50 protein-coding genes (1 of these 50 running past the window's edge) are annotated in these 57,671 nt (G+C 44.6%); 4 read left to right on the forward strand and 46 right to left on the reverse strand.

Translation table 11 applies throughout. The features are described from left to right. The 7 genes from AC27IJ_RS12245 to gpr all read right to left on the reverse strand — a co-directional run. Positions 1 to 4,478, reverse strand: a 4,478-nt coding sequence (locus AC27IJ_RS12245) for an autotransporter outer membrane beta-barrel domain-containing protein (RefSeq protein ID WP_487149215.1), incomplete at its 3' end; no start/stop codon positions are given. A gap of 45 nt (positions 4,479 to 4,523) precedes the next feature. Then, positions 4,524 to 6,176 (reverse strand): cell surface protein, encoded by a 1,653-nt coding sequence (locus tag AC27IJ_RS12250; RefSeq protein ID WP_487149086.1) that lies wholly within the window; start codon positions 6,174 to 6,176, stop codon positions 4,524 to 4,526. A 325-nt stretch (positions 6,177 to 6,501) separates the two neighbouring features. Continuing rightward, entirely contained in the window at positions 6,502 to 7,392 is an 891-nt protein-coding gene (locus AC27IJ_RS12255) for a tyrosine-type recombinase/integrase (RefSeq protein WP_331655769.1), read from the reverse strand. Positions 7,393 to 7,825: 433 nt separating this feature from the next. After that, positions 7,826 to 9,040, reverse strand: coding sequence for a radical SAM family heme chaperone HemW (hemW, locus tag AC27IJ_RS12260; protein ID WP_312503779.1), 1,215 nt, complete (start codon positions 9,038 to 9,040; stop codon positions 7,826 to 7,828). After that, the gene (lepA, locus tag AC27IJ_RS12265) at positions 9,030 to 10,844 is read right to left on the reverse strand and encodes a translation elongation factor 4 (RefSeq protein ID WP_487149089.1); all 1,815 of its coding nucleotides are present in this window, start codon (positions 10,842 to 10,844) and stop codon (positions 9,030 to 9,032) included. The genes hemW and lepA overlap by 11 nt, the downstream gene beginning before the upstream one ends. Positions 10,845 to 11,453: 609 nt before the next feature. Beyond that, entirely contained in the window at positions 11,454 to 12,869 is a 1,416-nt protein-coding gene (locus tag AC27IJ_RS12270) for a stage II sporulation protein P (RefSeq protein WP_312447586.1), read from the reverse strand. Positions 12,870 to 12,925: 56 nt separating this feature from the next. Beyond that, a complete protein-coding gene (gene gpr / locus AC27IJ_RS12275; RefSeq protein ID WP_312447589.1) occupies positions 12,926 to 13,903 on the reverse strand; it encodes a GPR endopeptidase in 978 nt (325 codons plus the stop codon). Between the two features lie 279 nt (positions 13,904 to 14,182). Between gpr and rpsT the strand changes: the two genes are divergently transcribed. Beyond that, on the forward strand, positions 14,183 to 14,446 hold the full coding sequence (rpsT, locus tag AC27IJ_RS12280) for a 30S ribosomal protein S20 (RefSeq protein WP_025231537.1): 264 nt from the start codon (positions 14,183 to 14,185) through the stop codon (positions 14,444 to 14,446). A 134-nt stretch (positions 14,447 to 14,580) separates the two neighbouring features. Here the strand turns inward: rpsT and AC27IJ_RS12285 are convergent, their stop codons facing one another. From AC27IJ_RS12285 to AC27IJ_RS12415, 27 genes are all read right to left on the reverse strand, one after another. Beyond that, positions 14,581 to 16,239, reverse strand: a complete 1,659-nt coding sequence (locus tag AC27IJ_RS12285; RefSeq protein ID WP_312447592.1) for a glycoside hydrolase family 13 protein — start codon at positions 16,237 to 16,239, stop codon at positions 14,581 to 14,583. Between the two features lie 13 nt (positions 16,240 to 16,252). Next, positions 16,253 to 17,971 carry an amylo-alpha-1,6-glucosidase gene (locus tag AC27IJ_RS12290; RefSeq protein ID WP_313257047.1) on the reverse strand — a complete coding sequence of 573 codons (1,719 nt, stop codon included), beginning with the start codon at positions 17,969 to 17,971 and terminating at the stop codon, positions 16,253 to 16,255. Positions 17,972 to 17,983: 12 nt separating this feature from the next. Continuing rightward, on the reverse strand, positions 17,984 to 20,956 hold the full coding sequence (pgmB, locus tag AC27IJ_RS12295; protein ID WP_487149093.1) for a beta-phosphoglucomutase: 2,973 nt from the start codon (positions 20,954 to 20,956) through the stop codon (positions 17,984 to 17,986). A gap of 17 nt (positions 20,957 to 20,973) precedes the next feature. Next, positions 20,974 to 21,798: a carbohydrate ABC transporter permease gene (locus tag AC27IJ_RS12300; RefSeq protein WP_487149095.1), complete on the reverse strand. Its 825-nt coding sequence runs from the start codon at positions 21,796 to 21,798 to the stop codon at positions 20,974 to 20,976. Positions 21,799 to 21,810: 12 nt separating this feature from the next. After that, positions 21,811 to 22,707 (reverse strand): carbohydrate ABC transporter permease, encoded by an 897-nt coding sequence (locus AC27IJ_RS12305; protein ID WP_312503771.1) that lies wholly within the window; start codon positions 22,705 to 22,707, stop codon positions 21,811 to 21,813. 88 nt (positions 22,708 to 22,795) lie between these two features. Next, positions 22,796 to 24,154: an ABC transporter substrate-binding protein gene (locus AC27IJ_RS12310; RefSeq protein ID WP_487149097.1), complete on the reverse strand. Its 1,359-nt coding sequence runs from the start codon at positions 24,152 to 24,154 to the stop codon at positions 22,796 to 22,798. A gap of 22 nt (positions 24,155 to 24,176) precedes the next feature. Further along, positions 24,177 to 25,196 (reverse strand): LacI family DNA-binding transcriptional regulator, encoded by a 1,020-nt coding sequence (locus tag AC27IJ_RS12315; protein WP_312447607.1) that lies wholly within the window; start codon positions 25,194 to 25,196, stop codon positions 24,177 to 24,179. Positions 25,197 to 25,445: 249 nt separating this feature from the next. Then, entirely contained in the window at positions 25,446 to 26,279 is an 834-nt protein-coding gene (locus AC27IJ_RS12320) for a CPBP family intramembrane glutamic endopeptidase (RefSeq protein WP_312447609.1), read from the reverse strand. A 204-nt stretch (positions 26,280 to 26,483) separates the two neighbouring features. After that, the gene (locus AC27IJ_RS12325) at positions 26,484 to 27,314 is read right to left on the reverse strand and encodes a peptidoglycan recognition protein family protein (RefSeq protein WP_312447611.1); all 831 of its coding nucleotides are present in this window, start codon (positions 27,312 to 27,314) and stop codon (positions 26,484 to 26,486) included. A 1-nt stretch (position 27,315) separates the two neighbouring features. After that, entirely contained in the window at positions 27,316 to 27,471 is a 156-nt protein-coding gene (locus AC27IJ_RS12330) for a hypothetical protein (protein WP_157724375.1), read from the reverse strand. Positions 27,472 to 27,551: 80 nt separating this feature from the next. Continuing rightward, positions 27,552 to 27,968: a phage holin family protein gene (locus AC27IJ_RS12335; protein ID WP_487149101.1), complete on the reverse strand. Its 417-nt coding sequence runs from the start codon at positions 27,966 to 27,968 to the stop codon at positions 27,552 to 27,554. Between the two features lie 264 nt (positions 27,969 to 28,232). After that, complete coding sequence (locus AC27IJ_RS12340; RefSeq protein ID WP_487149103.1) at positions 28,233 to 30,431, reverse strand: hypothetical protein; 2,199 nt, start codon at positions 30,429 to 30,431, stop codon at positions 28,233 to 28,235. Continuing rightward, the gene (locus tag AC27IJ_RS12345) at positions 30,421 to 30,975 is read right to left on the reverse strand and encodes a putative phage tail protein (RefSeq protein WP_312503765.1); all 555 of its coding nucleotides are present in this window, start codon (positions 30,973 to 30,975) and stop codon (positions 30,421 to 30,423) included. The genes AC27IJ_RS12340 and AC27IJ_RS12345 overlap by 11 nt, the downstream gene beginning before the upstream one ends. Further along, positions 30,968 to 32,038, reverse strand: a complete 1,071-nt coding sequence (locus tag AC27IJ_RS12350; RefSeq protein ID WP_487149105.1) for a baseplate J/gp47 family protein — start codon at positions 32,036 to 32,038, stop codon at positions 30,968 to 30,970. The genes AC27IJ_RS12345 and AC27IJ_RS12350 overlap by 8 nt, the downstream gene beginning before the upstream one ends. After that, positions 32,038 to 32,439, reverse strand: coding sequence for a DUF2634 domain-containing protein (locus AC27IJ_RS12355; protein WP_312503762.1), 402 nt, complete (start codon positions 32,437 to 32,439; stop codon positions 32,038 to 32,040). Before AC27IJ_RS12355 ends, AC27IJ_RS12350 begins: the two co-directional genes overlap by 1 nt. A gap of 16 nt (positions 32,440 to 32,455) precedes the next feature. Then, positions 32,456 to 32,770, reverse strand: a complete 315-nt coding sequence (locus AC27IJ_RS12360; protein WP_312503760.1) for a DUF2577 domain-containing protein — start codon at positions 32,768 to 32,770, stop codon at positions 32,456 to 32,458. Then, on the reverse strand, positions 32,763 to 33,719 hold the full coding sequence (locus AC27IJ_RS12365) for an XkdQ/YqbQ family protein (RefSeq protein WP_487149108.1): 957 nt from the start codon (positions 33,717 to 33,719) through the stop codon (positions 32,763 to 32,765). Before AC27IJ_RS12365 ends, AC27IJ_RS12360 begins: the two co-directional genes overlap by 8 nt. Before the next feature lie 10 nt (positions 33,720 to 33,729). Then, positions 33,730 to 34,398 (reverse strand): LysM peptidoglycan-binding domain-containing protein, encoded by a 669-nt coding sequence (locus tag AC27IJ_RS12370; RefSeq protein WP_487149110.1) that lies wholly within the window; start codon positions 34,396 to 34,398, stop codon positions 33,730 to 33,732. After that, positions 34,398 to 36,860 (reverse strand): phage tail tape measure protein, encoded by a 2,463-nt coding sequence (locus AC27IJ_RS12375; RefSeq protein ID WP_487149112.1) that lies wholly within the window; start codon positions 36,858 to 36,860, stop codon positions 34,398 to 34,400. The genes AC27IJ_RS12370 and AC27IJ_RS12375 overlap by 1 nt, the downstream gene beginning before the upstream one ends. Before the next feature lie 57 nt (positions 36,861 to 36,917). Next, complete coding sequence (locus AC27IJ_RS12380; protein ID WP_312503753.1) at positions 36,918 to 37,085, reverse strand: hypothetical protein; 168 nt, start codon at positions 37,083 to 37,085, stop codon at positions 36,918 to 36,920. A gap of 14 nt (positions 37,086 to 37,099) precedes the next feature. Beyond that, the gene (locus AC27IJ_RS12385) at positions 37,100 to 37,528 is read right to left on the reverse strand and encodes a phage tail assembly chaperone (RefSeq protein ID WP_312503752.1); all 429 of its coding nucleotides are present in this window, start codon (positions 37,526 to 37,528) and stop codon (positions 37,100 to 37,102) included. A 22-nt stretch (positions 37,529 to 37,550) separates the two neighbouring features. Further along, the gene (locus AC27IJ_RS12390) at positions 37,551 to 38,024 is read right to left on the reverse strand and encodes a phage tail tube protein (RefSeq protein ID WP_312503750.1); all 474 of its coding nucleotides are present in this window, start codon (positions 38,022 to 38,024) and stop codon (positions 37,551 to 37,553) included. A gap of 16 nt (positions 38,025 to 38,040) precedes the next feature. After that, positions 38,041 to 39,339: a phage tail sheath family protein gene (locus tag AC27IJ_RS12395; RefSeq protein WP_487149115.1), complete on the reverse strand. Its 1,299-nt coding sequence runs from the start codon at positions 39,337 to 39,339 to the stop codon at positions 38,041 to 38,043. Further along, complete coding sequence (locus tag AC27IJ_RS12400) at positions 39,333 to 39,530, reverse strand: hypothetical protein (RefSeq protein WP_312503748.1); 198 nt, start codon at positions 39,528 to 39,530, stop codon at positions 39,333 to 39,335. Before AC27IJ_RS12400 ends, AC27IJ_RS12395 begins: the two co-directional genes overlap by 7 nt. A gap of 13 nt (positions 39,531 to 39,543) precedes the next feature. Further along, positions 39,544 to 39,957 carry a phage tail terminator family protein gene (locus AC27IJ_RS12405; RefSeq protein ID WP_312503747.1) on the reverse strand — a complete coding sequence of 138 codons (414 nt, stop codon included), beginning with the start codon at positions 39,955 to 39,957 and terminating at the stop codon, positions 39,544 to 39,546. Then, positions 39,950 to 40,072, reverse strand: coding sequence for a hypothetical protein (locus tag AC27IJ_RS12410; protein ID WP_312503746.1), 123 nt, complete (start codon positions 40,070 to 40,072; stop codon positions 39,950 to 39,952). The genes AC27IJ_RS12405 and AC27IJ_RS12410 overlap by 8 nt, the downstream gene beginning before the upstream one ends. Then, positions 40,063 to 40,326, reverse strand: coding sequence for a hypothetical protein (locus tag AC27IJ_RS12415; RefSeq protein WP_487149118.1), 264 nt, complete (start codon positions 40,324 to 40,326; stop codon positions 40,063 to 40,065). The genes AC27IJ_RS12410 and AC27IJ_RS12415 overlap by 10 nt, the downstream gene beginning before the upstream one ends. A gap of 139 nt (positions 40,327 to 40,465) precedes the next feature. Here AC27IJ_RS12415 and AC27IJ_RS12420 point away from each other — a divergent pair, with 139 nt between their 5' ends. Genes AC27IJ_RS12420 through AC27IJ_RS12430 form a run of 3 tightly spaced genes read left to right on the forward strand, consistent with a single transcriptional unit; the run spans position 40,466 to position 41,668 of the window. Continuing rightward, the gene (locus AC27IJ_RS12420; RefSeq protein ID WP_312447652.1) at positions 40,466 to 40,948 is read left to right on the forward strand and encodes a helix-turn-helix domain-containing protein; all 483 of its coding nucleotides are present in this window, start codon (positions 40,466 to 40,468) and stop codon (positions 40,946 to 40,948) included. 24 nt (positions 40,949 to 40,972) lie between these two features. Further along, positions 40,973 to 41,428 (forward strand): ImmA/IrrE family metallo-endopeptidase, encoded by a 456-nt coding sequence (locus AC27IJ_RS12425; protein WP_312447653.1) that lies wholly within the window; start codon positions 40,973 to 40,975, stop codon positions 41,426 to 41,428. A 57-nt stretch (positions 41,429 to 41,485) separates the two neighbouring features. Next, entirely contained in the window at positions 41,486 to 41,668 is a 183-nt protein-coding gene (locus tag AC27IJ_RS12430; protein WP_312447654.1) for a DUF6774 domain-containing protein, read from the forward strand. Between the two features lie 219 nt (positions 41,669 to 41,887). On the opposite strand, the gene AC27IJ_RS12435 is transcribed toward AC27IJ_RS12430, so the two are convergent. The 12 genes from AC27IJ_RS12435 to gap form a co-directional block, all read right to left on the reverse strand. Continuing rightward, on the reverse strand, positions 41,888 to 43,090 hold the full coding sequence (locus tag AC27IJ_RS12435; RefSeq protein ID WP_487149121.1) for an AI-2E family transporter: 1,203 nt from the start codon (positions 43,088 to 43,090) through the stop codon (positions 41,888 to 41,890). Positions 43,091 to 43,145: 55 nt separating this feature from the next. Further along, the gene (gene holA / locus AC27IJ_RS12440) at positions 43,146 to 44,117 is read right to left on the reverse strand and encodes a DNA polymerase III subunit delta (protein WP_487149123.1); all 972 of its coding nucleotides are present in this window, start codon (positions 44,115 to 44,117) and stop codon (positions 43,146 to 43,148) included. 90 nt (positions 44,118 to 44,207) lie between these two features. Then, positions 44,208 to 46,553 (reverse strand): ComEC/Rec2 family competence protein, encoded by a 2,346-nt coding sequence (locus AC27IJ_RS12445; RefSeq protein WP_487149125.1) that lies wholly within the window; start codon positions 46,551 to 46,553, stop codon positions 44,208 to 44,210. Positions 46,554 to 46,606: 53 nt separating this feature from the next. Then, a complete protein-coding gene (locus AC27IJ_RS12450; RefSeq protein ID WP_312447697.1) occupies positions 46,607 to 47,584 on the reverse strand; it encodes a GerMN domain-containing protein in 978 nt (325 codons plus the stop codon). A 98-nt stretch (positions 47,585 to 47,682) separates the two neighbouring features. Then, positions 47,683 to 49,125, reverse strand: coding sequence for a sensor histidine kinase (locus AC27IJ_RS12455; RefSeq protein ID WP_312447661.1), 1,443 nt, complete (start codon positions 49,123 to 49,125; stop codon positions 47,683 to 47,685). 27 nt (positions 49,126 to 49,152) lie between these two features. After that, on the reverse strand, positions 49,153 to 50,019 hold the full coding sequence (locus tag AC27IJ_RS12460) for a DegV family protein (protein ID WP_487149128.1): 867 nt from the start codon (positions 50,017 to 50,019) through the stop codon (positions 49,153 to 49,155). 172 nt (positions 50,020 to 50,191) lie between these two features. After that, complete coding sequence (locus AC27IJ_RS12465) at positions 50,192 to 51,970, reverse strand: ABC transporter ATP-binding protein (protein ID WP_312447663.1); 1,779 nt, start codon at positions 51,968 to 51,970, stop codon at positions 50,192 to 50,194. A gap of 8 nt (positions 51,971 to 51,978) precedes the next feature. Further along, entirely contained in the window at positions 51,979 to 53,226 is a 1,248-nt protein-coding gene (locus AC27IJ_RS12470) for a hypothetical protein (RefSeq protein ID WP_312503736.1), read from the reverse strand. Positions 53,227 to 53,453: 227 nt separating this feature from the next. After that, on the reverse strand, positions 53,454 to 54,992 hold the full coding sequence (gene gpmI / locus AC27IJ_RS12475) for a 2,3-bisphosphoglycerate-independent phosphoglycerate mutase (protein WP_312503735.1): 1,539 nt from the start codon (positions 54,990 to 54,992) through the stop codon (positions 53,454 to 53,456). 250 nt (positions 54,993 to 55,242) lie between these two features. Then, positions 55,243 to 55,995, reverse strand: coding sequence for a triose-phosphate isomerase (gene tpiA, locus AC27IJ_RS12480; protein ID WP_487149131.1), 753 nt, complete (start codon positions 55,993 to 55,995; stop codon positions 55,243 to 55,245). Positions 55,996 to 56,101: 106 nt separating this feature from the next. Next, positions 56,102 to 57,313 (reverse strand): phosphoglycerate kinase, encoded by a 1,212-nt coding sequence (locus AC27IJ_RS12485; protein ID WP_312447670.1) that lies wholly within the window; start codon positions 57,311 to 57,313, stop codon positions 56,102 to 56,104. A gap of 142 nt (positions 57,314 to 57,455) precedes the next feature. Further along, positions 57,456 to 57,671: the 3' end of a type I glyceraldehyde-3-phosphate dehydrogenase gene (gene gap / locus AC27IJ_RS12490; RefSeq protein WP_312447672.1), read on the reverse strand. Its footprint extends 816 nt past the window's final position; only the last 216 of its 1,032 coding nucleotides appear in the window; its start codon lies beyond the right edge, outside the window; it ends in the stop codon at positions 57,456 to 57,458.

The following is a 57,671-nucleotide window of genomic DNA, read 5'->3' on the forward strand; positions in this document are numbered from 1 at the left end:
CCGGTAAGCCCCGGAACCGATCCTATGGTGATCTTCCAGTACAGGAACGTTTCTCCCGCTCCGTTGACCGCATCTGCGGTGATCACAACCCGGTCTCCCTTATGGGCCTCTTCATATCTGGCTGTATCAATCGCTTCCTGATCAACACTCACCACCCGGCCTTCCAGAGTCTCCACGATGTAGTTAGGGATCTCCAGCGCTCCGCCCGGATCTGTGGTGATCACCGATCCGTCCGGCATCCGGCTTTCTGCCGTGATTCCGGACTCTCCTTTTGGCCTGGCTACCACGATATACTCCTCGTTGTAATTCAGCCCGGAAAAAGTCACGCTTCCCGGATTTCCTGTCACTGCCTGCCAACCGTCACTTCCGGTTTCCGGGGTAACGATTACCGTTCCATCCTTGCTTAAGACCGCATAATCCGACTTCTTATCGGCCGGCTTTATTACAAGCTCTGTCTTCCCTTCGTGGTTCTCATCAAATAAGATCTGGTAGTTGGTCTCCACCACCGGGGTCAGTACCTCCACCGGGTCACTGATGGTTCCTGATGTATCTCCGATCTGATTCCCCACGATTGCATGTACATTTCCTGCTGCCTCATACACAAGGTATCTGGCTCCCGGATAAAGTCCGTCAAAATATACCCGCCCTGCAATGGTTCCCGTCTGCACTCCCACAATGTTTCCGCTTAAATCTGTAATAATGTACTGATATCCGGCTGTGGTATGGTAAACAGTAATCTTTCCCTTTCCTTCCCCGTTAAGTCCGGTGGAGGCATCGGGAGCTGCCACATCCGTTCCGAATACTGCCGGATCCGGATAGAAACGTATGGTATAGGTATGTCCATTCCTTAATACATCGTTTGATTCCACTTCCAAGTCTTCGTCATACCAGTCATCCACCAGATAGTTGATCTCCGGCACATAGCCTGGTATCTGGCCTGCGATGTCTCCCCATGTCCTGTCATACTGGATATGCAGGGAGGTAATGCTTCCGTCTGCCAGAGAACCGTGTTCTCCTGCCGCAAACTGGATATCGACCCATTTCTCCGGATCCTCTTCAAACAGGGCCGTAACGGTCTCATCTCCGGTAAAACGGTGATCTTCTGCCAGAAGCTGCTCTCCGCCATTCAATGCCCCATTTCCATCCTGGTCAATAAACCAACCCGCAAACCGGTAATACTGGTCAGCCTGCGCTGCCGGAACCAGGCGTTTATCCTTTATCACACTCCAGGTGTAGCTGTCGGTCTGTCCGGCTGCAGAGCCGTCATTTTTCAGTATGGAAGCCTCATAGACCCCGGTTCCGCTCCCTTGTTCCTGTACATCAGATGAAACTCCGCTTCCATGAGAGATGGTGCCATTGATGCCTGATTTATAAGTAATCCGGGCCCACTGGGACGGGACACGGTCATACCGGTAGCTGACGGTTAAGTCATCGCTTGGCATGGTCCCCGTATAATCATGGCCGGTATCAAAGCTTCCGCTGAGATCCGGTACTGCTGCCGCACTTTCATAGCTAAAACCGTATAAATCCCGGTACTCCGCGCTGACCGCCGTATCCGCTGTTTTCGGCTGGACCTCCGGAATAACGATATTCCTTAAGTTATTATCGGTCGTGTCGTTATCCAGATAGTTGACCGTAAACCGGTAGCCTTCTCCTGTTGCTTCATAAACATATGTAATCTCAACCGGCTGGTTCGGCATGACGCCTGTAAAACCGCCGCTGCTTCCAAAGCTTCCCTGGGCTGCGCTCACCAGGTTCCCATCCGTATCATCCGCAGTATCTCCGGCTGTTATGCTCCCTGATATGAACTGGTATCCGTATATATCCAGCGGACTTGTGCTTATGGCATCCTCCGGGTAATACGGGGTCACACCCGGCGCATGGATCACGGTTCCGTTCTCCGTCACATAGCGCACCGTTAAATCCGATCTGGCCGCCGGATTATTCCGGTCTACCTTGTATGCGTATTTCACAGCCGCATCCTGACCCGGCATCCTTCCGGTAAATTCCCCGGTCGAGCCGTTAAAGTTTCCTATAGGCACTGCTACCAGCCCGTCATAGTTATATTCAGCGGGGCTGGTCAGAGAATCTAAAAGACTCCACAGATATCCATGGATGTTCTTTTTCTGGGACTGGATCACCGATTCCACGGAATAGGTATTTGCCGTGGTCGTCGACTGGAATACGATGGAGCCGTTCTGATTGGTGTAATCCACCGTATAATCAAACTTTACTCCCGGATCCGCCTCCCATATGGCATAGTAAGTGACCGGGTTTTCCGGATACAAAGCCGGCAGGGAGGTAATGTATTCCGGACTGGTCTGGCTGTTTACCTTGCTCCAGCCCTTAAACACGTATCCGTACCTGCTCACACTGGGAAGCAGGGCGTTTACGCTGTTCCCGGCCGTTCCGGCCAGTGTCTGCGGCTGAGGCGTCCCTCCGTTGACCACAAAAGCAATGGAAGCATCGATCCGGGTGTATTCATAGGTAACTACCACATCCTGTCCAGGCATGGTTCCGGTTAACTTTCCGAAATCGGTCCCTGCTGTTTCCACCGCAGTTAAAGTACTGCCGGTCCCTTGATCAATGGAGATTCCGGTCAGCTCATACCCAGTTATGCCCGATGGCGGCAGAATCACCACCCCATCGCCTGATGCAAAGGACAGGCTGGGGGTATCCGGTGCACCGGTCACAGTTCCTCCTGTGGCAGTATCCTGGTACGCAAAGCTTACGGTATATCCGTTACGCTTTAAGACCGTGTTCTTTGAATTGTTTAAAGCAGAAGAACCAACCGAGGTATAAATCCCCGTTCCATACCCTGTGTCTTTATCTGCAAAAAAGTTGTCTGCAAACGGGCAGGAGGTAATGCTTCCTGAATAATCAGCCGAAGGAACAGCGATAACAACTTCCTGTCCAATTACTGATGAATCTCCGACCGAGGCATCCGGTATCTGCTGTGCAGTCACGCCGATCTGGGAAGCATCCAGATCTCCATTTACAGTAATTCGTTTTCCCTGCGTAAGATAAGCATTGCTTTTTTCTCCGGAGGAATTCACATTATCCTGTATGGTTACCAGATTTTTCACAGAAAAGCTTCCGTTACTGTCAAAGTAAACAGTTCCCTTACCATTAGAAATGTTATCCTTCACCGTTCCATAATTCATTGACAGATTTGCTGATCCCGTTATTTCAACTGCACTTCCTAATCCAGTTGAGGTTCCATTGCAATTTTTCACGACTGCTCCGCTATTGATCTCAACTGTTCCGGTAGCTGCGGATATGAGAGGGGAAGAAGTCTCCACGCCATTTCCGTCAAGGATAATATCTGTTAATTTTAATGTCCCGCTTGAGACATTGAAAACGGAGCCGGTATAAGAATCTGCCCGTTTTAAGGTCTTAATATAATCCGAATTTTCATTTGTAGGATTTCCGGAATGATCAAAGTCCGTGCTTGCTATCGTAATATCCTTTGAAGAAGACCCGGATATTGCTATTGGGGCCGTTATATCCGGATAATCCATCACATAGATGTATCCCTTTTTATTTCCAATCTTATTTAAAGCATATTCAATGGTTTTATATGGACTGGTGTATGTCCCTTCTGCCGAACTGCTGTCACTTCCATATAAATCTGATACATAGTAGGATGTATCTCTGATTGCAAAGGCTACACGCTTATGTACCATCTCATATGGATGCAGCTGAAAATGCCAAGAATAAGCCATTCCTGAATCAATTCCGCTTACCGAATCTCCTCCACCTTCGTTGAATACGTTGCTTCCCCATGAACCATAATGGCCTATCCATCTGGTGGTCGGCGGTGTAACACCGAGATTACTGTCGCTTGTGATGCAGTCAAAGGTTGTCTTTGTATATTGGTTCACCATATGAAAGCCGCGGTTATTTTTGTATACCGTAGCATAATCGTCTGACGAACCACCGCTTCCGCCTCCAATCATTACATCTGTACCTGTTCCCAATTTAACAGTCCTGCCATTAATTCCACCCTGTCCGTTTTTGTCATATACGTAATAGTCTACAAATACATATTTGTCATCCGGACTTGGTGAAACCGCAATTTTGAATTCCACTCCCATACTGGCCAAATCTTCCACTGCACCGTTGGTGCCCCCATTTGCTTTATATGAGGTGCCGCCAGCAACCTGAAGGTAGGTTGCATACCCTTGCCAGTTAAAGGTTGTTTGAATTCCACTTGTGCTATATTCTGTCTGTCCCGCTTGCAAACCGCACAAGTCAAAGCGGTATGAGTTCCCCCCGGATTCGCCTGTTCCACTTCTCGGTCCAATCCATTTATATGCGGTTGCCTCGCTTGCTCCGTTCCCAAGATCTTCATTTGTCAATTCTGAAGAAGCATACGCGATCACGCTCATTCCCGGCAATAACTGGCACCCTATGATACAAACTGACAGAATCATCACAAAAAATCGTTTCAAAGACTGATACCATTTTTTTGATATTCCTGCTTTTTTACATATTATAGTCATATCCGTTATCTCCTCTGATTAGAAATTAAGCTTTTCTTCCGGAGGCAGTTCATCTGTGGAAGGCTCTGTACCATAACCGGCAATCAGACCCTCTTCATATGGATTCTCCTTGTTGTCTTTGTCATAATGATAGAAACCGGATCCATCAGCTCCGTTTCTCCATCTGGGCTTTTCATCATCTCCCACCCAGGATACAAATTTGTCGTTGATAATGAGGAGATATCCTCCGTCTTTATCTTTTACTGCCTTTTTATCACCTTTTACGATCTTTCCGTTATTATCTACTACCTGGTAATAAGTTTCTCCGTTTTTCCGAACCTCTACCACGCCATAGCCATATTCTTCATCTGCTTCCAGCTTAAGCCCGTTGATGTAGTACCTGTCGTCTTTTCTCTGAAGCTGGTTCCGGTTTCCATATGCCTTTCCGTTTCCGGAAAATCCAAATGTAAAGACCCCGTCCTCCAGTTCCACCTTGATCTCCTTACCAATCTGCATGGAACCGTCATTTAATTCATCCGGTGCAAACAGATACAGATCGGATTTTTCAATTCCATACAGAGAGCCGCTTATAAAATCTTCTGAGCTCCAGGAATCCACATCGTACTGAGCCACATACTCCGATTTTCCGTCAAACAATACAAAGCCGGTCATCATCCTTCCGATTCCGTCAAAGGCATAATTTTTTCCGCTGATATTACGGATCCGGTTCCGGTAGACTTCTCCTTTTTCATCCGTATGCCACCAGCTGCATTCCTGGTCATAATAATCCGTCTCATCCAGATTTTCCGACGGATACATCCAGAACCACATATTTTTAAAAAGATTGCCTCCATCATATGCGGAATAAAATCTTGCAGAAGTAGAGCTGGTTGGATTGCTTTTATCCGCATTGCTGATAGTAGCCACTTTGCTCCACCACGGGATCATAATTCCATTTTCATCAAATCCATAAGTATAGTCCCCGATATTCTTTTGCCGCAGGTTCTCTCCTTTGCTGTAAACCTTTTTAGAATTTTCATCAAAATAGATCCACATTTTTTCATAATCTGAGTAATAGCGGTCTGTGATAGCACTAAGCAGTTCCGAACCGCCGATCCCACTTCCTATTTCGCCATAGTCCAGCCATTTGTCCGTAAGCAGAATGCCATCTTCTCCGGAATAGTAGATCCCCTCTACAAACGGATCATCTGAATCATTGACAGAATTCCCATTTTCATCAAACCATCCGGACAGCATCCGTCCATCTTCTTGAAAGATATAGGTGTTTCCGTTGATCTTCTTTGTGAAACTGTTGTTCTTTCTCTGATACGCCTTACCGTCTGTTCCAAAATAGTACCAGCCTTCTTCAAAGTTCTTTTCTGGATCCTTGGATTCATCGATCCAGATCCAGGTGTTTTGAACCATCTTTCCGTCTTCATCTACAAAATAGCTGGTGTTTCCAAGACTGAATATACAGTTCTTAAAAATCGTCCCTGCAGATGACAGGTAATACCAGCTATCTTTTGATTTTTTCCAGGCATTCGTCACCTGCTGATCATCCGAATCAAGGTATGACCATTCACCGTTCTCAATTTTCCAGCCTTCGGCTGCAAAGGCATCTTCATGAAAAGAAGATGTTAAAAATCCTACCGTGAACGCGAAGACTGTTAACACACATAATTTCTTTTTCATTCCTCATTACTACCTTCCTTTCTCTTAAACTGCATTTTTAAGGAGTTTTCCCGGCCATAGGGAAAATTGGCGATCTCCTTATATATCTGCATGCAAATTACAACAGAATTCCTCTTTTGTTGTAAAAAAAAAGAAGAACCGGGTTTTATTTGTCATTCCGGCTGTTCTTTATTTAAATATGAGCATCACAATAGGCCGGTTTCACAAAAATAAAGCGCACCGGCCCATTTATTGTATGTAAATTGTGTAAAAGGGAGACTTTGAAGAAAAATAGTGGATTTTATTTCCTTTATGTAGTAAAATAATTTGAGATACTGTTCTGCTTTTACAACAAAAGAGGAATTCTGTTGTCAACTTCAACCAGCAATTTGAGACTTTCCAGCTGTCTTACATGGTTATAGCCACTCTCTACGGTATAAATACGTGTCGTATTAACATTGCTATGTCCCAATATATCCGCAAGTCTGGACAAATCCTTTTCTGAATCATAATAAGACCTTGCAAATAAATGACGTAAATTATGGGGATATATTTTTTCCTGCGTAACTCCCGCTTCCTTACCTAATGCTTTCATATCTCTCCAGATATTGCTTCTATCCAATGCAGCTCCATTCCTCGTTATAAAAATCATACCACTCTTTATATGCTGTTTTTGTGCATACCATATTAGCATCTGGGATAGTTGTCTTGTAAGAAAAACTGTTCTCACCTTCCCCTTACAATCCACTTCCGCCTTTCCCTTGACTGCAGCCTCTACCGTAATAAAAGGTAATTCCGATACCCTGATTCCGGTTGAACAGATCGTCTGCAACAGTAAAGCCAATCTTTCATTTCCTTTTTTTAAAGCGGTATTTACCAGTCTCTTATACTCAGTCTTTGATAATTCTTTGTTTTCCGAGCAAAAAGTATTACGGCTGATTTTAAGGAACTTCACCTTACAATCCAACCACTTGCAATAATTAAAAAAGCCATTAAGTGCAGCCAACGCACCATTGACAGTTACCGGGGCCATATTTTCTCGCAGTACGCCTTTCCACATGATTACTATTTCTTTACTGGCAGGTCTTCCATTGAGATATCGCATGAATAAGCACAGATGATACTGGTATCTCTTTATCGTTTCTTTACTCTTTTCACATCCCTGCAACCACATACAATATTCTTTAATCAACGTATCTGTAACGATTCTTTCTTTTCGTTTATAGGCCATATCCATGTTGTCCTCCTATTACGCAATACCATATATTTTAAATACGAATCATTCCCAATTCGGAAAAAAATATTCTATCTTTCCGAAAAGTTAAAAATAAAAAACAGAAGCCCTCTTGCAATAAAACAAGAAGATTTCTGTTCGGCATTGAAAAGAAAACCTATCAAAACAATCATCTTTTCGTGCTGTCATTTTTTTAACGAAGTTTCACCTCATATGCAAGCAGACAGAAGCTCTGTCAGAAGCATATTTGAACTACTGATTCTTGTTATAGTATGATAATATCGGACATAAAACCCAAAATTTCTCTTCTTATCTTCGTTTATCACTTTACCATAACGCAAATTAAATTAGTTTGATTACGTATTAAATATGAAGTTAATTGTATTAAATATAATCATCATTATTATTATTCTATTATTCTGCATACCGCTTCAGCTTACGCTAAGAACCGGCTCATGACATAATTACTGATGTCGATTCCCCTGGACGTTAAGCGGTAATTTCCATCTTTATACTCCATAAGGCCGTCCTCTTCCATCGCATCCAGCACCATACCGTAAACATTCCGGATATTGTGGCCAAAGTTACTGACAAACTCATGAGCCGAGACACCTTTCATCAGACGCAATCCCAGAAACATGTACTCTTCCATTTTTTCCTCTATAGTCAGCTGTTCAAACTCCTGCCTGAGCGCCTTCTGAAATGCTTCCTCCTGGTCCAGACGGGCGCTGCAATACTCATTGAAAACAGGAGTATTGTGAAAACGGCATCCATTCAGATAGGAAGAAGCCCCCAGACCTAAGCCCAGATACTCCACTCCTGTCCAATAGCCGATATTGTGCCTGCACTCGCAACCCTTCTTGGAGTAATTGGATATTTCATACCTTTCATATCCCTGCTCAGCCAGAAATTCCCGGGTCAGGTAATACATTTCACGCTCTGTATCCTCATCCGGCAAATCCGGCAGGGACTTAAGACAATAACCTTCTTCCGGTTTCAGAGAATTGTTTTCCATTTTAACATCCTCCTTATACCGGCCATAATAAGGAGTTCCCTGCTCCACGATCAGACTATAGGCAGATATATGCTCCGGCTTCAGCATGGTCACCTTTTTTAAGGTATTCTTCCATGATTCCAATGTCTGGCCGGGAATTGCCGAGATTAAATCCACATTCACATTGTCAAATCCGGCCATACGGACCCTCTGATAGCTTTTCAGGAATTCATCGTAAGTATGAATTCTGCCCAAATAGCGCAGCTCTTTGTCATCTGCAGACTGAAGTCCCATGCTGATCCGGTTTATCCCTGCCTCTCTGTAGCCGGAAAGGGATTCAGCCGTAACCGTACCAGGATTTACTTCCATGGTAATCTCCGCATCGGTAAGGATCTCAAACTCCTCCTTAAGAGAACGAAGAATTGCTGTCATGTCCTCTATACCCAATATAGAAGGAGTGCCTCCCCCTATGAATACGCTTATAACCTGGTATTCTTTGACTTTGGCACTCTGGCATTTGATCTCTTCTATTAACTTTTCTGTATATTTCCGCTGCATCTGCTGGTTTCCGGGAAAAGAAAGGAAATCGCAGTAAGCGCATTTACGCGCGCAGAACGGGATATGCACATAAATCTCAAGATTTTTTTTATTCATCATCTAATTTCAGTACGCTCATAAATGCCTTTTGCGGTATCTCTACGTTACCAACCTGGCGCATACGTTTTTTACCTTCTTTCTGCTTTTCAAGAAGTTTCTTCTTACGGGAAATATCACCGCCATAGCATTTGGCAAGAACGTCCTTTCTCATAGCCTTCACTGTCTCACGGGCAATGATCTTGCCGCCGATAGCCGCCTGTATGGGGATTTCAAAAAGCTGTCTGGGGATCTCATCCTTTAACTTCTCGCACATCCTACGGCCTCTGTCATAGGCGGATAATGCATGGACAATAAAGGAAAGAGCATCCACTTCTTCTTTATTCACCAGTATGTCCAGCTTCACAAGCTCCGACCTCTGGTAGCCCTTTAATTCATAATCAAAGGACGCATATCCCTTGGAACGGGATTTTAAGGCATCAAAGAAATCATAAATGATCTCGTTTAAAGGTAGCTCATATCTTAAGAGTGCCCTGGTAGCTTCCATGTATTCCATGCCCAGATACACACCCCGCCGTTCCTGGCACAGAGTCATGATGGCGCCCACAAATTCCGTGGTCACCATGATCTCAGCACTGACAATTGGCTCTTCCATATATTCAATCTCCGTTGGATCAGGCAGGTTGGAAGGGTTTGTCAGTTCCAGTTTATCGCCGTTCTTTTTGTAAACACGGTAAACAACGCCGGGTGCCGTTGTCACCAAATCCAGATTGTATTCCCGTTCCAGACGCTCCTGAATGACCTCCAGATGAAGAAGGCCTAAAAATCCGCATCGGAAACCAAAGCCAAGGGCAAGGGAAGTCTCCGGTTCAAAGAACAGGGAAGCATCGTTGAGCTGAAGCTTTTCCAAAGCATCACGCAGATCATTATAACGGGCTCCATCCGCAGGATACAGGCCGCAGTATACCATGGAGGTCACCTTCTTATAGCCTGAGAGAGCATTCTTGCAGGGCCGGTTTGCATTGGTAATGGTATCACCCACCGCAGTTTCCTTTACATTCTTTATGCTGGCTGTCAGATATCCTACCATACCGGCACTTAACACTTCACATGGAAGGAACTGGCCTGCACCAAAATAGCCTACCTCCACCACCTCTTCCACTGCTCCGGTAGCCATCATGAGCACCTTGTCCCCCTTTTTCACCGTACCCTCTTTTACACGGAAGAAAACGATGACGCCTTTATAAGAATCGTAAAGGGAGTCGAAAATCAGGGCCTGGAGAGGAGCCTCAGGGTCCCCCTTTGGAGCCGGGATTTTTTCAATAATGGCTTCCAGAACTGCCTCCACATTTTCCCCTGTCTTTGCGGAAATCCTGGGAGCATCGTGGGCTTCAATCCCAATGACATCTTCAATCTCCTCCACCACACGCTCCGGCTCTGCGCTTGGGAGATCGATTTTATTTAAAACCGGAAATACGTCAAGATCGTGGTCCAGGGCCATATAAACATTGGCCAGTGTCTGCGCCTCGATTCCCTGGGAAGCATCCACCACCAGGATGGCTCCGTCACAAGCCGCTAGGCTACGGGAAACCTCATAGTTAAAATCCACATGACCCGGAGTGTCAATCATGTTAAAAATGTATTCTTCGCCATTCCCGGCCTTATAAACGGTCCGGACTGCCTGGGCTTTAATGGTAATTCCCCGTTCCCGCTCCAAGTCCATATTATCAAGCACCTGGGACTGCATTTCTCTGCTGGTGAGCAAACCTGTCTTCTCTATAATCCTGTCTGCAAGGGTTGATTTTCCGTGATCAATATGAGCGATAATGCAAAAATTGCGTATCTTATTCTGCTGGGCAGCTGCCATATAGTTAATTCCTCTTTTCTGATGTTTCTGATGTTTTCCGGCCAGCCCCATCCCAAGGGCAGAATATGCCAGATTACTATGATATCCTTAAAAATATACCATTAAAATTACGGATTGTCCACTGTGAAAGCGTTGATTTTCCTCACAATTCCGTTGGAGAAATAAGGACGATTGCTCGATTTGCTGTCCTTGTTAAAAATTACAGTATCACAGCAATATCATAGTGATGCCAAAGTGACTCCACTTTTACTTGCGAATAAAGTAATTTTGTATTAGATTAATTGTAAAGGAACAACAGCCCCAATACAAGGGGTTGGCCCGTATATGAATAGAAAATTCCACCCGATACCGGCCAAAGTATACAAGGGTGGTTTTTCTATGCCCATTTCCGGGTCTTTATAGAAAAAAACGCTACTTACTATTATAAAAAAATAAAGGCAATATTATTATTACAATTCCTACACAAATTTCCATCTTATTTTTATCTAATAAATATTCTATGAAATTCTCCCTACCTAATAATATAGACAAGTATATCATAACTGAATTTTAAAGAAAACACCCATCTTTCGACAGGTGCATTATTACAGATAGATAGCAATGTCCTTTTTAATTTCCTTGCAACACCATATCCAAAACTTCTGCCAGAGGTTCCATGGCGTTTAGCGCTTCCTGGTATGTATTAGTCTGGGCACCTACTTCAATCAGGGCCGATCTAGCTCTTAAATGCTGGTTATACCGAAGACCTTTTATGTATATTTTCCGGGTTAAATTAGGAAAATAGGCCGCAGCATCAAGCTGCATCTGAAAGCTGAAGGCAAGATTCTGGTTTCTATAAGGATTGGGAAGGTATTCAATAGGCCCCTTCGGCGTCTGGCTGACTCCGTTGAAAAACATAATAGGAGCCGTTGGTTTCCCATTGACCTGATTTACCATATGCAGATTCTCGTTTACCCCGTCCCGGTGGACATCCAGTATCACCTCAATGGAGGGGTTCTTCTGAAGGATGTCTGTAATGCCATCCAAAGCAAACGTATATGCTTTGTTTCTGTCCAGCTTTCCATTTTGCAAATCATAAACTGAGGTATCATGAATTACAGAATAGCCCTTTGCGGTCAAAATCTCTGTAAGATAGTTTCCGATTCCCACTACGGTGGCAGTGGGATTATCCGGCCCGTGGTCCGCAAATTCCTCCTGGGAATGGGTGTGGTAAATGAGAATCTGGGGTTTGTCGCTTCCCCCCTCCAGTGTAAAATCCTCGGAAAGGAACTTATCTGATTTCATTAAATCCCTGCCTGCCGTTGTGGAGGTATGGACGCTGTAAAAGTGCTTAATCATGAAGTCATAATCAGCCAGCTGCTCCTTGCGGTATACGGTCCCTGCAATCGGCCATATGGCACTGGAGGCACAGGTCATGGCAGGGTCCTTATCCGCATTCAGTGTATTTCCTTTATCTGTCTTTGCCGGCTGGTCAGTCTGAGCTGCCTGATTTTGCTCCGGTTCCTGGCTGGCTGCCGTATCTCCTCCAACCGATGGCTGTTCTGCCGGCTGTGCCTTATGGGTTCCGGCATTGATGCTTCCGTCCTCTCCGCTTTCCTCACCGCCGTCATATAAAAGGAAACTATGTTCCTCATAAAATTTACCGCTTTCTAAATATCCTTCATAGGCCGGATCCGCTTCCCCATGGTCTGTTTCTGTTTTTCCGCTGCTGCCGGCATACCGGTAAAGAGGGGACTGGCTGAAAAGGAAATCGCAGATAACGGTTATCACGGATTTTTCATGGGTGTCGGACAGAAGGCCCTTCTGGTCTTTCTCTTCCCATGTTGCGGCCGGATACTGGTGCCTCCAGATATAGGAAGCCCCAAGTCCGGCCCCTTCTTTGGCCCAATTTTCCGCTTTATGAAGGTCCGCCTTTTTTCCGACTTCTGAAACTTCTTTTATGCTGAGAAAAACGGCCAGAACCAGGCTTACCGCAAACATCATTTTTTTAATATACCAGTTAATACCTTTATTTCTCTGCTTCATGACCGCCTTCCCACATAGATTATTCATAATATCCTATGCGGAATACCCGTCATTTACTACGAAACTTCCTGTCCCAAAAATGCCAGATGGATTCCTTCGGAGATGGTAAAGCTAAGTTCCTTTACTGTTTCATCAATATCCGGAGGTGTAACATACATTGGTCCGAACTCCGGTTCGAGCAATTCCCGGATAAGATCATACTGTTCATCCGAATTCAGCTTACCGACGAAATCTCCCATTCCCTTTGTTTCCATGCTTTCTGAAAGAGCACCTATCATAGCAGAAACCGTATCATGGACAATGGCTGCCGCCCCTACAACGGTTGGCACACCGATGGCCATGACCGGCACACCAAGGCTTTCCAAGGTAAGGCTGTGTCTGTGATTGCCAACTCCGGAGCCTGGGTGGATCCCTGTATTCGTAAGCTGAATGGTGGTTCCAAGCCGCTTTACGCTTCTGGCTGCAAGCGCATCAATGGCAATGATGAGATCCGGCTCTGTTTCTTTTATGATTCCCTTTAAAATCTCGGCACTTTCCATTCCTGTCTGGGCCATAACTCCCGGAACGATACCGCTGATAATAGGCATGGTCCTTCCCTTCCAGAAATCATCCCCGTACTGGACTTTTAAATGCCTTGTCACCTGCAGATTTTTAAGGACCCTGGGGCCAAGGGAATCCGGTGTTACGGAAGCATTGCCAAGTCCTGCCACCAGCACATGAAAATCCGGTTTCCGGTAATCTTTTCCTGCAAGGAGGCGTTCGATCTGGTTTGCCAGCTCCTCCGAAACTTCTCTGTGATAGTCTTCATCTTTCATGGAAAGCTCATCGGCCTCCAGGGTAATATAGGTCCCAATGGGTTTTCCCATGGCCTTTTCACCTTTTTCGTCAAGAATTTTCACCTCGGTCATTTTTATATGACTGTCTGCCCGATGCCACTCCCGTAAAGACACTCCTGATATCTCGCCGCCGTCACCCGGGAAACTCTCTCTTTCTTCTACCGCAAGGTCTGTACGCACTGTAAATGTGTTTTCCATTTTTTCCACCTTTCCTCTTTATTGCCCATGTTCTTTGGGCATAAAGGTATGCCAGTATGGCGCTCCTATTTACTGCCCATTCTTTTTGGACATAAAGAGATGCCTATAAAGCTTTCCAGCATTTCTTAGGTATTTTCTGCAAAAATACGGGAATTATGTATTGACATCTGCGTCAAAATTCGTTAGAATACAAAGGTATGTTTACATTGAACTGTCCGTGTCCAGACTTTGATGCAAAACAAAGAATAATCATATATCATATTATTGGAGGTGTACCGATTGGCTAACATTAAATCTGCAAAAAAGAGAATTTTAGTAAACGAAACAAAGGCTGCAAGAAATAAAGCGATCAGATCCAAAGTGAAAACATCTATCAAGAAGGTAGAGGCTGCTATCGTTGCCGGTGACAAGGCTGCTGCACAGGCAATTTTAGTAAACACTATCTCAGAGATTGATAAGGCTACTACTAAGGGAGTATATCATAAGAATACCGCTTCCAGAAAAGTATCCAGAATCTCAAAAGCTGTTAACACAATGGCTTAATTCATAGAACAGACTTTTATCCCATTCGGAATAACCCACTGAATGGGATTTTTTATACGGTTTTAAGGCTTTTGCAAAATAGTCTCACAAAGAACTATTCTGCAAAAGCCTTTTCGTTTCACTTAAATATAAAATTATTGATAAATCACCAGCGCTTCATAAGGTTTCAGCTCTCCGTTTTTTTTATCCTTTGTTTCATAATTGCTGATCAAAACGGTTCCTGATTCAAACTCCTCTGGTATGCTGTAATTTAACGTCCGTCCGCAGAAGCTGCATACGACCAGAAGCTTCCTGTCTCCCAAGGTCCTCACGTAGGCATAAATATCCGGATCATCGGGAAGCAGCAGCTCGTAACTGCCATAAACGATGATCTCATACTCATGGCGCAGAGCGATCAATTTTTTATAATAATGGAATACTGAAGTCTTTCGATCCACCTGTTCTTTGGCGTTGATCCTTTCATAATTGGGATTTACCATGATCCAAGGGGCGGCCTCTGAAAATCCGGCATTCGCGCTTGTATCCCACTGCATAGGTGTCCTTGCATTGTCCCGGCTCTTATACCTTAAATACTTCATCATTTCTTCTTGGGTAAAAATTCCTTTTTCTGTCAGCTCATAGTAGGCATTTATGCTGTCCAAATCCCGAAAATCATGGATAGTTTCAAAAGGGACATTGGTCATGCCCAGTTCCTCTCCCTGATACACATAAGGAGTTCCCTGCATCATGTGGAGGCAGGTGGCAAGCATCTTAGCTGAGCGTTCCCGGTATTCCTCACAGTCACTTCCAAAACGGGAAACAACTCTGGGCTGATCATGATTATCCCAGAACAGGCTGTTCCAGGCTATTCCCTCAAGCCCTTTCTGCCATTTTGTCATAATAGCCTTAAGATCCGGAAGATACATCTTCTTATCCGTCCATTTGTTGTCGGGATCCCCATCCACATCCATATGTTCAAACTGGAATACCATGTTAAGCTCACTTCCATCAGAGGATGCGTACCTGGCCGCTTCCTCAAGAGTCACGCCGGAACACTCTCCTACGGTCATGATATCGTAGCCGGATAAAACCTCCCGGTTCATTTCCTTTAAATATTCGTGAACGTTCGGGCCGTTGGCTGAAACATTAAAGCTGGCATACCCATTGATCATGGCCGGACCGTCAGGAAGTCCTTCCCGTTTGGAGATCAGGCTGATCACATCCATGCGGAATCCGTCGATGCCCTTATCCAGCCACCATTTCATCATATCGTATACCTCTGTCCGGACCTTCCCGTTATCCCAATTTAGGTCAGGCTGTTTTTCGGAAAAAAGATGAAGGAAATACTGATCTGTCTCCTCATCATATTTCCATGCAGGCCCGGAAAAGCAGGATCCCCAGTTATTGGGCTCTTTTCCGTCTTTTCCATCTCTCCAGATATAATAATCCCGGTAAGGATTATCCTTTGATTTTCTGCTTTCCAGAAACCATGGATGCTCATCTGAGGTGTGGTTTACCACAAGATCCATAACCAGTTTGATTCCCCGTTTATGCAGTTCTGTTAGAAATCTGTCAAACTCCTCCATGGTTCCAAATTCCTTCATGATGTTACGGTAATCACGGATATCGTAGCCATTATCATCGTTTGGAGAATCGTACACGGGAGACAACCAAATCACATCGATCCCCAGTTCCTTTAAATAGTCCAGCTTGCTTATGATCCCCCCTATATCACCGATCCCATCCCCATTGCTGTCACAGAAGCTTCTGGGGTAAATTTGATATACTACAGATTCTTTCCACCAAATTTTCATAGTCTTCTCCTTTCTAATCCAATACATAATCACGCAGCAGAATAAGGAACACACTGGCTGTCCAGGTAAAACCGTGATCCCTTAGGCCCCGCCCGTCCAGTGCACTGTAATTTTCATAAAATCCATTTTCAACACAAAGTCTGCAGAAACGTTCCGCATAATAGCGTGCCTCTTTCTGTCTGCCGCACTGTCTCAAGGCATCTGCCAGAATCATGGTAGCGGCTGGCCAGACCGCTCCCCGCCAGTATCCGTCTTCTTCAAACAGCATACTGTCCAAAGGCTCTGATGCAAATCCCCAGGGACCGGCCAGATGGCCTTTCTCTAAAAGCCCTGATATCAGATTTTCCCGAAGCTCCTTTGGAAGGTGCTCCCCAAGGATCAGGGGAAGATACAAAATCAGGGAATCGGAAGGCACCACTTCCATCTCAGGAATCTTCACCGCTTCAAACCGGCCGTCTCTCACAAAATAGTCCAGCAGCTTAGAAAGCAGATTTTCCCCCTTTTCCTTCCACGCTTCAGCCTCCGGCAGCCACCCAAGCTGCCTTGCCGTATGCTCCAGAAACTCCATCTGCAATACAAGCCAGGCCGATAAATCCGGCGACTGGACCGGTAAGCCCAGACGGAAAACTGTGGCATTGTCCCAGCCGGAATCATTGCCATGCTGGTAGGTAGGGATGCCGTTTTCCTCCACCCGGTAGGTCAGCCACCAATCGGTAAAGGAGGCGACGGAACGGTACAGACTCTCCTTTACTTCCCTGCCCGGATCATGGATCTGAAACATTTTCTTTAGAATAAATCCCTGAACCGGAGGCTTTACAAAGGAACGGATGATCTTCCTTGCCTGGTAAGCATCGGGGTATGCACCATACACATCCTGTTGGTCCGCCATGGCTAAAAACTGGCCGTATGCCAGCTCCGGATGGGACGAAACCAGGGCAAGGCCGTTAAAGGCATAATCCCAGCTCCATACCAGATTCATCCAATTTTTTGTCATGACCATTACCGGTCTTTTGATATAACCGGAAGGTTGGAGCACGGAATGCCACAAAACATAAGCTGCTTCCCTTCCGGCTTTTTCATATGCAGGATCCGCCCTTTTTAAATCTTTCATGATCCGGTCCTCAAACTCCAGATATTCCTCTTTTACCGTCTGACGGCATGAAGCATAGCTCCCGTACTCTTTTTTCTGCGGACTTAAACCGGTAAGGGTAATTACGGCCAGCAGCTCTCCCTCCACCGGGCTTAAAAGAAGCCCCGTCCTGCTGCTTCCAAAGCCATTGTCCGGACATGCCGATTGATCCTTTGCCTTTCCTTTTCGCAGGGTCACATGGAGGGCCATATCATCTCCCGCTATTTCAAAGCTTCCATCCATGTGGCCCATCACTCTGTCATAGGATCCCGCTTTTGTCTTTGTGATCAGAACGGAGCTGTTTGCTTTCAGGAGAAACCCTTCCTCATCCCCAAAACATATGGAGTATCCTCCTGTTTCGGAAGTTACATTAAGTTCCCAGGGCGACATGGAAACTGAAATCTTTTCTTCCGGCTTCCCATCATCATTTATCGGTATGATGGGATAAGTCTCCTGTTGGGAAAACGCGCCGTAAAGTACCCGTACCGCAATGTGGCTGTCAAATTCCTTCGTGCCATCCTGAGGATGGGAAAATGCCAAATAAGAGCCGTATCTGCTAAAAGGTACGGAGCGGATGTCCATTTCTATCCTGTGTTCCTCCATCTGCATTCCTCCTTATCTAACGATTTCCAGCAGCTGGCAAAAGGCTGACAGCTTATAATCTGCTAATATAGATTTTACCGCATCTCCCACTGCTGCGCAATCCATTCCGCCAGATTTTGCTGCCTTAAGCCCTGCTTCGGCATCTTCTACTACAAGGCAGTTTTCCGCCTTGCAGTTCAGCATGGAAGCTGCCTTTTGAAATACTTCCGGATGAGGTTTTGAATGGGTGATTGCATTTCCGTCAGAGATTGCGTCAAAAAAATGTTCCAATCCCAACTGCTTTAAGATCAGTCCTGCGTTCTTGCTGGAAGAGCCGATAGCCAGCTTGATCCCCCGTTTTCTAAGCTCCATCAATGTATTCTTTGTTTCCGCAGACAAATCGGAAGGGGTCATGCCTTCCAACAGCTTTTTATAACCCTCATTTTTTTTCGTCAGATAAATTTCCTTATCTTCTTCCCTCATGACCTTATCATACCGTTCCAATATGATATCAAAGCTTTCCTTCCGGCTGACACCCCGCAGCCGGTTATTGATGATCTCATCAAAATAAATCCCCAGCTCATCTGCCACCTCTTTCCATGCAAGATAGTGGTAATGATCGGTATGACAGATCACTCCGTCCAGATCAAAAATAACCGCTTCATAGGTTTTCTTTTCCACGTAAACAGATGCTTCCGGTTCCACTCTGCTGCTTCTTCCGAATACCATAAGCGACACCGGGCTGCTTCCGTCGTTTGCGATCGTAACGCCTTTCTTTTCCACTGTAACCGTCAGCTTCTGGCCCTTCCACACCAGGGGAAACCGAAGCTCATCCCATGCCTTAGGAAGCTTGGGATTAAGCTCTAGGTTACCACGGCGGATCCTCAGCCCTCCAAAGCCCATGACGCAGCTTAACCAGATCCCCCCGATGGAGGCACTGTGAATTCCTTCCTCTGAAGATTTCATATTTGGTCCCAGATCGATGGAGCATGCCGCCTGATGCATTTGGTATGCCATGTCCTCCATTCCGTAATCATTGGCTAAAACCGCATGAACGCAGCGGCTTAAGGATGAATCATGAAGGGTCTTATCTTCATAAAACACAAAATTTTCTCTTTTTGTTTTCAAGGAAAATAAATCCGGCAGCACAAAATCCAGCATGACTGTATCGGCCTGTTTGGAAACCATCAATTTCCCCATCTGCTCCATATTATAATCCTGGTGGATTCCCAAGACCTTTCCGGAGGCCTTATAAGGTGCCAGATCAATGGGCTCTAAGCTCATATACTGGTCGGTTTGAGGGACAATACCGTCTTCCCCGGGCACCGGTAAGTAGAGCTTTGCCCTCTTTTCGTTTAGCCTCTGTTTTAACTGGCCAAAATGGAACTTCTGGTCCAGCCGGTCTGAAACCTCCTTATTTTCCATTGGCAAAGCTTCTATAATAAGCTCAGCCAGCCCCATATTGTAATCTGCCATATAATTGGTGTAGGCATTATTGTCCACATGCTCCTTATACTCATCCGGTCCGATCACATCAAGGATTTCGTAACAGCTCTTTTTCTCATTCCATTCCAGGCGGCTGGACCAGAAAAGTGCAGTATCCAGTATGATCTCATATCCGTACCGGTCCATATAGTCCTGATCTCCAGAGACCTGGTAATACTGCCATACCGCATAAGCCACATCAGCGCTGATATGGTGCTCGATTAATCCTGTCAGGCACTTTTGCACCTTGCCCGTTACCACATCGGTGCCAAGATATAAGGGAGTTACCTCGCCGTCGTCGATCCAGGCGCACTCCCAAGGATACATGGCTCCCTCCCAGCCGTTTTCGGCGGCCTTTTTGCGGGCGCCATATAGATTTCTGTAGCGGTATTCCAGAAGCGTTCTGGCGGTTTTGGGTTCCGTAAGGGTAAAATAAGGCAGGATAAACATCTCCGTATCCCAAAAGGAATGGCCCTTATAGCCTTCACCTGTCAGAGCCTTTGCAGCGATTCCCACCCGGTTGTCATCCTTTTTCACCATGATATTCAAATGGTACTGGGCAAACCGGAGGGCAAGCTGATCAAAATCATCATTTCCCCGTATGGTCACCTCATGATCTTTCCAGAATTCTTCCCACACTGCCTCTGACTCCGCCAGCAGTCTGTCATAACCCTTATCAAATTCTATCCGTAAGCACTCCATGCCGTCTGCTTTCAGCCGTTCCGACATACCGGAATGTTCTTCCTTTTCATAAGCCAGATCCCTGGAGGAATGAAAGCAGGATATCTTTTCCAAGCGGATGGTTTCACCGGCCTCTGCTTTCACGGACCAGCGCAGATCCATATTTCTTCTTCCCATAACCGGAAGAGGCTTTTCCTCCCGGCTTATCCTGCAGGCACTGTGGACCGCCGCCAGCACCCGGGACTCGGTCGTTTCCGCCAGAAACTGCATGGTGATCCCGTCATAGATCCTGCGCCTTAAATTCTCGAAATGCATGGCCCCTTGGTTTGTTACATCCCCATGTATTCCCGTTTCAATCACCAACTGCGCGCTGCCGTCACAGGACAGCTCAAAGCATTCCGCCGCAACATGTTCATTATTTAAAGATACAAACCGTTTAAAAACAGCCGTTACCAGAGTCTTCGATGGACATTCCCATACAACCTTTCTGGTGGTTTCTCCGTTCTTTAAGTTCATGACCCTGGAATACGACCTTACCTTTCCGGACTGCAGGTTCAGACGGTATCCGTCAACATAGATATTCATAGCTGTTACATCCGGAATATTGGGAAGCTCCGTCACCTCTTCATCTCCTGCTTTATTGAAGGTTCCGGTGATGAACGTGTTCCTCACTTCTTCCACATACCGCTCTTCCAGGGCGTTTCGCATCCCTATGTAACCATTTCCCTGGGCAAAAACCGCCTCGTATTTTCCCAGATTCCGGGCATCAAATTCCGTTTCCTCCATCAGCCAGTTTTTTAAATCTCCCTGACCCTTCAAAAAATTCATTGTGTTAAACATTATGCCCTCCTATATTGTCAGCCTTTTACTCCTGATGCCGCAACGCTGGCCTGTACCTGCTCCTGGGCCAGCGCATATAAAATGATGCCAGGAAGCACGACAAGGGTCAAAGCGGCAAACAGCTTTGTATAGTCATATGAAAATGATTCGGTAAAAAATTGCAGCGCCACCGGTAAAGTCCTGTTCCTATTGGAAGAGGTCAGCAGGGAAGCATAAAAAAATTCATTCCAGTTATTTAAAAACATAAGAATCCCGGCCGTAGCAAGCCCTCCTTTTGCCAGAGGAAGGTTGATCTGGAAAAATACCCGGAGAAAGCCTGCCCCTTCAAGCCTTGCCGCCTCATCTAAGGAGGCAGGAATGGACATAAAGGTGGACTTTAAGATAAACACCGACATTGCCAGCCCCATGGATAAGTAAACCACCGCCAGACCCCAGATGTTGTCATACAGATTCATCTTCATGATCAGGGAGAAGATGGGCTGTGCCTTGGAATGGGAAGGTACCAGAAGAGTAATGGTAAACAATGCAAAAATCAGGGATTTTCCTGGAAAACGGAACTTTCCGATCACATAAGCGCCCATGGCAAAGAACAGCAGTGACAGGAACGTTGAGGTAATGCAGACCAGAAAGGAATTGACCGCGTACCGCAGAAAATCATATTTCTCAAATAAGTATATATATGGTTCAAAACTTATGGAAGACGGCAATGTAAATGGATTTCCAAGAATCTGGGCATTTGTTTTAAAGGATGACATGATCACCCAGAGAATCGGAAAGACCGATATGATCACAGTAAAGACCATAAGAAAATACATACAAAATACAGTAATCTTTTTCTTCATTGCACCCTCCTCCTAATAAATACTGTCATTCATACGGAATGTAATATTGACGACTGCCAGAATAATAAGGCCTAAAGCAAACATGACCATACCGTTGGCATTGGCGTACCCGTATTTCATATCAGATATGGAATTGACCAGGATTAATGGTATATTCATGGTATCGTCCCCAGGGCCGCCTGCGGTCGTCAGCCTGATCTGCTCATACATGGCGATCCTGGAAGTAATGGAACAGATCACTCCGGTCCCAATGGCATTTCTGCAAAGGGGAAGCATGATATGACGGGTCAGCTGCCACGGGGAGGCCCCGTCTACCCTTGCGGCTTCTACCACTTCCTCAGGGACTGCCATTAAATCATTTAATACTACCAAGGTTACAATAACCGCATAAAAAATCCATGTGCATGTAACCGCCCAGAATGCATATGGGGACTGGAAGAACCATTGGACATGAAAGTCCGGGGAAAATCTTCGGATCAGGTTATTTAAAATTCCCATATCGTCATTGAAAATGAATTTATATATCATGGCCCATGCAGCCGCTGAGATCACGTTTGGCACCATAAAAATTACTCTGGTGAATTTCCAGCCTTTGGGCTTTGCGTATAGGACAAATGCCATCAGCACGCCGAACCCTAAATGGAGAGTGGCCGCAATCACGGACCAGGCAAGAAGGTTTTTCAAAGATATGAGAAAGGTTTTGGAATGAAAAAGATCGATGTAATTTTTAAGCCCAATAAAAACCGGTTTGTTGAAGCCATCCCACTTGGTAAAGGATGTGGCGATTACCGTAAGGATTGGCGATAAGTAAAACAGCAAAAATATCAGGAGGGAGGGCAGCAAAAATAAGTAGCACCACTTATAATTCCTTCTCTCCAAAACAGTGGAATTTGATTTTCCTGCTTTCATTTTCTTCCCCTCTTTCTAAAAAATACTGCTGCAATACACCTGTTTTCGCAGGCTTTTGCAACAGTATTTAATTCCCATGTTACGATGTTTAGTTTTTAGCTTCTTCCGCCTTCTGAGTCAATTGGCTGCAAAATTCCTCCGGCGTAAGAGTTCCATCTGCCAGCTTAGGAAGCAGCTTTCCAAATTCCGTATCAGCAACAGAAGCTGGCATCACATCGAAAATAGATGCCGTGTACTTGGTATTTTCATCCATGCTTTCGGCAAGCTGGGATAAGATGCGGTTTTCCGCCTGTTTCTTTAAGAATTCATCGCTGTATTCCAGCTTCGGAGCCACTCCGCCTTCGGTCAGTACCAGCTGCTCGATTTCTTCCTTGGAATCACGGAAAGCAAAGAAAGCTTTTGCCAGCTCTTTTTCCTCATCAGAAGCGGTATTTGCGATCCAGAACTCACCGAATACTCTTGGATTGGCAATGGCAAAATTACCTGGATAAATATCTGAAGTCACTTCCTCACCGGTAAATCCATTTGACCACTTGTCTGCTGATTCTTTATCAAAATCAGAGGCCATCCAGGAACCGTTGCATATAAGAGCAGCACTTTTGCTCATAAATGCATTGGCGGCATCTGCGTAAGCTGCACCAATGGTATTGGCTGATGCATTACTCTGAAGGAGTTTCTGCAGAATGGTTATTGCGGAAACGACCTTTGCATCGGTGTAATCATACAGCTTGTCATCCACATACTGAGCCAGATACGCCTCTCCCCCCTCCTGATTGGCAATAAGGGCGGTAAGTAGAAGTCCTGATGTCCATGCATTTTCCGCAGTCTGGAATGCGAACTTGTTATCTCCGATGCTTTCCGTGAATTCGTCAAGGCTCATATCTTTGACGGCCTTTTCCGGCTTATACATGGTATTGTTATAATACAGACCCACAGGCTTTAACACGGAAAGGGGCTTACAGATTAGTTTTCCGTCCACGGTGCAGTAATCCACGGAATCGTCAATCCAGTTATTCTTTACCTCCGGGTTAGCATTTGCAAATTCACTTAAATCGTATGCCATGCCATTGGCCAGAGCTACGCTCTTAAACCACTGAAGATCGATTCCACCGGAACCAGGTGCGTGGACAATAGCGGGTAGCTTATTCTGCTGGGCCAACTGCTTAATCTTTTCCGCATACTGGGCCTGAGGAACTTCCTCGATCACGATCTTATACTTGCCTGCGTACTTCTGATTAAACCGCTCTACTTCAGGGAGAAAGAAAACTGCACCAACATTTTCACCTGCCAGATAGGTTGGAAAGGTCATCTGTATTTCCTTACCAGATGCATTTTCAGTATTGCCTGTCCCTGGTGCCGTTGTTTTACTGTTCCCACCGGAACAGCCGCTGATCACCGTTGCCGCAGCCATAACAGCTGCCATAATCCCCGCCAATTTTCTTTTCATAAATTTCCTCCTTAATATTTATTTACAATTGCTTCACACTCTTGCCTTCCTCAAGAAAATATTTTGTCATATGAACCCTGGAATACTTTTCGTCATTAACCATTTTCATGAGAAGTTTTGCCGCATCATAGCCTTTTTGCCACATGTTCTGGTCGATGCGGGTGATAAAAGGATCAATGTATTTCATAAAGTAGTTGCCGTCATAACCGGTAATGGAAAAATCTTTTGGGCTCTGATATCCCAGCTCCTGGACTGCTCTTAAAACGCCTATGGCTGTTAAGTCGCTCATGCAGACAAACGCGGTCCCAGCCTCCTCTTTATATTCTTTCAGCAGTTTTTTTGTTCCTTCATACGCTTTCTGTTCCATAAAGTCCGTATAGATCACTTTGCAGTTTCTGGGATCAATGCCGTTCTTTTCAAGGGCATCTAAATAACCCTGTTGACGTCTGATGGAAACGTCAGACTTTTTCCGCCCATAAACAAGAATCAGTTTCCGGTGTCCACGGTCGATCACGTACTGGGTGACCTGCTCAAACGCCTTTCTGTCATCTGTCATGACTGCCGATGTGCATGCTCCGTCCAGCTGGATATCAATGGACACACAGGGCAGGGTGGAGTGAGGCAGGCTCTTTACCAAAGGATCCGTTATCCTGAGACCCATAATTACGGCTCCAGATAATGAATATTCTCTGCAAAATGTGTCAAAATCCTTTTTTTCCTGTTCTTCCTTCCCAATGGAATACGTGGCCAGATTGATCTCATGCTTCATCATGTAGGTATAAGCTCCCTGGATAACATTCATCATAAACTCGTTAGACTGGGCCTCTTCCAAAAGTCCGCAGATGAGTAAAGCCACATTCTTTTTGTTCTTTGAAGACAGATTTTTGGCACTGGTATTGGGAACATACCCAAGTCTTTCCGCCGCCTCCACCACGCGCGCCCTGGTTTTGGCCGATACATCGCTGTATCCGTTTAATGCTCTTGACACCGTACTTACTGATAATCCCGTTTCCTGTGCCACGTCATAAATTGATTTTGCCATTCTACACCTCTTTTTCCAAAAACGTTTTTGGTCTTTGGTTTTTTTTAACACTTCTTTTTAGAAGTGTTGCATGAAATACCTATTTGCGAAAACGTTTTTGATGATTACAAAATAACATTTTCTTAGGTCCGTGTCAATATATTTTATTTTGTTTGTTATAAATGCCGAATTATCGTCGTTATTTTTAGGCATTTTGTCCTCCGGGATTTGCTTGAGAAGCTTGTTCTCATTTCTTCCTACGGATGGGATCTATGCCTTTCTGTTACGAGAGATATATAAGAAAAGTACTATGAGAAAAGAAAGGGTTTGTGCAATGGCGATGCGGACAGTCAGTAGTTCATCCACGCCGGAAGCCGTAACCACATGCAAGAGATTGACCGTGGTGTTATTCATAAAATGAGCTGCCATTCCTGCCCATAAGGATCCTGTAAGCTTGTAAAGCATGCAGTACTGAATTCCCAGCAGAGTACTGGTGACTACCAGTATCAGGCCGGCCATAAATGCACCTGCCATGGACTGACTGCCGTCTATTACATTTCTTAAGGGCTGCATGATATGCCATACTCCAAAAAGAACGGAAGACAGGATACATGCTGCGAAAAAGGAATACTTTTCTTCTGCCAGCCTGACAAACTGTCCCCGGAAAACTCCCTCTTCCATTATTACATTGATCATGTTTCCTGCTATACAGATCATGATAAACAGAATGCTGCTTTGCATCCCTCTGTTGCCTAAAACGGAATAGCTGGTTACGTATAACTTAAGTCCAGTAAAATTGCCAGCTGACAATTGAATCAGTATTTCAATTCCATAGCCTACAGTAAAAACAACGGCGCCAAGCAGCGCTCCTAACGAAATATTTCGGAGCACCTTTTTATGAGAAAAGCCGACTTCTGCCCATGAATACCGGAATAATGGCATGGAGGCCGCAAGCAGTAGAATGCCGGCCAGTTTATGTATAAATGCTTCACCGATCATCGATTGGTCAGTACGGAATATGAAATATTCTATTGTACGGAATGCAAAGCAAATGGCATAAAACATGAGAATGATTGGAATTGGGTTTCGTTTGTAATCCAGCATAGGGATACCTCTCTGACTGTTGTTTATGAAGTTGGAAAAATTCCGATGCCGCTGATCCATGGGATCATCTTCTGATGAATTCCTTGGGATGCACATAATCCGTTATACAGGCCATTTTAGCATAGTGTATGGATATTTTCCAGCATCTTTTGACGGCTTCCATAATTTTAGACGGGGCCGGATTGCCGGACTCCCGTCATTTTTTCAGACAATATACAGGGCACCTTTTTCATCTGTGCTTAAATTTATTTTTCCGTCAAACATGCTTCCGTCTTCCGTAACCCGGTATAGCTCTTCTTTCCAGATGATCCACTGGTTTTTGGCCATAGCGCCGTTGGCATTTAGATAATACCATTTACCATCTGATCCGGTCTTCCATGTATCTTTTACCATAAATCCGGCATCATCGAACCAATACCAGTTTTCTCCGTCCTTATACCAGTCGTTCGTAACATATTTCCCAGTATTCCCTAAGTAGAATTTCCAGCCGCCCTCTTCTTCGATCCAGCCGGTTTTATGCAGCGGTTCTTCTGCCAGTGCTGCTTTAAAGCCGTCCCAGGTATGTTCGGTATGATTGTATACATAAGGATTGGGACAGATTTTTCCCGTTACATCATAATGGCGGATTACATGATCCGCCGGAACGTTGTACTGTTTCATCAGTTCTTTTGTCAGCTGGGCCGCGGTTTCTACTGTTGCATCTTCAAAATACCAGTCTCTGCTTGTATCTGACTGGCTGCCTTTATTCCTGACACAAAGCTCTATTCCCAGGCTGTTGCTGTTGCGGCATTCCGGATGGGTATATGTTTTTGCTCCGCAATGCCATGCAATATCTTTGTCCTCAACGGATTGCCATATTTCTCCGCTGAATCCGACAAAATAATGGGCGCTGGCCCCAATGTATTGGGAGGCGTAATATTTGCAGTTTGCTTCTGCTCCTCCAAGAGCTCCTACATAGTGTATTACAATATATTTTATCCGGTCGATCTGACCGTTGCTGTAGTTGTATGGTGTCAATAGTTTTTGAACTTCCATATTAAATTCCTTCCCTTAGGCCCACAAAACCCATCTCGTCTGCATCAAAGGATTCCCTGAAACGTTCAATCTCCGTGTAATCGGAATTCTTTAGATTTTCCTGTATTCCCAGCAGTTCTATGTTTGGCATAGTTTCTGTTGCTTCGCTTTTAACCATTAATTCACCTTGTCCTTTTTGTATTATTATATGATGGATGGGGTGGGAATGTACCGGGGGGAGATGGGTTTTAATTGTGGTTATGATGGTTGCGATTTTTTGTTTAAAATGTCTATGGCATTAATTATGGCTGCTGGGAGAGGCAGGCCCATGAGGCCTGCATTTTCTACGATGGATATGAGCTCGTTTGCCATAAAGCCTATGATGACTGTGTCGCGTATGTAGTGGGTGCCTAGGGAGAGGTCCAGGCGGTGGGCGATTAGTACAAATAGCAGGGTCATGCATTTTCTGCAGAGGCCTTTTCGGCCGGCTTTGGATTCTAAGGTGCCGGTTTCTGTTTTTTGGCTGTTGTGGAATATTCCGGCTACAGCTAGGCCGGAGAAGAAATCGATGGCCATGAATAGGATTAGGGTGCCGATACTGACATCCCAGATGCCAAATAGGGTTGTGAAGATGTTGACGATGATTCCGATAAGGGTGCATAGAATGTGTTTCATTTTCTCACCTCATTTCTAATAATTGTATCTTAATTGAGTTACTAATAGTTTTTTATTTCATCAGATCATTTTAAAATACATATCGTACTTAGTGATGACGTTGCCAGAGGTCAAAGCCTTGTGTATAGCCTCATTCGTATTTGAGCCTATTACAATGGCAACGGTAGCTGTATCTCCTGCACGATCTAAGCCACAACTACCAGCAGCAATGTCCAGAATTGTTTAACCAACCTTAATACTCTCACGTTTCATAATAATTCCTCCTTATTGGGTTGTTAGATATGTGCAACCGAGTACAAAAGCGTCGGAAGTTGATAGCGCCTTATTGGGTGTAATCCTTATACTTCCATTTGTGTCCATAAATGCCTGCTGTATAACACCTGGGTAGTTACAATTTACAGGTACTAACGCATATAGAGCATATGAAGTCATCGGCGGAAAACCGTTGACTGAATACTCAACTCCGGCTGATAATGCAGTTGTGATTGTTACCCTGATCTGAATCGTAACCATTGCCCTTGAGGTTGGACTACCATGACGGACATAACCACCATATAATGACGCCCATGTACATGATAGACCCGTATTTATCAATCCGGTTAACTGCGTTCCGGAGTCATAGAATATTGTACCGCCCCCACCAGTCATGGACTTTGTTGTACCATCTGGAGTCGTTCCCCATATCCTCACATCGCCACCGCTTGCCGAATATATACCATATGTATTACCAGTACCGGTACAGTTACTTACATATGCCTTGGAGTAGTCAACGTGTATAGCCCTGAGGTGATTTGATATCTCACATGATATCAAATTTATACTACTGTCACTCGATGCGTAAATTGCATTATTCGATAGATTACTCTTTACAACCTTAATGTAAGCTAGTCTAACAAGGGAACATCTATCTATGATCACAGAATCACTGGAGGCACTCGGTATATCTACCTTGATGCTGTTGATATGTACAAACGCCGTTGTCCTACCTATGGTCACAGACCCGAAAATGACGCATGCATCATTCACCGTATCGGTGTAACTCTGAGATTTGATGATTATCGTGCCATCTGTATAATCATAGATATACAAGTTCTCCACATATGTACCGTTTGCTACATTGATAGTTGCTGTAAATCCCCCGAGATTCTTTGGTAATGCATTAATCGCATATTGAATAGTTTTGTACGGTTTCGCTGGTGTGCCGTCTCCCGTTGTATCCGAACCAGTGGTTGCAACGTAGTAAGTGGTATACGTTTGAAGCGCACCTATTAATGCTCCAGTATTGCGAACTACAAGTCCCCCAGAGGCAATAATTGGAGTTTCGGTCGCTGTTGGGAGAAAGCTGTCTTTAAGTTGTAGAATACTTCCTTGACATATATATGCCCTAACGTTGTTATCACCAGTACATTTTCTAATAGCAATTTGTCCTGGAGGATTTGCTTTGTCATTCAATACTGGAGAGTAGATACACACAGTACAATTGTTGAAGACACAGGTATCAAGTTCAACAATACTTCCAACAATATTAACACCTAAGCTGTTGGTTGTTTCAACCGTATTTATACCATCAAATGTACAAAATAGAAAAGTTAAAAAGCTATTATTTGTACAATTAACAAGACCGTCATACGCTGGAATAGCTGTAGGGCACTTAAACTGTAAATACGCAACTTCTACCGCACAAGAATTGTTGCTTATGATATGACGTTCTCTACCACCATCAATAACTGCGTTACCAGATGTAGGTCCAGTTAGAATAAACTTTCCACTGAAATAACCATTTAAGGTTAATTTTTCAACATGTGTTCCTTCGGCAACATTGATTGTCACAGTGTATCCACCCAAATCTTTAGGTACAATATTCATTGCCTTTTGAATGGTTTTAAATGGCTTATTCTGTGTACCCTCACCTGAATCATCAGAACCAGTTGTTGCCACATAGTAGGCTACATCGGCTTCAAGGTACCTGCCTTTAGTATCCTCTATAAACTTTTTAACCTTCCCCAGAAACACTTTTGGCGTTTCTCCTTCTGCCGGAACCGGAAATCCAGTCGTAATATTTTCAAGCGAACCTATCTTCGTACCAGAAATATCCCCTCCTGAAGCCGAAACCTTAGCATTCCATCCATTTTTTTCCGTATCCGTTACATAACGATGAGCCGCATCCTGCGCCACATCCGATGCCAGACCGGAAAAAGCTATATTTTTCATCTCTGAAAACCATTTTTGCACTTTTCCATGAGAAACCGATAATTTTTCTCCAGATTCGATATTATTACGTAAAATTTCCTGACTGAATTCAGTAACTACATCCGAAGCATTCCCATTGCTATCCAGCTTTCGGTCACTCATTTCTGTCAATGTTTCATCTAAAATATCCATAGCCTTATTGTATTCTGATATATCATAAAAATCATCTTCACTTGGCTTCGGAAACTTATAATTCTTTGTTTCATTCCCCACTGATAAGCACCTCATTTCTTATCTGCCTGTGGCTCCAGGCTGCTAATTGTTTATGAGTAAATTTACAAAGCAAACTGTGCTGATTATAAAGGAGGTCCAAATCAATGACCATATTGCAAGGCACAAATTCCTCCAGCATTTCCTTCACTTCATAAAAATTCCTTTTGCTTTTTAATGCCACTCGGACAGTAATAACCTTTCTTGGATCAATTTCCAGCGTAAAACCATCCTCTCCGCATAAAACAGACAGTTTTTGCTTTAAAGTAATCTTTGTATATGGGATCATGCGATTCCATTTTGACAACACCTTAAAACGTCTGTCAGCCAGCGTATCCTCAGCTAACGGCGAAATACGCAGCATTCGTTCAAAGCGCTTGATACTTTTAATATCAGAACTTAAAATGAACTGGTTGTCAAATACACTCTCTGTTTCATCCTCCAACCGCTGTATCTCCGGTTGGAGCATTTCCTGTACGGCCCTCATTTCTTCATATTCCTTAAGGAAGTCAGGAATATAGGACAACAAATTAACTTCTCTAATCAATTTCAATCCCTCCATATATTGGAATCTGGTACTTTTTTAATTCCAGATTTTCTGCCGCTCCATTTATACGTGTGTGACTGATATCGTAAATGCCCTGAATTTCTAAAATTCTTGCCTCCAGCTGTGAGATTCTTATGATACACCCATGATCTCCAAGACCTTCCCATGAGGCTCTTAGTTCTCCTAAATAAGCATCAACCGTGTTGCCTATCTGTTCCTGTAAAGCCTCATTAGGATAGTTATTATCAAGCTCCAGGGTGCTGTTAATCTGTATCCTTATTTCCTCAGCTGTATCTACGGTTACAATATGGTCAATCGGAGCAAGACCATCTCCGCTTCCACTTTGCGCCGGATCTATTGTTTCCTGAACGGTTTGTACTAAAAGATCGGAAGCCTTATTAAAGTTAGAATCCAGTATTGTTAATTTAACGGTAGAACCGCCATTCCAAGCCCTGGTGATCTTCGTTGCCCCGACTCCTGGAATGCCATTTGTTTTATCCATGTAGTCCTTTCGGTTACCGCTAAAAGACTTTTCATGAAAGGAATCAAAATAGGCTTTTCGGAACACTTCCGTTTCCTCATCATCTTCTCCCGGAATTAACAGCTCCGTCATTTCCATGGCTGTAAGTCCTGGAATATTCAATACCGGAATCAAGCGGCCAAACTGGTGATTCCCGCTTGCCCCGGCGGTTTCACAAGTAACCTGATAGGCCCCTTCGCCCATGCTGCCCGAAATCACATAATTGTTAAGTCCTAGACGGAAACGGTCGCCAATTGAAATCGCAGCTGTTTCAGGAGTGGCAACCGCTTTTAAGACCGCTCTGGTTGACTTTTTAGGCTGCATTCCCCGTTCTGCGGCTCTGCGAATTAAATTCCCCCTGGATGCAGTGTCTGCAAAGGTTTCGTTTAATATTGTATCAAACTCTATGTACATGATCTGCATTTCTGCCGCTGCTGCTGTAAGCGCCGTATAGATTAAAGATCCCTCCCGTTTATCTAAGCCCTGAGGAACCCGATCCAACATCCGTCTCAAAATAACCTCATACGTCATATTATCATACATTAAATACTCACCTCCTTCTCAATCATAATTTCACCGTAAGTAGTATGAACTATAAAACTTACATGGAGTATCCGCCCATTGCTTTCAAAGGAAAACGTGTCAACGCTCTGAATTCTGTCATCCTGCTGCAATGCTTCTTTGATTCTCTTTTTGATCTTTGCCTTTACCAGCCCTGTTGACTTCCCAAATAATCCGTTAAGCTCCACACCATAATTCCAGCTATAAATCAACCATTCGAACCGTTCTGTATTAAGAATACAGAAAACCGCTTGCTTTACCGCATCCAAACCATCAGCCATTCCGGTCACTCGCTTGTTTTCCGTATCCAGCCGAAAGGTCTTTGACGGTATCTGTACCATCTTAAAATCCCGTTCTAAAATATTACCTGTCACCGGAAGCATGGCAACACCTCCTTTCCTACCATGTGCCTATTACCACGTACTGTTGTCCGCCCCTTTTCTGAAGCATAAGAACCTTTTGACTGGCTTTTAATCCATTTTTCACGGTTACAGACACCTCTCCTACCTCAGGAATATTCATCATTTCTTCATGATCTGTAAACTGCTTCGGCAAGATAACCTGCGATTTGGATAGAATTGTCTTCTGGTCAATTTGTATTTCAATGGGACTTTCCTTTATTACAGTCCCCGGTATCACGTCACATGGATCTCCGGCTTCAATTGCCTGAATTACGATCCGTTTTATATTTTCAATCCATTCTACATCAGCCACTGACTTTCGCCCCCCTCAATGTCAAATCCATAGTATGTACCCCTTCGTCAATTTTATGGGTCGCAGACTCGATCACCAGATAATTTTTATTCTCTATATCCTTTATATCAAGGAATACCGGAATCAGGCAGCCTGCACGTACCCGGATATCTCCAAAGGCATCTTTGATAGTCAGGATCCTGGATGGGCGGTTATACAAAGTCAGATATGTTTCCGCTATTGTCTGGCCGTCTACCCCTTTATCAATGGACTCGTCTTTCTGGAGAATCCCCCATTTATTGATATTTTCTGTATGCTTTGTCATATAGACTTCTCTTTGCTTTGTATCATTGTTGTCACAATACAATTTGATCTGGTTGTAAGTATTGCTGTCAATGCTGACCTTATAGTCATAATCCTGCGCTGTCTTGTCATCAATCATAATGTCAAGCTTCATGTTCTCCATATTTTTCAGGGTGAGCTTTCCAGCATCGTCATAAAATGTATACAGGTTTTTCGTATGTATCATTGCAAGATCCAGATTGTTTAAAATAATATCAAAAAGGGTCTTATCCTTTTCTTTTCTGGATATTCTATCTCCCGTATCCTCTAATTCTCCTGTTTTTAAGTGATAATCCCTGGCGATCATCTGGATCACCTCTCCGGCAGTCAAATCCGTGTAATTATAGGTCTCTTTATTTTTTAAATACCTGAGCTGGTCATAAGCTGTGACCTTCATTTCCCCATTGCTGCTCCAGTTACGTTCAAAAATAAACCCAAAGAAAACAGGTTTCCCATCCACATCCAGACGGAGGGCATTGCCCTCCTCAATCTGGAGACGTTTGTCCGGGATCAGGGTAAAAGAGCACTTTCCAGGCTGCCCTCTGCGCTGAGTCTCCCAGGTAATGGCTCCGTTCACCACTGGCTCATATACGGTCTGACCATTCTGGATATATAAATGTGCTTCCATTTCCCACCTCCTATGGCATAGTAAGAACCTGTCCCGGATAAATAAGGTTGGGATTTGTTATTTTGTCACGGTTCAGGTTATGAATTTCCTGCCACCGGCTCCCATTGCCAAGCTGCTTTTTCGCTATGGACCATAAACAGTCCCCCTTGGCAACCGTATAGCTCTTTACCGGCGGCAGCTCTCCCTGGCGTTCCCCTTCCTGTTGCCCAGACTCTATTTCCTGTTTCTCTTCATCAATGATAAAATTCATAATTTTAGTTCCATAACTTTTATATTCCTTCATTGTGAGTGAAACGATAAGATCCAGTCCCTCATTCACATCATCCGTAACCTTATAATCTTCCATGGTTACATCCATGCTGGTATCAAAAAGACTGTTACCTCCCATCCCCTGCCGGATAACGGTAAATTCAAAGGGGCTTTGGCCATCCTTTAACTCCTGAAGTCTTTCCAGAAAATCCTCCGCACTGTCAATACTTCCATCCCAAACCGCACAGGGGTAATCCATTTGTGGAATGATTACATCAATGCTTATTTCCGCGAGGCCAAAGGACTTGACCAAATTGATTTCTTCACCGTTTATCAGGTTCACCGTCTTATTCTGCCCGCTATACTTGACAGGAATTTTTTCCGGCGGTAATGGGAAACGCATATCGTCAACGTATACTTCATATGCCATTAAAAATTCACTCCTTCCGCAGCCGAAGAAAGAATTTCGCTGGTAGCATCACCAAGCCTTCGGTTCATTTCATCATAATCAGTCACGTTCTTTATGGTGTTGTTGTTATTTACATCAACTTTCAGTTCAGCAAGAGTAAAGCGGTTGATGATTTCCTGTTCTGCAGCATCCCGCATATACTTCAGCTCCTCATCCACGATATCCATTGAGTCTGCCATGGCCGCCGTATTCATGGCGGTATCTGCAGTACTCTGAACTATGCTGTCAGTTGTTCCGGACAGAGCGTTTTCCGAATTCCCTCTTCTAAAGTAATCTTTTATCTCATCAAATTTTCCCTTTGCACCACCTTCTACCCCTCTTCCAAATGTATCCCACTTCTGGAAGTTATCACCATAATTCAACCGTTCCATTGACCAGCCAAGGTCAGCTAATACCTGATCCATGTCCAGTTTATCTGCTTTGACCTCATAAGATCCATTTCCATACTTATCAGCTAACTCATCGGCAAGATTAGATAAATTATCCCGCCAGCCTTTCACAGTATCTGCCATATGCGTACCAAATATAAAGTCCAGTCCCTCTGCTATCTTTTGTATCACCCCGAGAACCGTATCACCTAAATCCGCAAATAAATGAATCACGGAAGCGACCGGATCATTAAACAGATTTCCAAAAAAGTTTGCAAAGGCTACCCAACCATTATAAAAGTACTCAATAATCCCAAAGCCAATTTCCAGAAGCCCCATAAGAGCATTGGCTATAAATGCAACGGCTACCGCAATAGCACCGCATATTAGTCCGGTTGCGCTGTAAGAGGTTCCGGCGAATTTATTAACAGCAGCCACACCTGCATAAAAAAGTGCTATCAATATGATAATTGCCATAATTATAAAGTTAATAGGGCAGGCAGCTAATGCTGCATTTAATCCATCCTGTGCAGCTATCAATGCAATTATCGCTGCAGTCTCCGCCCAATCACAAATTGTTTTCCCTACCACACTAGCCGCATTCTTTATTGTCTCAATCCAACCTTCCTTCATGGTCGCATTGTAAACTATCAAAGCCGCAATGATTCCCCATAAAACAGGCTCAATCACAGGCCATATTTCAGAAAAAGCTCTCCCCACAACTCCCATAACAAATCCAATAGCACCAAAAATCCCACTAATTTCACCGACATTTCCTTTAAGCCCGGTTGTGAATCTGCTGATCGCTTTGGTAACATTGTCAACTGTATTGCCTATGGGACCGGCAAGTCCCATATTGACCGTCTTAGCCAAAGAGCTCAATGCGCTTGCTGCATCATTGTATTTCACATTGTTTAATTCTTCCAGGTGTTCCGTTGACAGCTTTACAGACCCATCCAAGTTGGACAATGCCATTATTCCTTCACTGCCAAGCTCTCCCCAGGCGCTGCCAAACAGCTTCATTCCTGCTATATTTCTACTGACAGGATCTTCCATACTGCTTAAAGCGGCAATGGTCTGTTGGAATGCCTGCTTTGCTGTATCACCGCCACTTCCGAATGCCTCAGTCAGCCTAGCAGCATCAAGCCCCAAAGCAGAAAAACCTTCCTGAGCGTCCTTTCCTCCGCCAACAGCCCTAGATGAAAATTCCTTTACAGCCTCACCTAAAGTACTGACTGAAACCTCTCCATTCTGCGCTCCATTGATAAGCATATTAAACATGTCCGCCCCGCCAAGGCCTAAAGCCTTAAACTGGGAGGAATATTCATTGATCGTATCCAGCAGTTCACCGTTTTTATCAAGCCCGGCCTGGGTCCCCTGCACAATTAAATCCAATGACTGGGCTCCGGTAGCTCCAAACTGTTCTTGCAGCACTCCGGCAGATTGGATACTGTCTGCTAAGCTATAACCAAAGGTATCTTCAAGGAGCAATCCCGCTCTTGTAAGCTGCTCCAGACTATCCCCCGTCTGACCAGTCATTTGATGAACCGAAGACAAACTCTTTGCTGCATCTCCCGGACTGCCGCTTATGTTATCCACATATAGGTTTTCAGCACTTTGCTTTGCCATATCCAGATCCTGCCCCTGCATTCCGGTCCTGGACTGAATGATATTTCCGGCAGCTTTTAAATCATTTGCCTGGTTGAATATTTCCATAGGGTTGGTGTTGATTCCCATCTTACCCAAACCAGATGATGCCTTATCCCAGAGTTTCTTCATTTTCTGGATTTTTTCCTTGCCCTCATCTATGCTTTTATTTAATTTTTTCTGCTGTTCCTTGGCTTGTACGATTACCTCCGTAACCTGTTCAAACTGAATTCCCATACTATGAATATCCGTTACTGAAGCCGACAACCCTGGCAGTCCCATAAAATTGCCTGCCGCCATCTGGAATTTTCGAAAGGATTCACTTGTAATATTGATTGAATGATTGATTCTCGTTAACACGGAGGAGGCTCCATCCTGAAGCTGTATTGAATTTTGTATTGTTGCCATACGCTTTCCCTCCTTTCCTTTTTGGAAGAACACCTTAAAAGGTGTTCTTCCATTCTTCTATCTTTTCCTTGCAGCCTTCGCCTTTTGTGCTTCGTTCTTATCATTTTCCAGCTTAAGCTGTACCGCTGCCATGACAAATGCCCGTTCATAACGGTCCAGGCTTAAAAACTCATGAGGCCATTTATGGAGCTTGTGGAGGCAATAGTAAGCAATATTTGCTTCCATATCGCCTCCTTCTATCAGTTTTTTGCCTCTTCAACCTGTTCTTCCAGTGTAATATCAAAACCATTTACCTGCTGAATGCGTTCCAGATAACCTGCGTATTCACCGGCAGTCAGCATGGCCTTTAAAAGGCCGTCTGCCCCCATAACATGATAGGAATCCTGCAGTTCCTTATCATTTAAGTTAGGATAAACCGTACATTCTGCTGCCAGCTTACCAAGATAAAGGTTGTAATCCGTTTCCTGAGTATACTGTCCCTTTTTTCCGGTTACTGAAACCCGTTTCGTGCTCTCTTTTCTCAGGGCTTCATCTTCCTTAGAAGTAATCGCTTTAATTTCCCATTCCACTGGTTTTTTGTTTGTTCCTAAAAAACGTTTGGAAGCAACGAATTTTTCATGTTCTGCCTTTACTGCATTCTGACTTAAAAAACAACTTAAATCTCCCATTTTTTCTTATCCCCTTCTTCTTTTACTGCATTCCAGCAAGATTACTAAATCTTTCCGGCATTTCCCAGCTTTCAAATGTGAATTCGAACTCATCTTCCAAATATTCCCCTGTTGCGTCAAATTTGGTGATAATTCCTCCATTTAAGTTACAATCCTTTAAAATCACAGTCTGGCGGCCCACTCTGGAAGCAGGATCTTCATTGGTCACCTGGATATCAAAATAAATATCCTCTCCTGTTTGCTGGAACTTGTATAAGATATCACGGAAAATACTTGTATTGTAATGGAACGTAGCCGATCCGCTCCCCTTCATTCCCACAGTCTTATTTCCCTTCATGGCTCGTCCCAGAATCGGGATCTCTGATTTTACCTTTTCAATCTTTGCCTCCAGGTTCAATGCCTGCATAAAATTATACCGTTCATTTCCGATTGTAATAAAACACTCTGCTTTTGTGGCACTGATGGCGTCCCACGCGTCCATTGTAATATTATTCATGTTCATTACCCCTTTCTTAAGATACAATTACTGTCATGTATAAAATGCTCATGGAATTAATCGGCTTTACCGGGAAATTTACCACAACGGACCGCTTGCCCTGTCCCTTTTCCACAGTAACTTCCTCTGAATTTACAGCTTCAATCGCCCTTAACACCGCCAACTGTTTTCCATATGTAACAATGTCATTCCAAAGACTGACACGTCCTGCATCATCATTTGAAATCTTACCCAGGTAACGTGTATGGAAAAGAGAAGCAATGTCATTACCAATCTGGTCCAGAACGCGGATTGTCTGGTTGTTTGAGAAATCTTCTCCCTTTTCCTCTGTATAAGTAACCAAAGTGTTACTGTCAGTCAGAACCCGGATTTCGCTTCCTACCTTGTGGAGCATGAGCTTACCTGCCCTTATTGCATCAGCAAGCTGAACCTGGGTATAGGAAGCCTTAACGGTATACTCGCCGTCATAAACCTTATTTTCAATGGTCTTGTTGACAGAGCATGCTGATTCTGCGCCTGTAACCCAATAAACAAGGCCTGTGGCTGATTCCTCCGCCTCATTCTCTACGGAGATAACACCCTCGTAATCGGCCTTTGAATGCCGGTGTAAAACAGTCTGGAACTTAACACCAGCTTCATCCCTCATACGTTTCGTAAATGCCGTGAACAATGCCTTTACATTATCGTCAGCGGAAGGGCAGCAAAGAATCTGGAAGGAGGCACTCTCCACCTTTTCCAGGAATTCTGAATAATCCTCTCCTGTCACATCAGTGCCATTAGTTCCCCCTGTAAATGGAAGTCCTGCCGTCTCTGCCAATGCAGCATCCTTTTTGAATATTACATAGCTGTTATCCGCCAGTTCCTCTGCCTCAGCGACCGTCTGGCAATCAACTTCTCTTCCTGCAAACAGGGTCTTTACATCAAATTTTGATGTATTATCTACATTTTTTGTAATAATGGTCATCAGACTGTTCCCACGCTTACCAGAGTACTTTGCAGTACCATAATCGCTGGCTCCATGTACCCCTGTATTTAAGCGGTAAAAGATTCCTTTTGTCATGTTCTTGAAAAGCTCTCTGACCGGAAGCATGGCCGCTTCATCCATGGCATAGCCAAAAATTTCTTTACACCTTTTCTGAAAATCCTCTGCAGTGACCTCAAATACCTCCTTCTCCGGTCCCCATTCGAGAACCATAGGGATTGCTGCCACCCCTCGGTTTCCCATGGACGCACCGGCTGAAGCAGTACTGACAAAATTGATATATGCACCAGGAAATACTTTATTTTGAATTGTAAAATTTCCTCCACCTAACATACTTTCACCCTTCCTTTCATAAACTGATTCATAATTTTTTCTGCTTCTGTTGCAGAGTATACGTTCTTATCGTCAAGCAAAGCCATTAGTAAGTCCCTTTGATTACGATACTTATCCGAGCGGATCAGCTGTTCTTTCGTGTAGCGTGCAGAAAAAGCCTCGCCCGTTTCTTTTACATTCTTTTTTGCCACAAAAACACCTCTTTCATTTTAATTTCATATCTTCCATGAATTCTTCTGACTCCCCGTTTTTTAAAATGTAAACTTGATAATCCACCTGGAAGATTAAAGCATCCCCTTCAATTTTCCCCCTTCTACTACTGCCTCTTATCAAGGAGTTATTTTCCAGAGTAATGCATTCCAGCCTGTCCATAAGAACATCCAGTACAAGATTCCGATCTCTTAACTGCTGTTCTGAATCCTGATTGTAATATTTTACGTACATGCTTATGCTGCGGAAATAACGCTGTCCGTTCACTGGCTTTTCAAATGTTTCTAAAAGTCCGACTTCAAAATAAGGTTCATCAATTTCCTCCCCCAAAGGAATTGTGCCGATTCTGGCTTCCGGAAAAAGTTCTTTCAGCCTTTTCATAACTCCATCCACGATTTCGTTATACATTTAATCCCCCCTTTCCTAGGCCGCCCTTCTTTCCCTCCAACGCCTGTCTTTCCCCATATGGGATGTCTTCCTTCTTTGTTGGACTCCTCACCTTCCCCCAGTCCTTCATTTCCATAGGTTTCTCCTTTCCCCACCGCCATTTGTAGTCATTACGTCTACATGGTCAGCAAAAAAAATTTCATCCTTCTTCCTCAGCGACGTAATCTTAAGCAACCGGCACAGCACCTTGATCTCCCCTGCCTTAAACTGGTTCTCATTGTTTATTTTCCGCCAAAATCCATAGCTGGACAGGCCCAATTCTGCCGCGATCCATCCCTTTTTCAGTCCGGACCTTTTGATTTCATTATTTAGCCGAACCGTATCTGTCATACTTCCTCCCCCTTTTTTTGTAGTCGTATAGTCTACATTTGTTATCTTACTCCAATGTATCACATTTGTCAACAACATTTCGGAATTTTGTTGAACATTTTTCTACACCATGATATAATGCTCCTATGGAGGTGATCCTTTGGAAATAGGACAGATCATTAAAAGGAGACGGGAAGAGCTGGGAATCTCCCAGGAAGAACTGGCTCTGAAGGCAGGCTATAAATCCCGTTCTTCCATCAACAAAATCGAGGTAGACGGAAGAGGGCTTCCCCAGTCAAAGATCATAGCAATCGCCAATGCTTTAAAGACAACCCCAGCCAATCTCATGGGCTGGGAGAGTGATACTGCTTCCGCCTTTGACTATGTAAGCGGCTGTTTTGGGAAATTTGCAGGAGAAATGCTTGAGAACTTTCACCGTCTAAATGAAAAGGGGCAGAAAGAGGCCTTAAAACGTGTCAGGGAAATGGTTCATATCCCTGAATACGTAAAAGACCAAAGCCCGGTAAAGATCTTAAATACTGGCAGCAGGGCCTACTTAGAACCGGTGGCAGCCCATGAACGGACCGACATTCAGGTGACAGAAGAAATGAAGCAGCATGATGATGCCTTTTTTGATGAATAAATAGAACTCATTGAGGTGATTTATTTGAACTATGAATCTTTAATAGAAGAAGCTGATTCCCATGGAATCATCATAAAGGAACGGCCGCTGATCGCCAATGACGGAAGGATAAAGGGCACACAGATACTGATCCGCCAGGATATGACGGACTGTCAAAAGGCATGTGTTCTGGCGGAAGAGCTGGGACACTACCATACCACCACCGGCAACATCCTGGACCAGTCTGAAGTATCCAACAAGAAGCAGGAACGCACCGCCCGGCTATGGGCCTACAATAAAATGATAACCCTGGAAAAGCTGGTGGCGGCAAAGGAAGCAGGCTGCCGGAATGGGTATGAGATCGCTGAGTATTTAAGCGTAACCGAGGAATTTTTACTGGATGCCCTGAACTGCTATCATTCCAAGTATGGAAAAGGCCTGCAAAAGGATAATTACCTGATCCTTTTTGAGCCTTTTAACATTTATAAGCTGGTGGATTAATCTTTTTTTGTCCTGTCTTTTGTTCTGCCACATATACTATCCAGAGGTGATGTGTTTATGCAACCCTGTGAACTGGTGATGTTTGTCTCTTCTCTGGCCTGCTGCATTGCTCAGGACCGGTCCTCCGATGAACTCGCACTGCTTGCATCTATTTTCTCTCAGCTTGGAGATTCTCTGGCAACTATTGCGGCACAGCAGGACATCTGCAGTGATTTAAATGACGAAAAAGATACCAGCTAATGTCAATAGCTACGATAAAAAGGGAATACCGTAAAATCCGATCCATAAAGAAAGGAGTGTTGTAGAACAGATGATCCATCATCTATAGGAGCAACGCTTCTTTTTACGTTTCAAACAGAAAAGCAGGTTCCGAAGAACCTGCTATCCATGGTATTATTCACAAAGCATCTATTCCAGCCATAACATCAGGCAGGCCTGCAGACATAAACATTAAAGCCCCTATTCATTACGATCGGACGTGACCTCCGGAGCCGTATCCGCAGTGATTTTTAATGCACCCGCACAGGCTTCCCGAACCTTCTTTTCTCTGACCGCGATAAGGTCCCCTGCAATGACCTTCAGAATATGAACGACCGGAACTGCCAAAACCATGCCCCATATTCCGGCGATTGCGCCACCCACAGTGATTCCAATGACGATCAAAGCCGGGCTTAGGGAAAATGAGGTCCCCATAAGCTTTGGCTGTATCACATTCCCGTCAATCTGTTGAGTAGTAAGTAAAACCAAAGCAGCAATCGCCCCTGTGTTGATTCCGCTTGTACACGAAATGATGATTACAACACCAATGGAGCCAAAGATTGAACCAAAGTAAGGGATGATATTACATACAGCCAACATAATTCCAAGTGCCATTGCATACCTGGAACCAAGTATGGTAAATTCGATGGTAGTAATCACACATAAAATCAGGGAGTCTAAAAGCTGGCAGACAATAAACTTTTTAAAACTGTCATTGATTATGTTTCCGTACCTTAAAACTGTTTCCCTGATTTTTTCGTTAAGATATAAATCTATGAGCCGTCTCATCTGGAATTTAAAATTATGAGTCTCCAGCAGGAAATAAATGGAGGTCACAATCGTAATAAATCCACTAAAAATATGGGAAGTAACTCCCAAAACTGCATTTAACGAACCTAATACTTCTTTTAAGCCGATTCCCTCCAGCATATTTTTCCAGGCGGTCTGGGGCGGTATCATATTTTCCAGCATTTCCGATAAGCCCAGTTTTTCCAGCGGCAGATGCTCTATGGCCGTAATGGCATTATTATAATAAGTATTAAAATTTGATATAAAATCTAAAATGCTTTTCTGAAGCAGGGGAATGACCTTGTTCACAATAAGAACAACGATAGCGATAAATAAAGCATAAATAATAAAAACACTGATCCCTCTGGATCTTTTTTTCAACGGTCCAGATCCCAGTCTGTTTAAACGCCGTTCCAGCGCAGAACATGGAATATTCAGCAGATATGCTATGACAAATCCATAAAAGAAGGGAATCAGTACCTTGGTAAATGATTTGAACCAAATCATCACGTCAGAAAAGTTCATAACAATTTTATAAAATACAATAACCAGCATGGCAAGCAGCAGTCTTGATAAAAATATCCTTATCTGCTTTTTTTTCAGCAAGTTTTCCATCCGAACCTCCTTTCCAAATAAAATAACCAGTTTTTACCGGTTTAATCGTTAAAACCTAATATTTCTGTGTCAACAGCAATTCCACCGCCATTCGGTCATTTAACTTTCCGGTCTTCACAGCTTCTTCCGCATCCACACACAAGTTTACATAAGACAAAATCTGTTCCCTGGTAAAAGTCTTAGCCTGAGGCATGATCTTTCCTGCCGCAAAGGGAGGGATCTTAAGCTTTGAGGCAATTCCGCCCTTATCCAATCCCTTTCCCATCAGCTCCTTTACCTGCAAAATCTGGTTAAACTGTCTGGCAATAAGAAAAAGGATTCTCATGGGAGGTTCCTTTAAGGTGAGCAGGTCTTCATAAAGATCCATAGCTTTTTTTGTCTGCCGGTTCACGATTGCCGCCACCATATCAAAAATTTTATTGGTTGTCCGAACCGTACAGATGGTTTCCACATCCTCAGCCGTAATAACCTCTCTTCCCAGGGTATAGCTTATGAGCTTTTCCAGTTCCATGCGGATATTTTCCATATCATCTCCGGCCATGTGAAGAAACAGTTCCATAGTATTTCCTGTGATCTTCTTACCCTCTCTGGAAAGCAAAGTCCCTGCCCATCTGGCGAGCTGGGCCGTATCCTGACGCTCCATTTCAGCCACATGCCCCAGTTCCTTTACCTTTTTAAACATTTTGTTCCGCTTATCCACTTCTGATTCCACAAAAATCAGGCAGGTGGTATCCGGCATCTGGGATAGATACGATACTATTTCGTCAGAAGCCGATTTAAAGAAACCGCTGTTCTCAACCAGGACCAGGCGCTTTTCTGCAAAAAAGGGCATGGTATCAGCAAGGCTGATTACCTCCCGCACATCGATTCCCTTTCCTTCAAACTGGTTGAAATTCATGGTATCGCCTGCTGTAATGGCTGCCTTCATCTGATTTTTATAGCTGTTCCTCAAAAATGCTTCTTCTCCATACAGAAGATAAATCGGTTTGAAGTTGTGATTTTTGATATCCTGAGTCAGCGTCTGCATGGTATCCTTCCTCTCTGGCATAGCTTTCTTAATGAAAGCAACACGTAATTCCTTTTTTTACTCTCTTTAATTATACCGGGAGAACTTCTCTCAGTCAACGAAACTTTCAAACCGGATCCTCTCCCCATCGGTCCACATCTTAATGGCCCCTCCTTCTCCTGTTTTAAAAACTTCTGTTCCCCTCTCCTCTAAGCGGTCTAACACCTCCTGATGAGGGTGTCCATAAGAATTACCTATCCCATAAGACACCACAGCCCACCGGGGCTTTATTGCGTCAAGCAATGCTTCCCCAGAGGAATATTTGGAGCCATGATGGGCCACCTTTAACACATTCACTTCCGCCAGCATCCGCTTTTCCCCGGTCCTTTCCAAAAGCTGTCCCTCTCCTCTTTCTTCCATGTCTCCTGTAAACAGCATGCGGCAGTTGTCATAGTCCATTTTTAATACTTCTGATTCCTCATTGGTGGTTTCCGGCCTGTCTTCTTTTCCTGGGTACAGGCAGGTAATGCGAAGGCCCTCTACCTGGACCCCATCGCCTCCTGCCACGTACTTCACTTTGGTTCCCCTCCGCCTGGCAAGCTCTTCCAGCCTCTTGATTGCCTCATCCTCCCTTCCATGATAAGGAAGCATGAGATTTTCAATTTTTATATCTTCACTGCTTTCCAGAAGATAGGCTACCCCGCTTAAATGATCCTGATCTCCATGACTGATGAATGCATACTGTATCACAGGTACTCCCATACTTTTTAAACAAGGCTCCAGGGAATATTTGCCCAAAGACTTTTTAGAAGAACTTCCTCCATCCACTAAAACCGCAGACCTTCCTGCCCGCAGCAGGATGCCATCTCCTTGTCCCACATCGAGAAATACTGCTTCCAGCCCATTGACAGGACCAGGTTTTAAAAGCAGGATGCAAAAACAATACATTCCTGCCAGAAAAAGTACCTTTAAGCCATAGGAAATCCCTTTCTTTTTCTCTTCTTTATTCTCCCCGGATCTCTTAGCCTCATACCCCTTCCAGACGTTCAGGCAGGACATTCCTGCAAATAGAATAAGTCCATAAGCGGCCAGCCGGCCGGACTCCGGTCTTCCAAAAGTCAGGCAGTATCCGGGGAGTCCCTCCATGCTCTTGCAGATCCATTCATAAAAGGCAAGAATATAATGCCCTGTTCCCGCCGCACCGATCCCAAGAAGGGGGCTGAAGCTTCCAAGAAAGATAACGCCGATTCCGGAGCAAACCACCCAATCCATTAACGGGATAAGCAGAAGATTTAAAAACACTCCATAAAAAGGAATCTGATAAAAATGATACAACGTAATTGGCATGGTGACCAATTGTACCGCCACTCCTGTGGAAATAGCACTAGACAGAATTTTTTTCTTTCCAAGCCAGTTTTCAAGGATGGGACCTGCCCATCCGATTGCATAAACAGCCCCAAAGGACAGTTGGACGCCTCCATTCATAAGGAGCATCGGTGACTTAAGTCCTATAAGAAGCAACGCCAGGGAAGTGGAAGATAAAAGATCATAAGTTCTTCCAAGATAGGCGGCAAGAAAAGCGACAGACATCATAATTACAGCCCTTACCACAGAAGGACCACTGCCTGTTAAAATTCCATACAACACCACCAGGACAGCTCCTGCCAAGCCGGCGCCTCCAAGGCCCAGACCGGCTTTCCTTAAAATCCGGTAAAAAGCAAGACCGAGGAAGGACATATGCATGCCGCTGATTGCAAGAAGATGGGAAATTCCGTTCTTTTGATATAAAGATTTTATATCTTCCGGTAGCCCGCTTGTATCCCCTAAAACGGCTGCCGTTAAAACACCGGCATCTTCTTTGGATGTATACTTATAAAGGAGGGAGCGTCCCCATTCCCTGGCCTGGCGTATCCCATCTAAAAGTGGATCTTCTCTTGAATCCAGAATCTCCAGCTCCTTCCCGGAAAATTTTCCGTCAATCCCCAGCCCCTGATAATATTCCTTGCTGTCAAACTCCCCCGGATTCCTGGCCGATGAAAAGGGCTGTACCTCACCCTTCACTTTGATGAGCTGTCCCAGCCTCAATCCTTTCACCTTGCTATCCCCTATGATTTGAGGATTAAAAGGCTTGACCGACACCATCAAACCAGAAACAAAATAGTAAGTATCCTGCTTCCATACCCGGTTCTCCTTTATAACAATCTGAAGAGATCCATTCTTTTCTTCAAAAGAAGATACCCTTCCTTCTGCTTCCACATAACCGGCCGAAAGCTCCTCAATGGTCCTTTCCCTCTCTTCCCACTTTCTCCCGTCGTATCCGGCCCAGGCTGCGCCCAGGTATAAAAAAAGAAGAGGCAAAAGAACCCAAAGCCGGTTTCTGCCTCTCCAATAACCATAAAGAACAACCCCGGCAGCAAAAAAAGCCGGAATCAAAAGCCAGGATGTCAAAACCAGCAAAGCGGCAGTCTCTCCAAGTACAAATCCCCCTGCGATCAGACATAATGGGCGTTTTATTGTTCTGTTCCTCCTATATCATTCAATGCTTCCTCATTTTCCGCATTATAATCCAGATTGCGTTCAAAAAGCTGGTTTAAGGAAATGGAATCCCGAAACATGACTTCCTGAGAACCGTTCACCGTAATCTGCACCTTATTGATGGAGGAAGCCGCGGCCAGGGAATTCACGATAGAATAAATCGGGATATATTCCCTTACCTCCAGGGTGTTATTAAGAAATGCGGAATCAAAATTAATGTAACAGATGTTTTCATTGACCGACACATTGAGAAGCTTTGTATCCTTCGGCAGAGTAGAATTCATCCCCGGCCGTCCCGGACCGGCGATCAGCTGTTCAATTACCAGCTTTTCTAAGGAAGTGTTTACGTTATGCACCACTTCTCTTGTCTCCTTAACCAGCTTCTCACCGGTATCATCAGAGAAATACAGGGGCAGCTCCGTCTTCTCATAGGAGTTGACGTTACTGATGTTGTCAATAAAATCGGAATTTGCCATAGGACCTACCGGACTTCCCGAGCTGTCCATCAGTGGCTGTTCCGCCGTATACACAGCAACATAGTCCACCCCTTTTACCTGGGTCAGTGTCCTCACCAGGGAAGACCTGCATAAGATTTCCCTGGTTGCATTCATCATGGCATAATTGTTATCAAAATACAGATAAAGAACCGTGTCCTCCAGCTTATAGCGCTCAAACCCCACCTTATCCGGAACCGCGGCCTGCCGGTCTAAGTCCTTTGGCACAGTCCGAAGCTGTTCCATTAAATTCCTGATCCTCCAGTCCGTCACATCTTCCAAGTCCCCTTCCGGTTTCTGCGGCATGTGATACTCCTGTGGTTCCATCTTTGTCATGGCAGAGTTTAAGTAATAAATCTGGTAAACATCACCGACGTTTTCCGTTCCCTTTCCTTCACTTCTTTCACAGCCGGTCAGGCACAGAAAGCACGCCAGAAGAAGGAGAACACCCCTTAGCATTTTCGTTGTTACTGCACCGCTATTTAAGCTGTGCCCGCCCCGCTTTGCCGGGCGAAAAGATATGCCTGAAAGGCGTTTCATCTAATAGCCTCCTGTTTCTAAGAAATATAAGTGAGTGGAATCCGTACGGTAAAAGTGGCTCCCTCGCCCTCTTTGCTCTGAAGTTTCAACGCTCCCTGGTGCATCAGTATAATTTTTTTTGTAATGGAAAGGCCAAGGCCTGTGCCTCCTGTTTCTCTGGATCTGGCTTTATCTACCCGGTAGAACCGCTCAAACACATGCTCCTGGAACTCTTCCGAGATCCCGATACCAGAATCTGCAACCTTTACATAAAAAAACTTATGATCCGCATCAAGGGTTACCCGTACCCAGCCGCCTTCCACGTTGTATTTGATGGCATTCTCCACCAGATTGCTTAAGGCAAGGGAAAGCTTCATCTCATCCACATCGGCAGTGACCTCCCTGATGCTTTCAAAAGTAAGCTCCACATTACGTTTTCCGGCAATGGGACGCAGCCTCTTTAAGATAAGCTCCATCAGCCCATTGATATTCACCTGGGCAATGTTTAAATTTCCCCCTGCAGTCTTGTCCATGCGGACCAGAGACAGCAGATCATCAATGATCTTGTTTTCCCGCTCGATTTCATCGGAGATATCACTTAAGAATTCCCGGTAAAGCTCAGCCGGAACGTCTTCCATCCCCATCAGGGAATCAGCCAGCACCCGGATGGACGTAATCGGGGTTTTCAGCTCATGGGAAACGTTTGATACGAATTCTTCCCTGGACTGGTCCACTGCCTTCAGCTTCTTTAACGTTAAGTTAATGGTCTCTGTAATCTGGATGGTTTCCTTATAAGCATAGGGGCTGATGTTCTCGTCCATATCTCCCTCTGCCGCCCTGTTTAACCTCCGCTGCAATTCCCGGAAGGGCTTCATCAAAAGTTTGGCAAGAACAAACACAAATATGGCAAGAACGGAAAAGATCATAAGCTGAAGAAATGCTCCCTTTTCCGACACAATGGAGACCCGGTTCAGCAGATCTTCCGTAGATGCCGTCACGATCATGACCCCGGCAATTTCCTTTTCCTGGCTGTTGGAATAAATGGGAATCGTCAGCGCCGAATAATGTTTATCAGAATTATATTTGCTGCTGTTTTCTCCGTCAAAGCAGCGGATGACCTCTTCCGATACATTGAGCTTGCCCACAGAAAGGGAAAAGGTATCGCTGATGATCCTGAAATTCCGGTTCACCACCACGATCCGCCCATTGAGCATATCCGCCTTTACGGACATTTCATTGTCCAAAAGAGGATCCCTGGGCTCCATGGTCAGGTACCCGATCCTTGTCATTTTGTTGCTTAATATCCAGCACTGGTTTTGGATATCCTGCATTCTGGACTCAATGAGGTTCTGCCGGTAAGTCCCCAGCATAACCGAGTTCTGGATAAATACCGGTATGATTCCAACCACCAGTAGGGCAATGATCAGAGTGACACGCAGGCTTATGGCATGTTTCTGATTAAAAAGCCTTATCTGGAACATGTCCCTGCACCTCCAACCTTATCCCTGTCATAGATCTAACCTTTTAATACAAGCAATTGCCAGCGCTCCCGGCCCAATGTGGCAGGATACGCTTAAAGAAAGATTGTCCACGTAGATTTCTCCTGTCTTTGGAAAAACCTCTTCCAGCTCCTTCTTAAATTCCATGGCAGCCGCTTCATTATTGGTATGGGCAACAGCAATGCTGGTGCGAATCCCTTCCGGATCGCCGAATCGCTCCTCCATATCCTTTTTCGCAGCCGTGATCATCATGGTTTTGGCCTGCTTCATGGTTCTTGCCTTGGCAAAGGCGTCCAGCTTCTCTCCCTGAATGGTAAGAACCGGCTTGATTCTTAAAAATGTCCCCAAAAGAGCCGCTGCCGGAGTGATCCTCCCGCCCTTTTTTAAATATTCCAGCGTATCCAGGGTAATATAAATGGTAGACTCCATCTTCGTTTCTTCCAGCTTTTCCTTAATGGCAGCGGCGGTCATGCCGGAGTCTGCCATTGTCTTGGCATCCAGAACCGACTGCCTTTGAGTGACGGAAATCCTCTGGTTATTAACGACAAACACTTTTCCCTCATAATCATCCGCCAGCATAAGGGCAGTCTGACAGGCACTGCTCAACCCACTGGACATGGGGACGTGTACGATTTCATCATATTCCTCTAAAAGCCTGTTCCATAGATCCAGAAGATCGGCCGGAGATGGCTGTGAGGTGGAAATATCCACCCCTTCCACCAGCTTTTCATAGAAATCCTCTCTGGTCAGGCTGATATCTTCATAAAACGTATCCCCAGCCATCATAAATGGCATGGGTATTACGTAAATCCCAGCTTCAACTCCCTGTTTCTGGGTAATTCCGCTGTTGCTGTCTGTTACTACTGCTACTTTCATTTCCGTTCTCCTTAATTTCTGTAGGCAATGAGCCAGGCGCAGGAATGCTTGCATTTCTGCATCTGGCGAATGCTGCAAGGGTCAAATAGCTCACAGCTTGCTGGGGGATATTTGACTTCCTGTAGGCAATGAGCCAGGCGCAGGAATGTTTGCATTTCTGCATAATATTTAACTACCTTGTCAGGGCAGCCTGTTCTTCTTCGCCCACAGACGTATAAAGCTGATAATACATTCCCCGCCTTAAAAGCAGCTCCTCATGATTTCCCTCTTCCACAATGTTACTGTCGGAAAGTACTAATATCCGGTCTGCATTCTGGATGGTAGTAAGGCGGTGGGCAATTGTCAGCGTGGTACGGCCTACGGCCAGGCGTTCCAGGGACTGGGAAACCAAATGCTCGCTCTCGTTATCAAGAGCAGAGGTGGCTTCATCAAGGATCAGCACCTGGGGATTTTTAAGAAATACCCTGGCAATGCTGATGCGCTGCTTTTGTCCTCCTGAAAGCTTAACTCCACGCTCTCCCACATAGGTATCATAGCCGTCCTTTAGCCCTGTGATAAAATCATGGGCTCCGGCCAGCTTTGCAGCCCGGATCACTTCCTCCTTGGAAGCCCCGGGATAGCCGTATTCAATATTTTCAAAAACCGTTCCCGAAAACAGATACACATCCTGCTGCACCACGCCTACGGCGTTCCTTAAAGTCTCTAAGGTTACATTCCTGATATCCTGACCGTCGATGAGGATCTCTCCCTCCGTGGGATCATAGAAGCGGGGGATCAGGTTGCATAACGTTGTCTTTCCTCCTCCGGAAGGACCGACAAGGGCCACCTTTTCACCCGGTTTGATATCAAGGTTGATGCTGCTAAGCACCGGATTATGGTCATCCGGGTATTCAAAAGATACGTGATGAAAGGTGATATTTCCTTTTACATCATGAAGAGGTTTTGCACCTTCTTCATCAAAGATGTCCACACTTGCATCCATCAGTTCCGTAAAACGTTCGACTCCGGTTATTCCTCTCTGGAACTGTTCCGCGAATTCGATGATCCTGCGGATTGTGGCAAGCAGCGTGGTCACATACAGGGTATAAGCCACCAGATCTCCGGGTTCAATCAGTCCCTTTACCATGAATATACCGCCTGCTACGATGACCACTACATACATCAAACCGTCAAACATACGGATGGTATTCTGGAAAGCAGCCATGTATTTATAGGTTTTCCGTTTAATTTCCAAAAATTCCAGATTATCCCGGTTGAATTTTTCAATCTCAATCTTTTCGTTGGCAAAGGCCCGGACCACACGGTTTCCAAGAAGGCTGTCCTCAATTCTGGCATTCAGCTCACCGATGTGGTTTCTCTGGTGTTTAAAAGCCTTTCTCACCTGCAGGTTAAAGTAAGTACAGGATACCGCCATAAGCGGAATCAGCAGGAAAATGATAAGGGTCAGAGGGAGATTGATCCCTGCAAGTATAATAAAGGATACCAACGTCTTTAAGAAGGCAATAAAAAATTCTTCCGGACAGTGGTGGGCAAATTCCGTAACGTCAAATAAGTCACTGGTGATCCTCGACATGATCTGCCCGACCTTTGTATTGTTAAAATAGTTATCCGACAGCTTCTGCAAATGTGCAAATGCATCCTGTCTCATGTCGGTCTCAATAGCCGCTCCCATAACATGGCCCGTGTAAGCCATATAGAAGCTGGCCATTCCGTCTATGATCCTGAGACCAAAATAAAGGGCGCCGATCACGATGATCGTACGAATCGTAAGGGACGTTATGTCTCTTAATCCCTGATTGGTAATATAACGTAAGATCAAAGGCAATACCATCTCACAGATGGTAGTAAGCGACGCACAGAATAAATCCATGACCATAACTTTAGTATATTTTTTATAGTAGGGCACAAAGCGTTTTAACAATGTGCCCGTTCTCATCTCATTTTGTTTCATATAATCCTCTACTCTGTAATCTTAATATTTTTAATAAGCCCCAAAGCCCAATCCCTTTCTCCAGGCCTTCTGCTCACAATATTAATGTTCATACGCTGTTCCTTGTAAAGCACCTGTGCGGACATCCCATAACGGATTTCCCCTTCCTTCTCCTCCGGTTCATAAAAAGCCACCCGCGCTTTGGCGTTTCCTACGTCAAAATCCGAGATATCCGGCCCTTTCCCCTGCTCAAACCACTGATTCTTAAACTCGGCTTTACGCCCTTCAAAAACCGCCGCGTAGACATAATAATCATGGCCGCCATACCCGTTCCCGTCATAGTAATGGTCCATGCTGCCGCTGTTTGTCTCATCATAAAGAAAATTTCCAGGAATTCCAAAGCTCATGTTGCCGATCTTCCGGTAAACCAGATGCTTTCTGCAGCCAATGGAAACCTCCTCAGGCAAAGGCGTCACACCTTCTAAATCCACAGGAACATGGCCATGAAGACTGCATACTTCCAAATATTCCTTCTTGGGGAAAGGGAGCTTACGGTCCATGGAAAGCGCTGTTTCAAGGAGTTCGATGACTTCCCTGTTTACCTTCTCATCCTGCTTGCTGCGGTCTGACGGCATGAAATAACAGAATTGGTGAAGCAGAACCATGGCGCTGTTTCTGTAAAAACAGGCATCCTTTTCCAGTTCATTCCATACAAAAAAATCCCTGGCAAATGCGACGCCTATACCAGAATTCATCATCCCTTTTATCTCTTTAAAAGAAAATGACCGAATATGGGTAACCAGTTTCCCCTCCTGACGGTCCGGAATATAATAAACCGCAGGCCAGCAAAACATGTATTCCCCATCCCCGCTCCATCCGGACACCAGCTTCATAAGATCAGAAAACCACTGGTAAAAGTACTTCTGTCTCATGGCAAGAAAGTCCCTCTTTATAAAATATCCGGTTCTGTCCTCGACCCTGAGCCTGAGCTTTTCTTCCTTTGCCAGACGCTCCAGAAAATCGATGGCTGCCGCATGGAAACCCGGACCGGCAATGTTCGTCTGGCTCTCTCCCTGAAGCTTGTGCCTGCTCCACTTAAGCCAGACATAGCCCTCCTGGCATAGCTGTACAATCATAAATCCTTCGATCCGAAAACAGCGGTACCCCATTTCCTTTGCCAGCTTTTTAGCCATACCCTCCGCTGACTGGCAATTCCAGTCTATTCCTGAAAATATTTTTTTCTTTGGCTCCAAAGAAAATCTGATTCGAATACTCATCTGAAACCCTTCCTAAGATATCTTTCTCTATTCTATCTTATTTTCAATAGAAATGGAAGCATAAAACGAATATGGACGAATTTAATTTTCCAGTTTACATAAACCAAGCCTGCTGCCGACGGATAGGAAAGGTCGAAAGAAAAGCATATCCGTTTTACATTCGTATACAAAAATGAGGGCTGCCCAGCACTATTACTGGAAAGCCCTTATTTTTGGCATAATTAAACTCATTTCACGAGTAAAGATTTTCCTGTCATCTCTTTTGGCTGTTTTAATCCCATCAGTTCAATCAGAGTAGGAGCAATATCTGCCAGACAACCGCCTTCTCTCAGCTTATAGGATGGGTCTGCATTTACCAGGATAAACGGAACCGGATTGGTGGTATGAGCAGTAAAAGGTTCTCCTGTCTCATAATCCAAAAGCTGCTCTGCATTTCCATGATCCGCGCAGATGAACATAATTCCATCAGTTTCCCTGATGGCTTCCACGGTTCTTCCCACACACGCATCCACAGTTTCAATTGCCTTGATAGCAGCGTCTTCGATTCCCGTATGACCAACCATATCCGGATTTGCGAAGTTAATGATGATCACATCATATTTTCCGGATTTGATCGCCTCCACCAGCTTATCGCAAACAACAGGAGCGCTCATCTCAGGCTGTAAGTCATAGGTAGCAACCTTTGGAGATGGAACCAGTATCCTTTCTTCTCCCTTATTCGGCTCTTCCACACCGCCGTTAAAGAAAAAGGTTACATGGGCATATTTTTCAGTTTCAGCAATTCTGGCCTGTGTCATGTTGTTCTGAGCCAAAAAATCGCCAAATGTATTTATAATGGCTTCCTTTTTGAAAGCAACCAGCTTGTTTTTAATGGTCTCATCGTAATTCGTAAAGCATACATAGGTCAGGTTCAGGCGCTTTTCTCTTGGAAATCCCTTAAACTCATCATCACAGAAGGCTCTTGTTATTTCTCTTGCACGGTCAGGACGGAAGTTAAAGAAGATCACGGAATCACCGTCTTTCACCGTAGCAACCGGTTCTCCAGCCTCTGTCACAACAAAAGGCTCCACAAACTCGTCGAAAACTTCTTTATCATAGGAAGCCTGGATTCCGGCAGAAGCCGATTCCCCATGATTTCCTGCTCCTTTTGTCAGGGCATTGTATGCTCTTTCCACACGGTCCCAACGGTTATCCCTGTCCATTGCATAGTAGCGGCCCATAACAGAAGCAACTTTTCCTGTACCGATCTCCTTCATCTTTGCTTCCAGCGCTTCCACGAAGCTCTTTCCGGAAGCAGGAGGCGTATCACGCCCGTCAAGGAAGCAATGGACATAGACCTTATCCAGACCGCTTCTCTTTGCCAGCTCTAAAAGGCCGTAAATATGGGTGTTGTGGCTGTGTACTCCGCCGTCAGATACCAGGCCCCACATATGAAGAGCTGATCCGGATTTCTTGCAGTTTTCCACTGCCTGTAAAAATTCCGGAACCTCAAAAAAGTCACCGTCAACTATAGATTTTGTAATTCTGGTAAGCTCCTGATATACAATACGGCCTGCGCCCATATTCAGATGTCCTACTTCTGAGTTTCCCATCTGTCCGTCAGGAAGACCTACTGCCAGTCCGCTGGCATTTCCCTTAACAAAAGGGCACTGGCTCATAAGCTGATCCATGATCGGTGTTTTGCCTTCACAAACAGCGTTATGGTCGCAGTTATCATTTAATCCATAACCATCAAGTATCATTAATACAATCGGTTTTCTGCTCATAACTAGTTCTCCTTTTTCTCTTCTTCATTCTATTGTAATAGAAGCATTCACTACTATATTGTTATGCCTCAAAAGCGTGGGAAATCGAATGGAAATCATTGTCTCACAATCTATATTTTACATGATTTGCCCATTTCTTGCAACCGGTGAATGATGAAATAATAACAATGATCCGGTCCCCGCCTTTTGCCATGAGGAAAAGCTGCCGTCCCTCACCTTTTTAGGAAGGGAAACAGCAGCTTTTACCCGCTTATTTATTGTAATTTACGATTTTTCCAAACTCTGGCTTTAAGGATGCCCCGCCAACTAAGCCGCCGTCAATATCATGCTGTGCAAACAGTTCCGGTGCGCTTGCTGCTGATACGGAACCGCCGTACTGGATGCGGATGGTTTCCGCTGTTGCCTTGTCATAGATTTCAGCAATGCATGCACGGATGGCACTGCAAACCTCCTGTGCCTGCTCGGTTGTCGCTACCTTTCCGGTACCGATCGCCCAGATCGGCTCATAAGCAATAACCGCATTTGCCGCATTCTCTGCCGGTACGTTTAAGAAAGCGATCTTAATCTGCTGGCGGATCCAGTCAAGAGTGATTCCCTGTTCTCTCTGGGTCAGTGTTTCTCCGCAGCAAACGATAGGAGTGATGCCGTATTCAAAGGCCTTAAGAACTTTTTTGTTAACAGTTTCATCTGTTTCCGCAAAATATTCCCTTCTTTCGGAATGGCCGATTACCACATATTTCACGCCTGCATCTTTTAACATGGCAGGAGAAATCTCTCCGGTGTAAGCCCCTTTATCTTCATAATACATGTTTTCAGCACCAATGTTAATATTGGTTCCCTTTGCAGCATCCATAGCGGGCATAATGTCAATAGCCGGAACGCAGAAAATAACGTCTACTTCATCATTCGCCACCAGAGGCTTTAATGTATCCACCAGCTGGACCGCTTCGGTGGGAGTCATATTCATCTTCCAGTTACCTGCTATAATTTTCTTTCTGGACATAGTATCAACCTTCCTTTATGTTCGTCATTCAGAAGACCGGGATCTCCTGTTTGCAAGGCCCGGACAGTCATCCTTTGTCCGGGCCTGTATTGTGAATTGAATTTCGTTATTTATTGTCTGCTGCAGCCACACCTGGAAGCTCCTTGCCTTCAAGGAATTCAAGGGAAGCACCTCCGCCTGTGGAGATATGAGTCATCTTATCAGCAAATCCAAGTCTCTTAACCGCATTCACGGAGTCACCGCCTCCGATAACCGTAGTGGCGTCAGAAAGTTCCGCAACCGCACGGCATACCTCTAAGGTGCCTTCTGCAAAATTAGAGAATTCAAATACACCCATCGGTCCGTTCCAAACAACAGTCTTGGCGCCCTTTAAGGCATCCTTGAAAAGTTCAATGGTTTTTGGTCCGATATCAAAACCTGACCAGCCTGGATCAATAACACTTACTACCTTTCTTTCCGTATCATTGGAAAACTCCTTGCCTTCCAGGTTATCAACTGGAAGCAGCAGTTTTACGCCCTTATTCTCAGCCTTTTTAATCATCTCTAAGGCATAGTCAAGCTTATCTTCTTCACATAAGGAATTTCCAATCTCCTTGCCCTGAGCCTTTGCAAAGGTATATGCCATGCCGCCGCCGATGATCAGTGTATCAACCTTATCAAGCAGGTTGTTGATTACGTTGATCTTATCGGAAACCTTTGCTCCACCCAGGATTGCCACGAAAGGACGTACCGGGTTCTCAACTGCCTGGCCCAGGAATTTGATTTCCTTTTCCATCAGATAACCAACTACATTGGTTGTTGTGTATTTCGTTACGCCTACATTGGAGCAGTGAGCCCTGTGAGCAGTACCGAATGCATCGTTTACGAAAATGCCGTCGCAAAGGGAAGCCAGCTCTTTTGCATACTCTTCCGCGCTCTCATCCTTACCGTACTTAGTCTCTTCGACTCTGTAACGGGTATTCTGAAGCAGCAGAACTTCTCCATCCTTTAATTCTTCCGCGATCTTGCTGGTCTCAGGACCTGTTACCTTTGGATCGTTTACAAATTTCACTTCTACCCCAAGTCTTTCACTTAAAGCAGGAGCAACAGGTGCTAAAGACAGCTCCGGAAGAGGCTCGCCCTTCGGCTTTCCTAAATGGGAGCAAAGAATCACTCTTGCGCCCTGGTCCAATAATTTCTTGATCGTAGGAATGGCTCCGTCAATACGGTTGAAATTCTGAATCACTCCATCCTTTAACGGCACGTTAAAATCGCATCTCACCAAAACTTTCTTTCCCTGTAATCCGGTTAAATCATCAACTGTTTTCTTATTAAGCATGTTTCAATGCTCCTTTCCAATTTATAGCCCGCGTTTTCCGGGCATAAAGGGATACCTGGAAGGTATTTCCTATATTCTCTTATTTCATATATTTATAAAAATAAAAGGCCCGGTCCATAACGACCGGACCCTTTGTGGATCATTAGCCTAATTCAGCAAAGTACTTAATTGTACGAACCATCTGGCTTGTATAGGAGTTCTCATTGTCATACCATGAAACAACCTGAACCTGATATAAATCATCTGCAATCTTGGAAACCATGGTCTGAGTTGCATCGAATAAGGAACCAAATCTCATGCCGACAACATCAGAGGAAACGATCTCATCAGTATTGTATCCGAAGGAATCGCATGCTGC

This window comes from Lacrimispora sp. YZC11 (assembly GCF_057543815.1).

What these genes read in the sequence shown, in the direction of transcription:
- AC27IJ_RS12300 (WP_487149095.1), bottom strand. Translation starts at nt 21,798, where the DNA reads ATGAAGAAAAAGATTACTGTATTTTGTATGTATTTTCTTATGGTCTTT.
- lepA (WP_487149089.1), bottom strand. Translation starts at nt 10,844, where the DNA reads ATGGCAGCTGCCCAGCAGAATAAGATACGCAATTTTTGCATTATCGCT.
- hemW (WP_312503779.1), bottom strand. Translation starts at nt 9,040, where the DNA reads ATGATGAATAAAAAAAATCTTGAGATTTATGTGCATATCCCGTTCTGC.
- holA (WP_487149123.1), bottom strand. Translation starts at nt 44,117, where the DNA reads ATGCAGACGCTGACTCAGGATATCAAAAATCACAACTTCAAACCGATT.
- tpiA (WP_487149131.1), bottom strand. Translation starts at nt 55,995, where the DNA reads ATGTCCAGAAAGAAAATTATAGCAGGTAACTGGAAGATGAATATGACT.
- pgmB (WP_487149093.1), bottom strand. Translation starts at nt 20,956, where the DNA reads ATGTTTAACACAATGAATTTTTTGAAGGGTCAGGGAGATTTAAAAAAC.
- AC27IJ_RS12250 (WP_487149086.1), bottom strand. Translation starts at nt 6,176, where the DNA reads ATGAAAAAGAAATTATGTGTGTTAACAGTCTTCGCGTTCACGGTAGGA.
- AC27IJ_RS12305 (WP_312503771.1), bottom strand. Translation starts at nt 22,707, where the DNA reads ATGAAAGCAGGAAAATCAAATTCCACTGTTTTGGAGAGAAGGAATTAT.
- AC27IJ_RS12450 (WP_312447697.1), bottom strand. Translation starts at nt 47,584, where the DNA reads ATGCTAAGGGGTGTTCTCCTTCTTCTGGCGTGCTTTCTGTGCCTGACC.
- AC27IJ_RS12485 (WP_312447670.1), bottom strand. Translation starts at nt 57,313, where the DNA reads ATGCTTAATAAGAAAACAGTTGATGATTTAACCGGATTACAGGGAAAG.
- AC27IJ_RS12365 (WP_487149108.1), bottom strand. Translation starts at nt 33,719, where the DNA reads ATGGAAGCACATTTATATATCCAGAATGGTCAGACCGTATATGAGCCA.
- AC27IJ_RS12455 (WP_312447661.1), bottom strand. Translation starts at nt 49,125, where the DNA reads ATGTTCCAGATAAGGCTTTTTAATCAGAAACATGCCATAAGCCTGCGT.
- AC27IJ_RS12415 (WP_487149118.1), bottom strand. Translation starts at nt 40,326, where the DNA reads ATGACAGATACGGTTCGGCTAAATAATGAAATCAAAAGGTCCGGACTG.
- AC27IJ_RS12380 (WP_312503753.1), bottom strand. Translation starts at nt 37,085, where the DNA reads ATGGAAGCAAATATTGCTTACTATTGCCTCCACAAGCTCCATAAATGG.
- AC27IJ_RS12385 (WP_312503752.1), bottom strand. Translation starts at nt 37,528, where the DNA reads ATGGGAGATTTAAGTTGTTTTTTAAGTCAGAATGCAGTAAAGGCAGAA.
- AC27IJ_RS12335 (WP_487149101.1), bottom strand. Translation starts at nt 27,968, where the DNA reads ATGAAACACATTCTATGCACCCTTATCGGAATCATCGTCAACATCTTC.
- AC27IJ_RS12270 (WP_312447586.1), bottom strand. Translation starts at nt 12,869, where the DNA reads ATGAAGCAGAGAAATAAAGGTATTAACTGGTATATTAAAAAAATGATG.
- AC27IJ_RS12255 (WP_331655769.1), bottom strand. Translation starts at nt 7,392, where the DNA reads ATGGATATGGCCTATAAACGAAAAGAAAGAATCGTTACAGATACGTTG.
- gpmI (WP_312503735.1), bottom strand. Translation starts at nt 54,992, where the DNA reads ATGAGCAGAAAACCGATTGTATTAATGATACTTGATGGTTATGGATTA.
- gpr (WP_312447589.1), bottom strand. Translation starts at nt 13,903, where the DNA reads ATGGAAAACACATTTACAGTGCGTACAGACCTTGCGGTAGAAGAAAGA.
- AC27IJ_RS12285 (WP_312447592.1), bottom strand. Translation starts at nt 16,239, where the DNA reads ATGAAAATTTGGTGGAAAGAATCTGTAGTATATCAAATTTACCCCAGA.
- AC27IJ_RS12325 (WP_312447611.1), bottom strand. Translation starts at nt 27,314, where the DNA reads ATGGAAGTTCAAAAACTATTGACACCATACAACTACAGCAACGGTCAG.
- AC27IJ_RS12315 (WP_312447607.1), bottom strand. Translation starts at nt 25,196, where the DNA reads ATGGCAAAATCAATTTATGACGTGGCACAGGAAACGGGATTATCAGTA.
- AC27IJ_RS12460 (WP_487149128.1), bottom strand. Translation starts at nt 50,019, where the DNA reads ATGAAAGTAGCAGTAGTAACAGACAGCAACAGCGGAATTACCCAGAAA.
- AC27IJ_RS12350 (WP_487149105.1), bottom strand. Translation starts at nt 32,038, where the DNA reads ATGTATGATAATATGACGTATGAGGTTATTTTGAGACGGATGTTGGAT.
- AC27IJ_RS12405 (WP_312503747.1), bottom strand. Translation starts at nt 39,957, where the DNA reads ATGTATAACGAAATCGTGGATGGAGTTATGAAAAGGCTGAAAGAACTT.
- AC27IJ_RS12390 (WP_312503750.1), bottom strand. Translation starts at nt 38,024, where the DNA reads ATGAATAATATTACAATGGACGCGTGGGACGCCATCAGTGCCACAAAA.
- AC27IJ_RS12435 (WP_487149121.1), bottom strand. Translation starts at nt 43,090, where the DNA reads ATGGAAAACTTGCTGAAAAAAAAGCAGATAAGGATATTTTTATCAAGA.
- AC27IJ_RS12310 (WP_487149097.1), bottom strand. Translation starts at nt 24,154, where the DNA reads ATGAAAAGAAAATTGGCGGGGATTATGGCAGCTGTTATGGCTGCGGCA.
- AC27IJ_RS12410 (WP_312503746.1), bottom strand. Translation starts at nt 40,072, where the DNA reads ATGGAAATGAAGGACTGGGGGAAGGTGAGGAGTCCAACAAAGAAGGAA.
- AC27IJ_RS12320 (WP_312447609.1), bottom strand. Translation starts at nt 26,279, where the DNA reads ATGCTGGATTACAAACGAAACCCAATTCCAATCATTCTCATGTTTTAT.
- AC27IJ_RS12290 (WP_313257047.1), bottom strand. Translation starts at nt 17,971, where the DNA reads ATGGAGGAACACAGGATAGAAATGGACATCCGCTCCGTACCTTTTAGC.
- AC27IJ_RS12370 (WP_487149110.1), bottom strand. Translation starts at nt 34,398, where the DNA reads ATGGCATATGAAGTATACGTTGACGATATGCGTTTCCCATTACCGCCG.
- AC27IJ_RS12330 (WP_157724375.1), bottom strand. Translation starts at nt 27,471, where the DNA reads ATGGTTAAAAGCGAAGCAACAGAAACTATGCCAAACATAGAACTGCTG.
- AC27IJ_RS12465 (WP_312447663.1), bottom strand. Translation starts at nt 51,970, where the DNA reads ATGAAACAAAATGAGATGAGAACGGGCACATTGTTAAAACGCTTTGTG.
- AC27IJ_RS12375 (WP_487149112.1), bottom strand. Translation starts at nt 36,860, where the DNA reads ATGGCAACAATACAAAATTCAATACAGCTTCAGGATGGAGCCTCCTCC.
- AC27IJ_RS12430 (WP_312447654.1), top strand. Translation starts at nt 41,486, where the DNA reads ATGCAACCCTGTGAACTGGTGATGTTTGTCTCTTCTCTGGCCTGCTGC.
- AC27IJ_RS12470 (WP_312503736.1), bottom strand. Translation starts at nt 53,226, where the DNA reads ATGAGTATTCGAATCAGATTTTCTTTGGAGCCAAAGAAAAAAATATTT.
- AC27IJ_RS12395 (WP_487149115.1), bottom strand. Translation starts at nt 39,339, where the DNA reads ATGTTAGGTGGAGGAAATTTTACAATTCAAAATAAAGTATTTCCTGGT.
- AC27IJ_RS12355 (WP_312503762.1), bottom strand. Translation starts at nt 32,439, where the DNA reads ATGCTTCCGGTGACAGGTAATATTTTAGAACGGGATTTTAAGATGGTA.